Annotated in this window: 40 protein-coding genes (1 of these 40 running past the window's edge); 12 read left to right on the plus strand and 28 right to left on the minus strand. The window is 72.3% G+C overall.

Features of this window, described 5'->3' with window-relative positions; translation table 11 throughout:
* Nucleotides 1-5, minus strand: partial view of a histidine phosphatase family protein gene (locus ACZ4XX_RS22900; RefSeq protein ID WP_468509713.1) — the 5' end (the start) only. Its footprint begins 655 nt before the window's first position; the window shows 5 of its 660 coding nt (coding positions 1-5); it begins with the start codon at nucleotides 3-5; its stop codon lies beyond the left edge, outside the window.
* 33 nt (nucleotides 6-38) lie between these two features.
* Nucleotides 39-1,649, minus strand: a complete 1,611-nt coding sequence (gene abc-f / locus ACZ4XX_RS22905) for a ribosomal protection-like ABC-F family protein (protein ID WP_468509714.1) — start codon at nucleotides 1,647-1,649, stop codon at nucleotides 39-41.
* 92 nt (nucleotides 1,650-1,741) lie between these two features.
* On the opposite strand from abc-f, the gene ACZ4XX_RS22910 reads away from it, so the two are divergent.
* Entirely contained in the window at nucleotides 1,742-2,371 is a 630-nt protein-coding gene (locus tag ACZ4XX_RS22910; RefSeq protein ID WP_468509715.1) for a TetR/AcrR family transcriptional regulator, read from the plus strand.
* A 220-nt stretch (nucleotides 2,372-2,591) separates the two neighbouring features.
* On the opposite strand, the gene ACZ4XX_RS22915 is transcribed toward ACZ4XX_RS22910, so the two are convergent.
* Both ACZ4XX_RS22915 and ACZ4XX_RS22920 read right to left on the minus strand, forming a co-directional pair.
* Nucleotides 2,592-3,197, minus strand: a complete 606-nt coding sequence (locus ACZ4XX_RS22915; RefSeq protein ID WP_468509716.1) for a YdbC family protein — start codon at nucleotides 3,195-3,197, stop codon at nucleotides 2,592-2,594.
* 42 nt (nucleotides 3,198-3,239) lie between these two features.
* On the minus strand, nucleotides 3,240-4,106 hold the full coding sequence (locus ACZ4XX_RS22920) for an arylamine N-acetyltransferase family protein (protein ID WP_468509717.1): 867 nt from the start codon (nucleotides 4,104-4,106) through the stop codon (nucleotides 3,240-3,242).
* A gap of 106 nt (nucleotides 4,107-4,212) precedes the next feature.
* Here ACZ4XX_RS22920 and ACZ4XX_RS22925 point away from each other — a divergent pair, with 106 nt between their 5' ends.
* Nucleotides 4,213-4,743 (plus strand): TerD family protein, encoded by a 531-nt coding sequence (locus ACZ4XX_RS22925; RefSeq protein WP_468509718.1) that lies wholly within the window; start codon nucleotides 4,213-4,215, stop codon nucleotides 4,741-4,743.
* A 129-nt stretch (nucleotides 4,744-4,872) separates the two neighbouring features.
* On the opposite strand, the gene ACZ4XX_RS22930 is transcribed toward ACZ4XX_RS22925, so the two are convergent.
* Nucleotides 4,873-7,767 (minus strand): vitamin B12-dependent ribonucleotide reductase, encoded by a 2,895-nt coding sequence (locus tag ACZ4XX_RS22930; RefSeq protein ID WP_468509719.1) that lies wholly within the window; start codon nucleotides 7,765-7,767, stop codon nucleotides 4,873-4,875.
* Between the two features lie 169 nt (nucleotides 7,768-7,936).
* Nucleotides 7,937-8,446 (minus strand): transcriptional regulator NrdR, encoded by a 510-nt coding sequence (nrdR, locus tag ACZ4XX_RS22935; RefSeq protein ID WP_468509720.1) that lies wholly within the window; start codon nucleotides 8,444-8,446, stop codon nucleotides 7,937-7,939.
* Nucleotides 8,447-8,880: 434 nt separating this feature from the next.
* Between nrdR and lexA the strand changes: the two genes are divergently transcribed.
* Nucleotides 8,881-9,669, plus strand: coding sequence for a transcriptional repressor LexA (gene lexA, locus ACZ4XX_RS22940; RefSeq protein ID WP_030325322.1), 789 nt, complete (start codon nucleotides 8,881-8,883; stop codon nucleotides 9,667-9,669).
* 104 nt (nucleotides 9,670-9,773) lie between these two features.
* On the opposite strand, the gene ACZ4XX_RS22945 is transcribed toward lexA, so the two are convergent.
* From ACZ4XX_RS22945 to ACZ4XX_RS22965, 5 genes are all read right to left on the minus strand, one after another.
* On the minus strand, nucleotides 9,774-11,747 hold the full coding sequence (locus ACZ4XX_RS22945) for an ATP-dependent DNA helicase (RefSeq protein ID WP_468509721.1): 1,974 nt from the start codon (nucleotides 11,745-11,747) through the stop codon (nucleotides 9,774-9,776).
* A gap of 50 nt (nucleotides 11,748-11,797) precedes the next feature.
* On the minus strand, nucleotides 11,798-13,663 hold the full coding sequence (locus tag ACZ4XX_RS22950) for an IucA/IucC family protein (protein WP_468509722.1): 1,866 nt from the start codon (nucleotides 13,661-13,663) through the stop codon (nucleotides 11,798-11,800).
* Nucleotides 13,664-13,730: 67 nt separating this feature from the next.
* On the minus strand, nucleotides 13,731-14,417 hold the full coding sequence (locus ACZ4XX_RS22955; protein WP_468509723.1) for a GNAT family N-acetyltransferase: 687 nt from the start codon (nucleotides 14,415-14,417) through the stop codon (nucleotides 13,731-13,733).
* Between the two features lie 55 nt (nucleotides 14,418-14,472).
* A complete protein-coding gene (locus ACZ4XX_RS22960; RefSeq protein WP_468509751.1) occupies nucleotides 14,473-16,524 on the minus strand; it encodes an IucA/IucC family protein in 2,052 nt (683 codons plus the stop codon).
* A 182-nt stretch (nucleotides 16,525-16,706) separates the two neighbouring features.
* Entirely contained in the window at nucleotides 16,707-18,374 is a 1,668-nt protein-coding gene (locus tag ACZ4XX_RS22965; RefSeq protein ID WP_468509724.1) for a diaminobutyrate--2-oxoglutarate transaminase family protein, read from the minus strand.
* A gap of 277 nt (nucleotides 18,375-18,651) precedes the next feature.
* Between ACZ4XX_RS22965 and ACZ4XX_RS22970 the strand changes: the two genes are divergently transcribed.
* Together ACZ4XX_RS22970 and ACZ4XX_RS22975 are read left to right on the plus strand one after the other, a co-directional pair.
* Entirely contained in the window at nucleotides 18,652-19,830 is a 1,179-nt protein-coding gene (locus ACZ4XX_RS22970; RefSeq protein WP_468509725.1) for a trypsin-like serine peptidase, read from the plus strand.
* 230 nt (nucleotides 19,831-20,060) lie between these two features.
* Nucleotides 20,061-21,248, plus strand: coding sequence for a trypsin-like serine peptidase (locus ACZ4XX_RS22975; protein WP_468509726.1), 1,188 nt, complete (start codon nucleotides 20,061-20,063; stop codon nucleotides 21,246-21,248).
* 265 nt (nucleotides 21,249-21,513) lie between these two features.
* On the opposite strand, the gene hflX is transcribed toward ACZ4XX_RS22975, so the two are convergent.
* From hflX to miaA, 6 genes are all read right to left on the minus strand, one after another.
* Complete coding sequence (gene hflX / locus ACZ4XX_RS22980) at nucleotides 21,514-23,007, minus strand: GTPase HflX (protein WP_468509727.1); 1,494 nt, start codon at nucleotides 23,005-23,007, stop codon at nucleotides 21,514-21,516.
* A 271-nt stretch (nucleotides 23,008-23,278) separates the two neighbouring features.
* Nucleotides 23,279-24,769, minus strand: a complete 1,491-nt coding sequence (locus ACZ4XX_RS22985) for a M1 family metallopeptidase (RefSeq protein ID WP_468509728.1) — start codon at nucleotides 24,767-24,769, stop codon at nucleotides 23,279-23,281.
* A 215-nt stretch (nucleotides 24,770-24,984) separates the two neighbouring features.
* Nucleotides 24,985-27,417 carry a RelA/SpoT family protein gene (locus ACZ4XX_RS22990; protein WP_468509729.1) on the minus strand — a complete coding sequence of 811 codons (2,433 nt, stop codon included), beginning with the start codon at nucleotides 27,415-27,417 and terminating at the stop codon, nucleotides 24,985-24,987.
* 203 nt (nucleotides 27,418-27,620) lie between these two features.
* On the minus strand, nucleotides 27,621-28,499 hold the full coding sequence (gene dapF / locus ACZ4XX_RS22995; protein ID WP_468509730.1) for a diaminopimelate epimerase: 879 nt from the start codon (nucleotides 28,497-28,499) through the stop codon (nucleotides 27,621-27,623).
* Between the two features lie 245 nt (nucleotides 28,500-28,744).
* Complete coding sequence (locus tag ACZ4XX_RS23000) at nucleotides 28,745-29,245, minus strand: hypothetical protein (protein ID WP_468509752.1); 501 nt, start codon at nucleotides 29,243-29,245, stop codon at nucleotides 28,745-28,747.
* 108 nt (nucleotides 29,246-29,353) lie between these two features.
* A complete protein-coding gene (miaA, locus tag ACZ4XX_RS23005) occupies nucleotides 29,354-30,292 on the minus strand; it encodes a tRNA (adenosine(37)-N6)-dimethylallyltransferase MiaA (protein WP_468509731.1) in 939 nt (312 codons plus the stop codon).
* 188 nt (nucleotides 30,293-30,480) lie between these two features.
* On the opposite strand from miaA, the gene ACZ4XX_RS23010 reads away from it, so the two are divergent.
* Both ACZ4XX_RS23010 and ACZ4XX_RS23015 read left to right on the plus strand, forming a co-directional pair.
* On the plus strand, nucleotides 30,481-30,750 hold the full coding sequence (locus tag ACZ4XX_RS23010) for a hypothetical protein (RefSeq protein WP_468509732.1): 270 nt from the start codon (nucleotides 30,481-30,483) through the stop codon (nucleotides 30,748-30,750).
* A gap of 51 nt (nucleotides 30,751-30,801) precedes the next feature.
* Nucleotides 30,802-31,152, plus strand: coding sequence for an antitoxin (locus tag ACZ4XX_RS23015; RefSeq protein ID WP_468509733.1), 351 nt, complete (start codon nucleotides 30,802-30,804; stop codon nucleotides 31,150-31,152).
* Nucleotides 31,153-31,434: 282 nt separating this feature from the next.
* On the opposite strand, the gene ACZ4XX_RS23020 is transcribed toward ACZ4XX_RS23015, so the two are convergent.
* From ACZ4XX_RS23020 to miaB, 3 genes are all read right to left on the minus strand, one after another.
* The gene (locus ACZ4XX_RS23020) at nucleotides 31,435-32,214 is read right to left on the minus strand and encodes a class III extradiol dioxygenase subunit B-like domain-containing protein (RefSeq protein WP_468509734.1); all 780 of its coding nucleotides are present in this window, start codon (nucleotides 32,212-32,214) and stop codon (nucleotides 31,435-31,437) included.
* Between the two features lie 245 nt (nucleotides 32,215-32,459).
* Nucleotides 32,460-32,738 carry a hypothetical protein gene (locus ACZ4XX_RS23025; RefSeq protein WP_468509735.1) on the minus strand — a complete coding sequence of 93 codons (279 nt, stop codon included), beginning with the start codon at nucleotides 32,736-32,738 and terminating at the stop codon, nucleotides 32,460-32,462.
* A 29-nt stretch (nucleotides 32,739-32,767) separates the two neighbouring features.
* Nucleotides 32,768-34,297 (minus strand): tRNA (N6-isopentenyl adenosine(37)-C2)-methylthiotransferase MiaB, encoded by a 1,530-nt coding sequence (miaB, locus tag ACZ4XX_RS23030; protein ID WP_468509736.1) that lies wholly within the window; start codon nucleotides 34,295-34,297, stop codon nucleotides 32,768-32,770.
* A gap of 429 nt (nucleotides 34,298-34,726) precedes the next feature.
* Between miaB and ACZ4XX_RS23035 the strand changes: the two genes are divergently transcribed.
* The 4 genes from ACZ4XX_RS23035 to ACZ4XX_RS23050 all read left to right on the plus strand — a co-directional run bounded on the left by ACZ4XX_RS23035 (nucleotide 34,727) and on the right by ACZ4XX_RS23050 (nucleotide 39,701).
* Complete coding sequence (locus ACZ4XX_RS23035; protein WP_468509737.1) at nucleotides 34,727-35,410, plus strand: DedA family protein; 684 nt, start codon at nucleotides 34,727-34,729, stop codon at nucleotides 35,408-35,410.
* Nucleotides 35,411-35,502: 92 nt separating this feature from the next.
* Entirely contained in the window at nucleotides 35,503-36,720 is a 1,218-nt protein-coding gene (locus tag ACZ4XX_RS23040) for a sensor histidine kinase (RefSeq protein WP_468509738.1), read from the plus strand.
* Nucleotides 36,711-37,355, plus strand: coding sequence for a response regulator (locus tag ACZ4XX_RS23045; protein WP_468509739.1), 645 nt, complete (start codon nucleotides 36,711-36,713; stop codon nucleotides 37,353-37,355). Before ACZ4XX_RS23040 ends, ACZ4XX_RS23045 begins: the two co-directional genes overlap by 10 nt.
* Before the next feature lie 123 nt (nucleotides 37,356-37,478).
* The gene (locus ACZ4XX_RS23050; RefSeq protein WP_468509740.1) at nucleotides 37,479-39,701 is read left to right on the plus strand and encodes an MMPL family transporter; all 2,223 of its coding nucleotides are present in this window, start codon (nucleotides 37,479-37,481) and stop codon (nucleotides 39,699-39,701) included.
* Between the two features lie 109 nt (nucleotides 39,702-39,810).
* Here the strand turns inward: ACZ4XX_RS23050 and ACZ4XX_RS23055 are convergent, their stop codons facing one another.
* Entirely contained in the window at nucleotides 39,811-40,920 is a 1,110-nt protein-coding gene (locus tag ACZ4XX_RS23055) for a CaiB/BaiF CoA transferase family protein (RefSeq protein ID WP_468509741.1), read from the minus strand.
* Between the two features lie 152 nt (nucleotides 40,921-41,072).
* Between ACZ4XX_RS23055 and ACZ4XX_RS23060 the strand changes: the two genes are divergently transcribed.
* Entirely contained in the window at nucleotides 41,073-41,489 is a 417-nt protein-coding gene (locus ACZ4XX_RS23060) for an organic hydroperoxide resistance protein (RefSeq protein WP_468509742.1), read from the plus strand.
* A gap of 78 nt (nucleotides 41,490-41,567) precedes the next feature.
* Here ACZ4XX_RS23060 and hemL read toward each other — a convergent pair whose 3' ends face one another.
* The 7 genes from hemL to ACZ4XX_RS23095 form a co-directional block, all read right to left on the minus strand.
* Nucleotides 41,568-42,869 (minus strand): glutamate-1-semialdehyde 2,1-aminomutase, encoded by a 1,302-nt coding sequence (hemL, locus tag ACZ4XX_RS23065; protein WP_468509743.1) that lies wholly within the window; start codon nucleotides 42,867-42,869, stop codon nucleotides 41,568-41,570.
* Nucleotides 42,866-44,929: an acetate--CoA ligase family protein gene (locus ACZ4XX_RS23070; RefSeq protein WP_468509744.1), complete on the minus strand. Its 2,064-nt coding sequence runs from the start codon at nucleotides 44,927-44,929 to the stop codon at nucleotides 42,866-42,868. Before ACZ4XX_RS23070 ends, hemL begins: the two co-directional genes overlap by 4 nt.
* Nucleotides 44,926-46,365 carry a glutamyl-tRNA reductase gene (gene hemA / locus ACZ4XX_RS23075; protein WP_468509745.1) on the minus strand — a complete coding sequence of 480 codons (1,440 nt, stop codon included), beginning with the start codon at nucleotides 46,363-46,365 and terminating at the stop codon, nucleotides 44,926-44,928. Before hemA ends, ACZ4XX_RS23070 begins: the two co-directional genes overlap by 4 nt.
* 4 nt (nucleotides 46,366-46,369) lie before the next feature.
* Nucleotides 46,370-47,392 carry a porphobilinogen synthase gene (gene hemB / locus ACZ4XX_RS23080; RefSeq protein ID WP_468509746.1) on the minus strand — a complete coding sequence of 341 codons (1,023 nt, stop codon included), beginning with the start codon at nucleotides 47,390-47,392 and terminating at the stop codon, nucleotides 46,370-46,372.
* Between the two features lie 151 nt (nucleotides 47,393-47,543).
* Entirely contained in the window at nucleotides 47,544-48,344 is an 801-nt protein-coding gene (locus ACZ4XX_RS23085; protein ID WP_468509747.1) for an aspartate/glutamate racemase family protein, read from the minus strand.
* Complete coding sequence (locus ACZ4XX_RS23090; RefSeq protein WP_468509748.1) at nucleotides 48,313-49,590, minus strand: FAD-dependent oxidoreductase; 1,278 nt, start codon at nucleotides 49,588-49,590, stop codon at nucleotides 48,313-48,315. Before ACZ4XX_RS23090 ends, ACZ4XX_RS23085 begins: the two co-directional genes overlap by 32 nt.
* Nucleotides 49,587-50,399: a maleate cis-trans isomerase family protein gene (locus ACZ4XX_RS23095; RefSeq protein WP_468509749.1), complete on the minus strand. Its 813-nt coding sequence runs from the start codon at nucleotides 50,397-50,399 to the stop codon at nucleotides 49,587-49,589. Before ACZ4XX_RS23095 ends, ACZ4XX_RS23090 begins: the two co-directional genes overlap by 4 nt.
* Between the last annotated feature and the right edge of the window lie 214 nt (nucleotides 50,400-50,613).

A 50,613-nucleotide genomic window follows, 5' to 3' on the forward strand; every position in this document is an offset into this window, starting at 1 on the left:
GCCATACCCCGACCCTAGATCGCCGGTCCGGGGCGGGCTCAACCGAGGAGGCGTCCGGAGTCCATCCGGCGTATGTGCCCGGTGAAGCGGCGTCGCAGCGCACGGTCGTGCGAGACCACGACAAGGGCTCCGGTCCACTGCTCCAGCGCCGCTTCCAGCTCCTCCACGAGCCCCAGGGCGAGGTGGTTGCCCGGCTCGTCGAGCAGGAGGAGGTCCGCGGGCCGGGCCAGCAGCCGGGCGAGCGCCAGCCGGCGGAGCTGGCCCGCGGAGAGACCACCGACCGGCACGTTCAGGTCGGCCTGGCGGAACAGTCCGTACGACAGGAGCAGTTCGGCCCGCTCGTCCTCGGCGAGGGCGAGCCCGCGTCCGAAACAGGTCAGCAACCGCTCCTCGGGGCGCCGGACCGTGACGTCCTGGGCCAGGTATCCGATCCGTCCGGCACGCCGGACGTCCCCGGCATCGGGGTCGACCGCCCCTGCCATGACCCGCAGGAGCGTGGACTTCCCCGCGCCGTTGCCGCCGTGGACCAGCAACCGCTCCCCCGTCCGGACGGTGAGCGTGTCCACGGAGAGACGGTCCGCGACCCGGACTCCGGTCAGGGTGACCAGCGCTCCCTCGGCTCCGCCCGGCTGGGGCCTGGCGGAGAAGGAAAGGGGTGGAGGAGGCTGGGGCACGGACTCCTCGCGGAGTCGTCTCAGTCGCTCCCGGGCGTTGCGGACGCGCCCCGAGACCGAGGCCTGGACACGGCCCGCCGCCCGGTCGAACGCCATCTTGTTGTTGTCCTTCATCTCCCTCCCGGCTGCGACCCCGTGCGCCGTGGTCGCGGCATAGGCCTCCAGCCGCGCCGTCTCCTCGCACCACTCCTCGTAGGCCTCCTCCCAGCGCCGCCGCGCGGCCGCTCGTGCCGCGCGATAGCCGGCGTATCCGTCTCCGTATCGCACGAGCGCACGCCGGTCGGCGTCCACCTCGACGATCGCGGTGGCGACGCGCTCCAGGAAGGTCCGGTCATGAGAGACGGCCACGACGGTCCCGCGGTGCGCAAGGAGGGCACCCTCCAGCCAGTCGAGCCCCTGTGCGTCCAGGTGGTTGGTGGGCTCGTCGAGCAAGAGCACCTCAGGGCCGGCCGCGACCGCGCAGGCGATGCCGAGCCGGGCGCGCTCACCGCCGGAGAGGCTGCCCAGTGTCCGGTCACGACCGGTGCCGGCGAGGCCGAGTCCGTACAGAGCCCTGTCGACCCGGGCGTCCGCCTCGTAGCCGCCCCGCAGTTCGTAGGCGGTGAGGAGTTCGCCGTACGCGTCGAGCTCCGCCCCGTCCGCCGTGTCGAGACCGGCTTCGCGTGCGCGCAGGCACCGCTCCATGGCGCGGAGCTCGGCGAGCGCGACATCGATCGCGTCACCGACGGTGGCGTCGAGAGGCAGCTCGGGCGTCTGGCCGAGCATCCGCAGACCGCCGTCGGCGACGGTGACGACACTGCCCTCGTCGGGCTGCTCCGCCCCGGCGAGGAGACGCAGCAGGGTCGACTTCCCCGCGCCGTTCTCCCCCACGATCCCGATCCGCTCACCGGGGCGCACGGAGAGCGAGACCTGATCGAGAAGCAGGCGTTCAGCACGGGACACGACGACGTCGTGCAGTGAGATCTGAGTGGGCAAGGGCGCCTCCAAGAGTGGACTGTCAAATGCAACATCGATCGCATTAAGCCGAGTGTGGCAGACTCGACCCACTAACGCAACGGGAGTAGCAATTGAATGACTCGATCGAGGAGCGCCCGACCCCGGCGCCCGGCAGCACACGTCCCGGCGGCCGCACCGCCCGCACCCGGGCGGCCGTCCGCGACGCGGTCCTGACCGGCCTGTCCGAGCACGGCTACCCCGCCCTGACCGTGGAGTACGTCGCCGAGCACTCGGGCGTCCACAAGACGACGCTCTACCGCCGGTGGGGCAGCGTCGAAGGCCTCCTCGCCGACGCGCTCGACCTGGCGAACGAGGACGCCTGGACGCCACCGGACACCGGGAGCCTCTCCGGAGATCTGCGCGCACTCGCGCACGAGGTCGTCGACGCCCTCGGCGGTCCCGCCACAGGCGCAGCCCCCACCGCGTTCATCGGCGCCGCTTTCCAGTCCCCGCGGGCGGCGGAGGCGCTGCACACCTTCTACACCGAGCGGTTCCGGCGCTGCGAGGTCGTCGTCACCCGGGCGGCCGCTCGCGGTGAGGCGCCGCCGGGCACCGACGCGGGTGCGGTCGTCCGGGCGGTCTCCGCACCCCTGTTCCTGCGGCTCTTCATCACCCGCGAACCGATCGACGGCGCGCTCGCGGACCAGGCGGCACGCGCGGTTCTGGCAGGGGTCGAAGCGGGCGCGTACGTCCCGGCGTAGCCCTTCTCGGCCTCGACGCGCCAAGCGTCTCCCGCCATGCGTGCGGCCGCCCCCGGTCTGCTCAGCCCCTTCGAACAGCCCGCCCGGGCGCGCTCAGCGACGGTCCAGGCCGGCCCGGACGTGCTCAGACCCGCCAGGCCGACCCACGCGCACTCAGACCGTTCAGGCCGGCTCGACCGACCCACGCGTACTCAGACCGTCCAGGCCGACCCGGGGACGCTCAGACCGTCCAGGCCGGCTCGAGCTGCACCACGTCCCCGGCCAGTGCCGCCACGTCGGCGGCGGTCCTGGCCCGGAGTCCGAGCCGCTCGATCCGCTCCACCCGGTACTTCCCGTGCTCCGCGGCGGACTGCCACATCGACAACACCAGGAACTCGCTGCCGGGCGCCTCGCCGAAGAGTCCTCGCAGCATGCCGGGGGACCCGGCCATCGCCGGGTTCCACACCTTCTCCTGCATCAGCGCGAAGTGCTCGGCACGGTCCTCGTGGACACGGCAGTGCGCGACCCTCGCCACGTCGGCGTCGGAGAACTTCGGCTCGAAGCCGGTCTTCACGTCGAAGCGGTGGTCGAACAACTTGACCTGGATGTCTTTGAACGTGCCCACCTGTGCGGCCGCCAGGCGGTCGTGCGAGCGCGCCATGAACGAGTCGTAGAAGGCGCGGCTCTCCCAGAACCCGAAGACATGGGCGACGTCCGGCCGAGCCCGGCTCCACCCGCCACCCTGCCCCCGGAATCCCGGCTCACCGAGCAGCCCCGCCCATTTCCGCTGTCCCCGCTCGAACCCTCGACGGTCCATCACGGTGCAGCGAATCCACTTGACCAGCACCGCGCCATCGTACGGGCCCGGAGACCGCCCCGGCAGACCCTGTCAGTGGCCCGCCGGGTGCATACGCTCGAGTCCCGTGCGCTCCTCGTCGTCCAGTTCGATCCCGAAACGGCTCTCCAGCGTCGCGATCAACTCGGCCACGGGTACGGTGCGTTCCTCGACGACGCCGTCCGTCCGCACCGTCGACAGCGTGTCGCGCACCAGCGCCCGACGCTCGTCCGCCCCGGGCCGCTGGGCCACGACCTGGCCGAGGAAGCGCGACTGCGGATGGCTGGAGCTGTAGTGGTTCATGACGGTGAAGTCGCCCGGGTAGAGGGTCTGCGGGGAGAAGGCGTACAGATCGGTCCACCCCTGTGGGCGCAGGGACCGCAGTACATGGATGCCCTCGTCCTCCACGACGATCCCGAACGTCCAGCCGCTCTGCTCGACGCGCACCCCGTCCCGCAGAGGCACCGGCTCCAGCGGCCCCTGCCAGCCGAACCCCACGTCGGCGAGCCACTGCTCGCCGTCGATCGTGACGACGAGAAGCGCGTGCGTGACGGGCGGCAGCGCCGCGCCCCGGGATCGGTTCCGCGCCCCGCGCCCGGTCACCGTGAAGCCGATCCGTTCGAGCACGGCGGCGAACAGGGAGTTCTGCTCGTAGCAGTAGCCTCCGCGGCGTCGCTCGACGAGCTTGGCCTGAAGGCTCTTCAGGTCCAGCGGAACAGGTCGCCCCAGGGCGACGTCGATGTTCTCGAAGGGCACCGCTCGGACGTGCGCCCGGTGAAGGGCCCTCAGTGTCCGGAGATCGGGGGCGGGTTCCCCGTCCCGGTCGGCCTCGTATCCGATTCGAGCCAGATATGCATCGAGATCCAGCTCCTCACCACTCCACAAACCGTTCTCCCCCTCAACCCCCGGGTCCGCTGTCATAGCCCCATGACACCATGAGCAATCGGCCCACGACCAAGGGCTTTTGAACGTGTGGACGGTTCGACGCGAGGCGTGCGCGGGGACGTGCGCGGAGAGGGGAAGCACCATGAGCGGACTCAACAAAGGGGTGGGCCGGGTCGAGGTCACGCTCAAGTGGGACCCTGCCCCGAGCGGCGCGCCGGCCCACGACCTGGACATCGTCGCAGGTGTCTTCGACGCGGACGACCCGCACGGAGCCCCGGTCCAGCTGGTGCACTTCGGCAGTCGGTCCCCCGACGGCACGATCACGCTCCATCGGGACAGCCGTACGGGCCAGGGATTCGGCTACGACGAGGCCATGACCCTGGAGCTCGACCGCCTGGCACCGCGGTACACGCGCGTGGTGGTGGGCGTCGCCATACAGCAGGGCGGCGGGCGGCGGACCTTCGGCGACGTGGCGAACACGGGCGTACGGGTGCGCGAGGGCTACACGGACCTGCTGGTCCACGACTTCGCGGACGTGCCGGGCGCCCTCGCGGCGACGGTCGTGGAGTTCACGCGGGACGGCGCCGACGGCTGGACGTACCAGCCGATCAGCCATGGCTTCGAAGCCGACCCCCAGGTGTTCGGCACCGTGCTGGGTTCCATACGCGCCTGAGACCGGACCCAACCGCCCGGACACGGCAGCCCAACCGTCCGGACAAGGCAGCGCGCCCGCCCGGGCACAGCAAAGGGGACCGGCACAAGGCCGGTCCCCTTCATGAAGCACCTACTCGATCACTCGATGTCAGCTGCAACCGCTGGTCGAGCCGCAGCCCTCGCAGATGTAGCAGGAGCCGGCGCGCTGCATCTTCGTCCCGCAGGAGAAGCAGAGCGGGGCATCGGCGCTGATGCCGAGCTGCATCTCGACGAGCTCCGCCGAGGTGTGCGCCTGCTTCGGCGCCGGGATCTCGGCCTTCGGGGCCGGGGCCGCGACGGCCTTCAGCTCCTGGGCGCGGGGCGCGGACTGGGCCAGCCCCTCGACGTCGACCTCGTCCTCCTCGGACTGCTCGTACGAGCCGGTGTCGAGGTGACGCTGACGCTCCTCGGCCGAGTGGATGCCGAGCGCGGAGCGGGTCTCGAACGGCAGGAAGTCCAGCGCCAGGCGGCGGAAGATGTAGTCGACGATCGACTGCGCCATCCGCACGTCCGGGTCGTCCGTCATGCCGGCCGGCTCGAAGCGCATGTTGGTGAACTTCGAGACGTACGTCTCCAGCGGGACGCCGTACTGCAGACCGACGGAGACGGCGATGGAGAAGGCGTCCATCATGCCGGCGAGCGTCGAACCCTGCTTGGACATCTTGAGGAAGACCTCGCCGAGACCGTCGTCCGGGTAGGAGTTGGCGGTCATGTAACCCTCGGCGCCACCGACGGTGAAGGAGGTGGTGATCCCCGGGCGGCCCTTGGGCAGACGCTTGCGGACCGGACGGTACTCGACGACCTTCTCGACGGCCTCGCGGATCGTCGCCTCGGTCTTCGCCGTGACCTCGACCTTCTCCGCCTCCTTCTTCTTGGCGGAGAGGGGCTGGCCGACCTTGCAGTTGTCGCGGTAGATGGCGAGCGCCTTGACGCCCATCTTCCAGGCCTCGAAGTAGACCTCTTCGACGTCCTCGACCGTGGCCGTCTCCGGCAGGTTCACGGTCTTGGAGAGGGCGCCCGAGATCCACGGCTGGATGGCGGCCATCATGCGGACGTGGCCCATCGCGGAGATGGAGCGCTCGCCCATGGCGCAGTCGAAGACCTCGTAGTGCTCGGTCTTCAGACCGGGGGCGTCGATCACATTGCCGTTCTCGGCGATGTGGGCGACGATCGCCTCGATCTGCTCCTCCTGGTAGCCCAGGCGGCGCAGGGCCTGCGGGACGGTGCCGTTGACGATCTGCATCGAGCCGCCGCCGACGAGCTTCTTGAACTTGACCAGGGCGAGGTCGGGCTCGAGGCCGGTGGTGTCGCAGGACATCGCGAGACCGATGGTGCCGGTCGGGGCGATGACCGAGGCCTGGGCGTTGCGGAAGCCGTTCTTGGCACCGAGGCGGATCACGTCCTGCCAGGCCTCCGTGGCGGCGGCCCAGATCGGCGAGTCCAGGTCGTCCACGCGGACGGCCTTGGTGTTCTCGTCGGCGTGCTGCTGCATGACACGCTGGTGCGGCTCGGCGTTGCGGGCGTAGCCGTCGTACGCGCCGACGACCGCGGCGAGCTCGGCGGAGCGCTTGTACGAGGTGCCGGTCATCAGGGAGGTGATGGCACCGGCGAGGGCGCGGCCGCCGTCGGAGTCGTACGCGTGGCCGGTCGCCATCAGCAGGGCGCCGAGGTTGGCGTAGCCGATGCCGAGCTGGCGGTAGGCGCGGGTGTTCTCGCCGATCTTCTCGGTGGGGAAGTCGGCGAAGCAGATGGAGATGTCCATCGCGGTGATGACGAGCTCGACGACCTTGGCGAAGCGCTCGATCTCGAAGGCCTGGTTGCCCTTGCCGTCGTCCTTGAGGAACTTCATCAGGTTCAGCGAGGCGAGGTTGCAGGACGTGTTGTCCAGGTGCATGTACTCGCTGCACGGGTTCGAGCCGTTGATACGGCCGGACTCGGGGCAGGTGTGCCAGTGGTTGATCGTGTCGTCGTACTGGATGCCCGGGTCGGCGCAGGCCCACGCGGCCTCGGCCATCTTACGGAAGAGCGACTTGGCGTCGACCTCCTCGATGACCTCGCCGGTCATCCGGGAGGTGAGACCGAACTTCCCGCCGGACTCGACGGCCTTCATGAACGTGTCGTTCACACGGACGGAGTTGTTGGCGTTCTGGTACTGGACGGACGTGATGTCGTCGCCGCCCAGATCCATGTCGAAGCCCGCGTCACGGAGGGCGCGGATCTTCTCCTCCTCCTTGACCTTGGTCTCGATGAAGTCCTCGATGTCGGGGTGGTCGACGTCGAGGATGACCATCTTGGCCGCGCGGCGGGTCGCACCGCCCGACTTGATCGTTCCGGCGGAGGCGTCGGCGCCGCGCATGAACGAGACCGGGCCGGAGGCGTTGCCGCCGGAGGAGAGCAGCTCCTTGGAGGAGCGGATGCGGGAGAGGTTCAGGCCGGCGCCGGAGCCGCCCTTGAAGATCATGCCCTCTTCCTTGTACCAGTCGAGGATGGACTCCATGGAGTCGTCGACGGCCAGGATGAAGCAGGCGGAGACCTGCTGGGGCTGCGGCGTGCCGACGTTGAACCAGACCGGCGAGTTGAAGCTGAAGATCTGGTGCAGGAGGGCGTAGGCCAGCTCGTGCTCGAAGATCTCGGCGTCGGCGGGCGAGGCGAAGTAGCCGTACTCCTCGCCGGCCTTCGTGTACGTCTTCACGATCCGGTCGATGAGCTGCTTGAGACCGGTCTCGCGCTGCGGGGTGCCGACGGCCCCGCGGAAGTACTTGCTGGTGACGATGTTGACCGCGTTCACCGACCAGAAGTCGGGGAACTCGACGCCACGCTGCTCGAAGTTGATCGAGCCGTCGCGCCAGTTGGTCATGACGACGTCACGGCGCTCCCACGCCACCTCGTCGTACGGATGCACGCCGGGGGTGGTGTGGATGCGCTCGATACGCAGGCCCTTGCTCGTGGCCTTCGTCCCCTTGGAACGAGAACCACGTGCCGGACCGCTCGCCGTCTCTGTCATGCCGCCTCCCATATACGGGCAAAACACACTTTGGCGCCCAGATAGTCCCAGGGCACCGTCTTCTGTACGTCGTTCTGTACTGCTGCCACGAGCGCCGCGGGGGTCGCTCGGGGCACGTCTGCCGGGCCGCTCGGCGGCCGGTCGCCGGGCACATGGCCCGGACCGCCGGTCAGTCGGCGGCGGTGGCGGGAACGGGGACCTCGGGGGTCGCGCCGGTCCCGCGGTTCTCAGCGGGAGGCCGCACGCGGAGTTCCGCGATGGCGGCCTCGAAGTCTTCGAGGCTGTCGAAAGCCTTGTACACGGACGCGAAGCGCAGGTACGCGACGAGGTCGAGCTCCTGCAACGGGCCGAGAATCGCCAGGCCCACGTCGTGGGTGGTCAGCTCGGCGCTGCCGGTGGCGCGCACCGCCTCCTCGACCCGCTGGCCGAGCTTGGCGAGGGCGTCCTCGGTGACCGGTCGCCCCTGGCACGCCTTGCGTACGCCGGAGATGACCTTGGTACGGCTGAAGGGCTCGGTGACCCCGGACCGCTTCACCACCATGAGCGAGCACGTCTCCACCGTCGTGAAACGACGGGAGCAGCCGGGGCACTGGCGACGGCGTCGGATCGACGTCCCGTCGTCGGTGGTGCGACTGTCGACGACACGGCTGTCGGGGTGCCTGCAGAAGGGGCAGTGCATTGGTTCCGACCCTCCCTCACGGCACGACTGGTGAACCTCGCCCGACCGTCAAGGCCCTGCGAAGCGACCACCAGCATAGGCGATGCGGGCACCCCCGGCAGACCGGGGACCACTACCCCTGGGTGGCCGGTGCCATCCAACCACTAGATCTTGGGTTGGTGGCGATTCCGGGCGTTCCGCGTGTCGCCCTGCGTCCACTCCCGTGATTCGGCCTCTCCGGGTGCGACACTGGGAGGGTGCACCGCGCGCGACCCAGCGGCGAAGGCTACCGTGACGACCGCATGGGGACGGCGGCACGAGAGTGCACATACACCCGTATGCGTACACGCGTAAGGCAATCTGCGAATTTTCACTCGAACGTGTGTTTGGCGCAACCTTTCGAAAGCCACTACCGTTGTGCCAGCCAGGGAGACCATTCGAGAGGGGCCGACGACGTGACCACCACCGCAGACAGTGCCACCATCACCGCCCAGGACCGCTCCCAGGGCCGACTCGAGCCGGTGCACGCCATGAATGACACAAGCATGAACGGTGAGGACCCCGGGCGACCTGCCCGCGCCCTCCCCGGGCGACCTCCAGGCATCCGAGCCGACAGCTCCGGTCTCACCGACCGGCAGCGCAGGGTCATCGAAGTCATCCGCGACTCGGTCCAGCGGCGCGGCTACCCGCCGTCGATGCGCGAGATCGGACAGGCCGTCGGCCTGTCCAGCACGTCCTCGGTGGCGCACCAGCTCATGGCGCTCGAGCGCAAGGGCTTCCTCCGCCGGGACCCGCACCGCCCCCGGGCGTACGAGGTGCGCGGCTCCGACCAGCCGAGCACCCAGCCGACCGACACCACGGGCAAGCCCGCCGCGTCGTACGTGCCCCTCGTCGGCCGGATCGCGGCCGGTGGCCCGATCCTCGCCGAGGAGTCCGTCGAGGACGTCTTCCCTCTCCCCCGGCAGCTTGTCGGTGACGGCGAGCTGTTCGTCCTCAAGGTCGTCGGCGACTCGATGATCGAAGCCGCCATCTGTGACGGCGACTGGGTCACCGTCCGCCGTCAGCCCGTCGCGGAGAACGGCGACATCGTCGCCGCCATGCTCGACGGCGAGGCCACGGTCAAGCGCTTCAAGCGCGAGGACGGCCACGTCTGGCTGCTCCCGCACAACGCGGCGTACCAGCCGATCCCCGGCGACGAGGCGACCATCCTCGGAAAGGTCGTGGCGGTGCTGCGGCGAGTCTGACTCACTCGCCGGCTCTGACCGGGCCCCGGAACCCACTGCGCCGGTTCCGGGGCCCTGCCGTGTCCTGCCGAGCCCCGGAACACAGGGCTCGGCAGGGTGACACCTCAGACCTTCGCCGCCTTGGACGCGGCATCGATGGCCGACAGCGACTTCCGCACCTGGTTGCGGTCCGTCGTGTACCAGAAGTCGGGCAGCGAGGCCTTCAGATAGCTGCCGTACCGGGCCGTCGCCAGCCGGGGGTCGAGAACCGCCACGACACCCCGATCGCCCGTGGCCCGTACGAGCCGACCGGCACCCTGCGCCATGAGCAGGGCCGCGTGGGTCGCCGCGACTGCCATGAAGCCATTGCCCCCGGCCTCCTCGACGGCCTTCTGCCGGGCACTCATCAGCGGATCGTCCGGCCGCGGGAACGGGATCTTGTCCATGACGACCAGCTGACAGCTGGCCCCCGGGACGTCCACGCCCTGCCAGAGCGACAGCGTGCCGAAGAGACAGGTCTTCGGGTCGGCCGCGAAGTTCTTGATCAGCTCGCCCAGCGTGTCCTCGCCCTGGAGCAGGATCGGCAGCTCCGGCACCCGGACCCGCAGCTCCTCCGCCGCCTGCTGCGCCGCACGCATCGAGGAGAACAGGCCGAGGGTCCGCCCGCCGGCAGCCTGCATCAGCTCGGTCAGCTCGTCGAGCATGTCGCCCCGGTCCCCGTCCCGCGCGGGGCGGGAGAGGTGCTTGGCGACGTAGAGAATGCCCTGCCTGGGGTAGTCGAACGGGGAACCGACGTCGATCCCCTTCCAGACGGGCAGGTCGTCACCCGTCGTGCCCTCCGGGGCGAGCCCCAGCGAGGCACCCACACCGTTGAAGTCGCCGCCCAGCTTGAGCGTCGCCGAGGCCAGGACCACGGACCGCTCCGTGAACAGCTTCTCGCGCAGCAGCCCCGAGACGGAGAGCGGTGCGACCCGCACCGAGGCACCGAAACGGTCGTGACGCTCGTACCAGACGACGTCGTACTCCGAGCCGTGGGTGATCCGCTCCGCGACACCGTGCACGGTCTCCACCGAGGCCATGGCCTGCTTGCGCACCGCGTCCTCGTCCTGCACCGACCGGTCCCGGGTGGAACCCAGGGCCGTGATCACCGCGCGGGCGGCATCGCGGAGCGCCATCAGGGCGTACGCGAGGTCCTCCGGGATCTCCTCCAGGCGCCCCGGCAGGGCCAGCTCCATGACCCGCTCGAAGCCCTCGGCGGCGGTCTGCAGCTGGTCGGCGACCTTCTCGTCTACCAGCTTCGCGCACCGGCGCACGGCGCGGTTGACCTGGCCGGGGGTGAGCTCGCCGGTGGCGACCCCGGTGACCCGGGAGACCAGCTCGTGGGCCTCGTCGACGATCAGCACCTCGTGCTGCGGGAGCACCGGGGCACCCTCGATGGCGTCGATCGCGAGGAGAGCGTGGTTCGTGACGACGACGTCGGCGAGCTTGGCCCTCTCGCGGGCCGACTCCGCGAAGCACTCCGGCCCGTACGCGCACTTGCTCGCGCCGAGGCACTCACGGGAGGAGACCGAGACCTGGGCCCAGGCCTTGTCGGAGACACCGGGCGTCAGGTCGTCCCGGTCGCCGGTCTCCGTCTCGTCCGACCAGTCGCGGAGCCGGATCAGGTCCTGGCCCAGCTTGCTCGTGGGCGCGGCCGCCTCGAAGGGGTCGAAGAGGCCGTCCTCCTCGTCCTGCGGGACCCCTTCATGGAGCCGGTGCAGACAGAGGTAGTTCGACCGGCCCTTGAGCATGGCGAACTGGGGGCGGCGGCGCAGCTGCGGATGCAGCGCGTCGACCGTGCGAGGGAGGTCACGCTCGACGAGCTGACGCTGGAGCGCCAGGGTGGCCGTGGCCACCACCACCCGCTCGCCCTGGGCCAGCGCCGGCACCAGGTAGCCGAGCGACTTGCCCGTGCCGGTGCCGGCCTGGACGAGGAGGTGGGAATTGTCGTCGATGGCCTCGGCCACGGCCTCGGCCATGGTGACCTGGCCGGGCCGCTCCGTGCCGCCGACAGCGGTGACGGCGGCGTGGAGGAGGTCGGGGAGGGATGGCTTCGTCATAGCCCTTCCACCCTACGGGGCGCCACTGACAGCCGAGGCACACGCGTGTGTCACGCGAGCGGGTTGGGCACGGTCCCGTGGACGGCCGCGTGGGGTCGCTCGGGGCGGTCCCGGTAGCCGTCCAGGTGCAGACGGTTGCGGTTGAGGCAGAGCCGCTCGATCCGGGGAGTGAGGAGGTCGAAGAGCTCGAACCGTTCCTTCAGCTCGGGGAAGCGCGCTTGGTGGCGCAGGATCTCCGCGCGGACGAGGGACCAGAAGTCCTCTTCCGGCAACCCGAGTTGCTCCTCGCAGAGCGGCGCCAGATAGCGGAAGACACCGACGAAGAGCCCCGAATGGATGAACTGGACGAGGAAGTCGGGCTCCTCGGTCAGGAGGATCGCGCGCACGTCGTCCGGCAGGGTGTCGTGCTCGGGAAGCGGCTGGGCGCTGACGTTCACGTCGTCGACGAAGTCCTTGATCGCCAGGCGCACGGGAACGTCCTCACCGTCGTAGACCACGATGGAGTTCTCGCCGTGCGGGGAGAAGACCGTGCCGTAGCGGTAGAGGAAGTGCAGCAGCGGGGGGAGCAGCGCGGCGAACAGGTGCCGGAGCCAGGCGGCCGGAGCGAGTCCGGAGCGCTCGACGAGTTCGGCGACGAAGGCCCGTCCCTGGGGATCCGTGTGGAGCAGGGAGGCGAGGGTGCGGGCTCGCTCACCCGGGGGAAGCCGCAGCGGTTCGCGCCAGATCGCGCCGAGGAGTTCCTTGTACTGGTAAGGGACTTCGGGCAGCCGGTCGTACAAAGGGTGCTCCACGGTGACGGAGGCGACCTCGCCGAGGAGGATCACCCCGCACTCGTCCCGCAGGAACGGGTCGGCGTCGCGGAGGCCGTGGACCCAGGCGGTGACCGCCGGGGCGGCAAGGGTGCGTTCGGTGGGAAGGCCCCGCCAGACAAGGGTGTTGAGCACGGACAGCGGGAGTTTGACGGTGTGCCGGTCGGGACGGCTGGTGTTGAGGAAGGTGCGGACCGACTGCTGCGGAAGCCGGAGGTCGTCGTCCGCGGAGAGCGGGACGACGGTCCCGGCGGCGATGGCCGGGGCGTAGAGCGGCAGCAGGATCTCGTCCCACTGCCAGGGGTGGACGGGCAGCAGGAGAAAGCCGTCGGGTTCGAGGCCGCGGGCGGTCAGTTCGGCGCGGAACGCGGCGTGCACCTCGGGGTCGAGCTCCTGGGCGTAGAGACGGTCGGGAGTGTTCAGCCCGGAGACGCCCCGGTAGGCGGCAAGACGGTTGCTGACCGCGATCCACGGAAGCCGGGTGGCGCGGCGGGCCTCGGGGGCCCAACGGGCGGCGTCGGTGGCGGAGAAACCGATGCGGCCCTTGTTGAGGACGAGCCAGGGGTGGCCGGTCTGGTGTCCTTCGAGCTCGGCATAGGAGAGGTCGGCGAGCCGGGCGGCGGGGAGGGCGGTGTGGTCGAGGCGGGCGTCGGCGGCGAGGGTGGCGGAGAGCTCGCGGATGAGGTGACCGAGGGTGGCGCCGTCGAGCTGGAGGAGTCGGCGGGCACGGACCAGGAAGTCGAGGGCGTCGGTCATGGGCCGGCCCTCGTGGGTGATCGAGTCGGCGGCGACGTACCAGCTGCCGTAGGCGCCCCGGCGGGCACGGAACGTGAGGGTGGTGCCGTCGTCGAGCCGCACGGTGTGGAGGTCCGGCTCGCCTGCCACCGGGGCGGGCTCGACGATCTCCTCGTAGGCGAACTCGGCGAGGGCCTTGGCGAGGAGCCGGGAGGAGGCCCTGGTCCAGGCGGCGGCGGTCAGCTCGGGGGGCGCGAGCAGCTCGGGGGGAGAGGTCCGAGCGGGTGCCGACGCCGGTGCGGCCCCGGAGGAAGGGGCGGGAGCCGTGGCGGAGCGGGTGGGCTGTGCGGAGTCGTGGGGTGCAGGGGACATCGACACGAGGACTCCTCGGAGTGGGAACCGCTGTGGGTCGAGCGGTGTATAGAAGACAGAGGGTGGTTCACAGAACGTGACGGAGGGCGCGGTCACGCACCATGAGCGCCGCTCGTTTGTCAGGGAGGTCGACTTCTGCCGCATAGCGGAAGCCGCCGCTGAGGAAGGCCGAGACGGAGGGGGTGTTACGGATGTCGGGTTCGGCGACGACGCGGGTACAGCGGGGACGGTGGTCGAGGACGAGATCGGCGGCGGCGCGCAGCAGAGTGCTGCCGACGCCGCGGCCACGGTCGGTGACGCCTCCGATCAGCAGATGGATACCGGTGTCGTGGGGACGCGCCGGGTAGTGCCGGGCGAGCGGGTCGAGGTCGGCGCGGTAGATCTCGAAGTAGCTCATGGGCGTGGCGTCGAGCACTCCGAGGCAGGGGACGCTGCGGCCGTCGCCCTCGAGTTGGGTACGGATGTGCTCGGCGGTCACGGTGTCGGGTCCGGCCAGTTCCCAGAAGGCGGCGACGGCGGGGTCGTTCATCCATCGGGCGACGAGCCGCAGGTCTCGTTCGAGCCGCACGGGGATGAGCTGGAAGACGCCGGCGGACGTGTGGGCCGGGTTCCAGGAGGCGACGGAGTCCAGCAGGTCGCCGTCGAGGGGTTCGGCGTCGATGTGACCGCCTTCGAGGAGGGTGACGAGTTCGTCGAGTCTCAGGTCGAGGGTGTCGTCACCGGGCGGGTCGGCCGGTGGGCGGGTGGGTGACACGGTGTCGCTCTCCTCTCGGCGGTGCGGTGGGGGCGCGGTTTCTCCGTAGGCGGGCTCAGACGCGGAGGGGGTTGGTGACGGTGACATAGACGGACTGGGTGTCGACGGGTCCGACGAGTTCGTCCATGCCGTGCAGGCGGGTGAGGAGGTTGGCCTTGCTGCGGAGGGTCGCGGCTTCCAGGAGGCGGTGCGGCAGGGGCGATCCGAGGCTGGTGGCGGAGGTGAGGAAGCTGCGGAAGGCCGCGAGCAGGACGCGCTCGTCGGCGAGGTGCTGGGCGCCGAAGGCGCCGATCAGGCCGAGGACGTTGTTGATGCCGAGGTAGTAGGCGAAGCGCTCGTCGGTGACCTGGTCGGAGACGAAGGTGTCGCTTGCGGCTCCGATGCCGGGGAGGCGGTTCTCCAGCTCGCTCCGGTGGGACTCGCGGAAGTAGTAGCCCTGGTTGTCGCGGTAGCGCCCGCCGACCGGCCAGCCGTCGGGGTCGAGGAGCACCAGGGTGTTCTGCTGGTGGGCCTCCAGGGCGATGCCGGCGTGGCCGTCGAGCCACAGGACCGGGCGGACGACCTGGTCGAGGTAGCGGAGGAACCACTCGGCCGCGACGGCGGTGGTGGGACGGCCCGTGCGGGCGGCGAGGCGGCCGATGACGTCGGCGAGCCGGGAGCGCATGGTGCTGGTTCCCGGCCAGGGCCGGGGGGTGGTGAGGGAGGCGATGCAGACGGCGTCGTCGCCTGGCCCGAAGGGGTTGTGGCGAATCATGAGGTCGAGGCCGGGGACGGGGGCGCCGTCCGGGTCGTCGACGGCGAGCCACGCGGGGTCGCGGACGATGTCGAAGCCCGGATGGGCGGCCTGCCACTCGTCGACGAGACCGGTACGGAGCAGCCGGTGGACCTCGACGCCGCGGTGGAGCTCCTTGCGGAGGTTCTCGCGGCGCGAGTTGGTGATGCGCAGGCCGAGGGAGAGCTTGAGCATGGCCCGGGCGCCGGGGCGGTGCACGGTACGGACGGAGGAGGTGGGGTGCCACGGGCTGCCGTGGAGACCGAGGTCATGGAGGAGGCCGGCGTCGATGAGGTCGCGGATGTCGGCGCGGTGCAGCAGCTCTCGGGCCTGCCAGGGGTGGACGGGCAGGGGCGCGGTACCGGCGGGGAGCGCGAGGCCTTCGGCGAGGCCGATGGCGAGCTGCTCTGCACTGACGGGACGGCCCTGTTCGGTCCAGCCGGAGTCGGAGGCGAGGAGGGAGAAGTCGACGGCGAGCCAGTGGAGGGGGAAGGAGCCGTGCAGTTCGGGTGAGTAGAGCCGGGCCTCGGCGTCGGAGAGGCCTTCGCGGCTCTTGGGAGTGGGGTGGAGGGGGTGGCCGAGCAGCAGGGACTGTTCGGCGGCGAGGAAGAGGTCGGCGTCCGGGTGCGGTTGAGGCGAGCGGCGGCGCTCGGTGAGGAATTCGGCGGTGCGGCGGGCCGAGTCGGCGACCCTGCCGACGAGTTCGGTGCCCTCGGGGCGGCCGGTCTCCCGGCTGAGCAGAGCGGCCACGGTCACGGCGTCGACGGTGGGGGCCGTGGCCGGGAGGCCTTCGAGGGCGGGGGCGCCGAATCGGTGCCAGCCGGTTGAAGACCAGTAGCGGACGGGGACGAGGAGGGCGGTCCCGCTGGCGTCGAGGGGAATGCGCAGGGTGGTGGAACCGGGGGCCGACAGGTTCTTCTCGCGGACCCAGCAGCGGAGGAGGTTCTCGAGGGCGGCCACGTCGGCGGCGCGCTGCGGATCGGGGTCGTCCAGAGGGTCGGCGTCGGCGGCGAGGTGCGGGTCCGGGGCCGGGTCGCGCTGCGGGGCGGTGGCGTCGGCCGGGCGGTACGGGTGCTGGTGCTCGTCGCTCAGCGGATCGGTTCCCACGACCGTGCGGTGCGGTCGGGGGTCGTACGGGCCGATGTGCTGGCGCGGGACCGTGGCATCGGAGGGGCGGCCTGCGGCTGCGGGGGCGGGGTCCAGGACATCGTGCTCGGCGGTGCCCGGGCCCGGGGCGCCGAGGTCCGTGGTGCCGAGGCCCCGGGCGCCGAGGTCCGGGGCGGGTTCGGGGGCCGTGAGGGGTTCAGGGGCGAGGAGGTGGGAGGGGGGTTCCATGGGGGTGAGTCCCTCGGTGGCGAGGGACTCGGTGGTCAGCAGGGAGGCATCCAGTGCCGTGGAGGCGAGGACCTGGGAGGTGAGTTGCTCGACGGCGAGGGGGGCCTCGGTCTCGGGTGCCGGGGAGGGGGGCGTGGCGTTCACGGGGCTTCCTTGGGGGGCGGGGCCGGGGGCGGCCCGGGTCAGAGGGACGGCCCGGGGGCGGTCCGGGGGGCCGTGGGCCTTCGGGCGGCGGGCAGTTGGGGGGTGTGGGCCCGTTCGGCCGCGGCGAGGGCGTCGGCGAAGCGGTCCAGGACGGCGGTGGCCTGCTCGTCGGTGAGCGTGAGTGGGGGCAGGAGCCGGACCACGGCGGAGTGGCGGCCGCCGAGTTCGACGATGAGTCCGCGGGCGAGGCACTCCTGCTGGACGGCGACGGCCAGGGCGGGGGCGGCGGGCGGTACGAGGTCGTCCGGTCCCGTCGCGTCGGGGTCGACGAGTTCGACGCCGATCATGAGGCCCCGGCCGCGGACGTCACCGACGCAGGGGTGGACGGCCGCGAGGCTCCGGAGTTGGCCGAGGATGCGGGCACCGAGGATGCCGGCCCGCTCGGCGAGTCCGTTCTGGCGGACGTACGCGAGGGTGGCCGTGCCGGCGGCCATGGCCAGCTGGTTGCCGCGGAAGGTGCCCGCGTGGGCGCCCGGTTCCCAGGTGTCGAGCTCGGACCTGTAGACGATGACGGCGAGGGGAAGGGAGCCGCCGATGGCCTTGGAGAGGACCATCACGTCGGGCACGACGCCGCTGTGCTCGACGGCCCAGAAGGCACCGGTGCGACCGACGCCGGTCTGGACCTCGTCGACGACGAGCGGGATGGAGCGGTCGGCGGTGATGCGGCGCATCCGGCGCATCCAGTCGTCGGGCGCGGGGATGACCCCGCCCTCGCCCTGGACGGCTTCGAGGATCATTCCGGCGGGGGTGGTGACGCCGCTCTTGGGGTCGTCGAGGAGGTTCTCGGTCCAGCGGGCGGCGAGTTGGGCGCCGCGGGCGCCGCCGACGCCGTAGGGGCAGCGGTACGAGTGCGGGTAGGGCAGCCGGGTGACGCGGACGTCGGTCGCTCCGCCCGAGGCGTCGAGGGCGCCGGACGTCATGCCGTGGTAGGCACCGGTGAAGGCGAGGAGTCCGCTGCGGCCGGTGGCGGTGCGGACCAGTTTGAGGGCCGCCTCCACGGCGTCCGTGCCGGCCGGTCCGCAGAACTGGATGCGCGCGTTGTCGGCGAGTTCACCTGGCAGGGTGGCGAACAGCTCGGAGGTGAAGGCGTCCTTGACGGGGGTGGCGAGGTCGAGGACATGGAGCGGGGCTCCGGAGTCGAGGACCTTCTTCACGGCTTCCAGGACCACGGGGTGGTTGTGGCCGAGGGCGAGTGTCCCGGCGCCCGACAGGCAGTCCAGGTAGCGGCGGCCGTCGGCGCCCTCGATGGTCAGCCCTCGTGCCCGCACGGGGACGATGGGCAGGGAGCGGGCGTAGGTCCGGGCGGCGGACTCGCGCAGGGACTGGCGGCGCAGGATGCCTTCGTACCCGCCACCGCCGCCCTGTTCCGAGGGCCCCCGGGAGGAAGCCGCCCGGTCCGGGACCCCTCGGTCGGAAGTCGCTCGGTCCGGGGTCCCCTGAGCCGCGGTCGCCCGGTTCGAAGGTCCTCGGTTCGAGGCGTCCCGGGTGGTCGGGGTATGCGTCCCTGTGCCGGCCTCGTCGGGCGGTCCGGCGACGGGCCCGTCGGGCGTCCGGGTCTGCGTCCGCGCGGCCGGTGGGACGGCCGGAGCTGATTCGGTCACGGCCACGGCTCGGTGTCCTCCCGCTGTAACAGTTGCGTTGCACATCGGGACGTCGTGAAGCCGCCGCAAGGGCCGCCCTGAGCGCCACCGTTGTGTCCCCCGTACGTACCAACGACGCGAACTGCCCAGGATCACGGGCCGGAGGCAAGAACTTGGCGTGTCCCGGATCACGGCACGGCAACGACGGAACCATGGCCGGAACCGCCGACCGGGCGCGTACCGTCCCCTCCGGCACCGGCATAGTGGGGGCCGTCGGCCGCCGCCCGCACGGGCGCGGCCGCTGTCCATGCACCAGTTGACGTAGTCCCAGGGGGATCACGAGATGCGATCGATTCGTCCGCTGCTGACGGCGGCTTCCGCCGTCGCGGCGCTGACGCTCACCGTTACGGCCTGCGGACCGAGCGAGGAGAACGCGGGAGACAAGCCCAGCGCTTCCGCGACCGCCCAGAACCCGGTCGACAAGATCAAGATTCCGGAGGACCTGAAGGATCGCCTGAAGGAGCACGGGATCGATCTCGACAAGTGGCGGGACGGCGAGTGGAAGAACTGGGACCGCGACAAGTGGCTGCGTGAGGCCAAGGACTTCGTCAACCCGATCATCGAGGACCTCTGGGACCCGGACCGGATGCGGGACGCCGAGCGCCCCGACAAGCCGGTCGAGGAGGAGGACATCTCGGGTGACGAGGGTGTGACCGACCCGACGCCGGTTCCGGTGCGGGCCAGGCCCGTGCCGGCGAAGTACCACGGCAACGCCGCTGAGTCCGGGAAGGTCTTCTTCGACGGCCCCGAAGGCTCGATGGTCTGCTCGGCCACGGTCGTGCAGGACCCGGCGCACCCCGGCAAGTCGAACATGGTGTGGACGGCCGGCCACTGCGTGCACAAGGGCAAGAAGGGCGGCTGGTACCGCAACATCGCCTTCGTCCCCTCGTACAACGACTCCGCGCTGTCGACCGCCGACCTCGAGAAGGCGTCGCGGGAGCAGATCGCGCCGTACGGCGTGTGGTGGGCGGACTGGGTCAAGACCTCCGACCAGTGGATCGCCGAGGGCGCGTCCACGGGCGGCGCGGGCGCTCCGTACGACTTCGCGGTCATCAAGGTGACCCCGGAGAAGGGCGGCACGACCAAGTCCCTGGAGGAGACCGTCGGTTCGGCGCTTCCCGTGGACTTCAACGCGCCGGCGGTGCCGAAGATCGCGGCCATGAAGGCGACCGGTTACCCGGCGGCGCCGCCGTTCGACGGCCAGCGGATGTTCCAGTGCGAGGACAAGCCGGGCCGGCTGTCCCTGAAGGCGGAGCAGCCGACGATGTACCGCATCGGCTGCTCGATGACCGGTGGTTCGTCCGGCGGCGGCTGGGTCGCCCAGGGCGGTGACGGCAAGCCGGCGCTGGTGTCGAACACCTCGATCGGCCCGTCGACGGCCGGTTGGCTCGCGGGTCCGCGCTTCGGTCCCGAGGCCAAGGCCATGTTCGACGAGGTCAGCAAGAAGTACGCCGGGCAGTAGGCGCGCGGGGCGGGAGGCGGGGTCCTCGGGGCCTCGCCTCCCCCCATGCCCGCCGTCAGGGGGCTTCACCCGGACAGGGGAAGCCCCCTGTGCCGCCCTTCGTCAGGCCGTTCGCCCGACCGGCATACTGTGCACCGCAAGTGACGCGTCCATGGCAATGCCAGGCGGGAGCGCGCCGGAATCGAGGCCGCTCCCCGGACGCGGGAATCATCTCAGGGGGAATTCACCACATGCGTTCCGTACGACTCCTGCCCGCCGCTCTCGGCCTGGTCACCGCGCTCGCGCTGACCGCCACGGCCTGCGGCCCCACCGAGACCCCGGCGGCCGACAAGCCGGCCGCCGGGTCGAGCAGCTCCGCGTCGGGCACCGACGACGCGGCCACCGGAGACGGTGGCGCCGACCTCACCACGGACCTCGCCGACAAGCTGAAGAAGCACGGCGTCGACCTGGACAAGTGGAAGGACGGCGAGTGGAAGAACTGGGACACGAACACCTGGCTGCGTGAGGCCGAGGACTTCGTCAACCCGGTCATCGACGGGCTCTGGGACCCGGCGCGGATGCAGTCCGCCAAGAGCCCCGACCCCACGATCACCGCGCAGGCCGGAGGCGGCGGCACCGACCCGACGCCCCGCCCCGTCAAGGCGCAGCGCGAGAAGACGCCGTACCACCGCAACGCCGCCCCGGTCGGGAAGATCTTCTTCGACTCGCCGCAGGGTCACATGGTCTGCTCCGGCACCATCGTGAAGGACCCGCGCCGGCCCGGTAGGTCCAACCTGGTCTGGACGGCCGGCCACTGCGTCCACGCGGGCGGGAAGGGCGGCTGGTACCGCAACATCACCTTCGTCCCGGCCTTCAACGACCTGGGCAAGTCCCCCTCCGCGCTCAACAACGCGCAGCCGCACGAGATCTACCCGTACGGCCAGTACTGGGCCGACTGGGCCGTGACCTCGGGTGAGTGGATCAAGTCCGGTGGCACCAACCAGGCCTGGCCGTACGACTACGCCGTCCTGCACGTGCAGCCGCAGCGGGGCGGCAAGTCCCTGGAGGAGACCGTCGGCGCCGCGCTGCCCGTCGACTTCTCCGCCCCCGCCCCCGCGCCCGCGCAGTCCGGCGCGATCGGCGCCTGGGGATACCCGCAGGCCGCTCCGTACAACGGCGTGATCATGCACAAGTGCCTGGACCGGGCGACGCGGATGACGACGGCGCCGGCCACGCCGGTGATGTACCGGATCGGCTGCACGATGACCGCGGGTTCGTCCGGCGGCGGCTGGTTCCGCGTGATGCCGAACGGGAAGACGGCGCTCGTGTCGAACACCTCGATCGGCCCGGCCGGCAGCAACGGCTGGCTCGCCGGACCGCAGTTGGGCCGGGGCGCGAAGGCGGCCCACGAGATGGTCAGCAAGAAGTACGCCCGCTGACCCGTTGCGTCTCGGGCACCGATGCGTCTCGGGGCCACCGTCGCGGCACGAGGGCGACCGCCGTCGGCCGCCCTCATCGGCAGCCGTCATCGCACGAGGGCGGCCGACATGGCCGCCCTCGTCACCGCGGCTCCCCTCACGACGGCTCCGCTCACGGTTCCCCTCACGACGCCTCTCGTCATGACAGAAGGCGCCGGTCCCCTCCCTCTCGGGAGGAGGCCGGCGCCTTCGTCTTATGTCAGGTCGCTGCGCGGAGTACGTCAGGTCAGTGCGCCGCGGGAACGTACGGCGCGAGCGTCGCCGCCAGTTCCTCGTGCACCCGGACCTTGAGCAGGGTGCCCTCCGGGGTGTGCTCCTCGGACTCGACCTCGCCCTCGGCGTGCACCCGCGAGACGAGACCGCCCTGCGTGTACGGTACGAGCGCTTCGAGCTCGACCTTCGGGCGGGGCAGCTCGGAGTCGATGAGCGCGAGCAGCTCCTGCATGCCCTGGCCCGAACGGGCCGAGACCACGATGGAGTGCTTCTCCGTCCGCAGCAGGCGCTGGAGCACCAGCGGGTCCGCTGCGTCCGCCTTGTTGATGACGACGATCTCCGGCACGTTCACCGCGCCGACGTCCCGGAAGACCTCGCGCACGGCGGCCAGCTGCTCCTCCGGCACCGGGTGCGAGCCGTCCACCACGTGCAGGATGAGGTCTGAGTCGCCGACCTCCTCCATGGTGGAGCGGAACGCCTCGACCAGGTGGTGCGGCAGGTGCCGGACGAAGCCGACGGTGTCGGCCAGCGTGTAGACCCGGCCGGTGGGCGTCTCGGCCCGGCGGACGGTCGGGTCGAGCGTGGCGAACAGGGCGTTCTCCACGAGCACGCCCGCGCCGGTGAGGCGGTTGAGCAGGGAGGACTTGCCTGCGTTCGTGTATCCGGCGATGGCGACCGACGGCACCTTGTTACGGCGCCGCTCCTGCCGCTTGATGTCACGGCCGGTCTTCATCTCCGCGATCTCCCGGCGCATCTTCGCCATCTTCTCGCGGATACGACGCCGGTCGGTCTCGATCTTGGTCTCACCGGGACCACGGGTGGCCATGCCGCCACCGCCGCCGCCACCCATCTGACGGGAGAGCGACTGACCCCAGCCACGGAGGCGCGGCAGCATGTACTGCATCTGCGCGAGCGCGACCTGCGCCTTGCCCTCTCGGGACTTGGCGTGCTGGGCGAAGATGTCGAGGATCAGGGCGGTCCGGTCGACCACCTTGACCTTGACGACGTCTTCGAGGGCGATGAGCTGGCCGGGGCTGAGCTCTCCGTCGCACACGACGGTGTCGGCACCGGTCTCGACCACGATGTCGCGCAGTTCTCGCGCCTTGCCGGAGCCGATGAAGGTCGCCGGGTCCGGCTTGTCACGGCGCTGGATCACGCCGTCGAGCACGAGGGCGCCCGCCGTCTCTGCGAGGGCCGCGAGTTCCGCGAGGGAGTTCTCCGCGTCCTGGACGGTCCCGGAGGTCCAGACACCGACCAGCACGACGCGCTCGAGGCGCAGCTGGCGGTACTCGACTTCGGTGACGTCCTCGAGCTCGGTGGAGAGGCCGACGACACGGCGCAGGGCCGCGCGCTCGGAGCGGTCGAACTGGTCGCCGTCCCGCTCTCCGTCGATCTCGTGGCTCCAGGCGACGTCCTCTTCCATCAGGGCATCGGCCCGAAGGCTCTCGGTACGACTCGTCTCCGCGAAGCGCTGCTCGTCCTGGGGAAGGGAAGAAGAGGAGGTCATTTGATCCTTACGTCGATTGCTTCCACAGCGGCGCCGGAATCGGCGCCGCCGTCGAGCGATGAGTCTTATGCCGTGACAACGCGTGAGGGCACGGGATGATTCCCGGTCCGTCGGCCGCGTCGCCGACCTGAAGATGGTGACACGCCCCGACGGGGCCCGTCACCCGGGTTTCGGGGGCCCGCCCCTCCGATTTCGGTCCCGCCACCCGGGTCTCGGGCGGGTCCTGGGACGGTCACCCGGGTCTCGGGACGGTATCCGGGCCCCGGGACGGTCATCCGGGTTTCGGGGCGGTCCGCTCGGTACCGGCCGGGCCGCTGCGCCAGTCCGGGTGGCCGGGCATGGCCGGGGTCTTCTCCTCGTACAGCCAGCCGCGGAAGAAGGCGGTGAGGTCGCGTCCGGCGATCTCACCGGCCAGGGCGACGAAGTCGGCGGTGGTGGCGGTGCCGTCCCGGTGGTCGGCGACCCAGCGCCGCTCCAGGCGCCCGAAGGCCTCGTTGCCGATCTCCTGGCGGAGCGCGTACAGGACGAGGGCGCTGCCGTCGTAGACCACGGGACGGAAGAGGCTGATCTTGTGGCCGGGCGAGGGCGGCTCGGGGGCGGCCGGCGGGCCGCCGTCGGCCCTCCACCCGTCGGAGGCGGCGTAGGCGGCCTTCATGCGCCGCTCCAGGGACTTGCCCGCGGTCTCCTCGGCGTACAGCGCCTCGTACCAGCTGGCGTGCCCTTCGTTGAGCCAGAGGTCGGACCAGGTCCGCGGCGAGACGCTGTCGCCGAACCACTGGTGGGCCAGCTCGTGCACCATGACCGAGTCGACGTACCACTCCGGGTAGCGCGGGTCGGTGAAGAGGCGGCGCTCGAAGAGCGACAGGGTCTGGGTCTCCAGCTCGAAACCCGTGGTGGCGTCCGCGACGAGCACCCCGTACGTCTCGAAGGGGTACGGGCCGACCTGCCGCTCCATCCACTCCAGGTGGCCGGGGGTCCTGCGGAGCCAGGGCTCCAGCAGCTGCCGGTCGGCGGTGCGCACCACGTCCCTTACGGGCAGGCCGTGGGGGCCCGACCGGTGCACGACGGTGGAGCGGCCGATGGAGACCTGGGCGAGCTCGGTGGCCATGGGGTGGCTGGTGCGGTACGTCCAGGTCGTCGTGTCGCCCCGGGTGACCCGGCCGGTGGGCAGGCCGTTGGCGACGGCGGTGAGCGTGCTGGGGGCGGTCACGCGGAAGGTGAAGTACGCCTTGTCCGACGGGTGGTCGTTGGACGGGAAGACCCGGTGGGCGGCGTCGGCCTGGTTGGCCATGGCGAGACCGTCGCCGGTACGGACCCAGCCACCGGTGTCGGCGGGACCGCTCGGGTCGCTGGTGTGGATGACGGTGATGTCGATCGACTCGCCCTGGTCGATCGGCACGGCGGGGGTGACGACGAGGTCCTCGCCCCTGGTCGTGTACGTGGCGGCCAGGCCGTCGACGGTGACGGCGGAGACCGTGCCGTGGGTGAAGTCGAGGTTGAGCCGCTCCAGGTCGTCGGTGGCGAGCGCGTCGATCCGGGTCACGGCGGCCAGCGGCTCGGTGTTGACCCCGGGGTAGGTGAGGTCGACGGCGTACGCGAGGACGTCGTAACCGGGATTGCCGAGGTGGGGGAAGAGCGGGTCCCCGATGCCGAGTGGCTCCGGGGCGGGCAGCGCGGCGGCGACGAGCCCGGCCGAGGCGGCGACCAGGACGGCGGAGCGGAGCCACCGCGCGCGGGGCAGGGGCGTTCGGACGAGCGGCATGGGCCAGGCCTTTCCGGAGGACTGGCCCTACGGCTACCAGGGCCGCGCCCGCTCCCCCGGGCGGCGCGCTCGCCCGCCACTCGAAGGGGGACACGGGCGGGTCCGGCGCCACGCCACGCCGGGCCGGGTCCGTGCCGGGGTGGCTCCTCGCCGCACCGCTCGTCTCCCCCGCTCGTCTCCCCCGTTCGCCTCCACCCGCTCGCCTCCCCGGCCGGTCAGGCCCGGCGGGGCTCCTGGGAGCGGTGGCGGGCGCGGCTCACGTCGTACACCCCGGGCACGTCCCGCATGGCCCGCATCAGGGCGGCGAGGCGGGCCACGTCGGGCAGGTGGAGGGTGTACGTGTGGCGGACCCTCTGCTCGCTGGGCGGCTCGACGGTCGCGGAGACGACGGCGGCCCCGGCGACGGCGATGGCCTCGGTGAGGTCGGCGAGGAGACCGGGCCGTCCGAAGGACTCCGCGACGAGGGTGACCCGGCCGTGGGTGGTGTCGCCCCAGCGGACGGTGACGGGTTCGCGGCCGAGCCGGCGCATGGTGTCGACGGCCGCGCAGCCGTTCCGGTGGACGGTGACGGATCCGCCGCGGACCCGGAAGCCGGTGATCTTGTCGGGCGGTACGGGGGTGCAGCAGCCGGCCGGACGGACGGAGGCGCGGGGCTCGCCCTCCAGGTCGGCGTGGAGTTCCGCGCCGGAGCGGTGGTCGGCGGTGACGCCGGACTGCGGCCGGGTGCCGGACGTGGCGACGGGCGGCGCGGCGCTCTCCGGATGGGCTTGGAGCCAGCCGGTGATCGCGATCCGGGCCGCGGGGGTACGGGCGTGGTCGAGCCACTCGGGGGACGGCCCGGAGACGGTGTCCTGGGCGAGCAGCAGCTGGACGGTGTCTCCGTCGCCGAGGACCGTGCTGAGGGGGGCGAGGCGCCCGTTGACGCGTGCGCCGAGACAGGCGTGGGCGGCTTCGCCGTGCTGGGCGTAGGCGGCGTCGACGCAGCTGGCTCCGGCGGGGAGGCTGATCGTGCCGGGTGCGCTGCCGTCGGCACGGAAGACGGTGATCTCGTCGTCCTCGGCGAGGTCGGCGCGGAGCGAGGTCCAGAAGGTGTCCGGGTCGGGGGCGGCCTGCTGCCAGTCGAGGAGCCGGGAGAGCCAGCCGGGGCGGGTGGGGTCGACGCGCTCACCGTCCTCGGCGGCCGGCGCGTCGACGGTGGCGGGTGCGCCGGTCGCTTCGGGTGCGCCGGGTGCGCCAGGTGCGCCAGGTGCGCCGATTCCGGACGGTGCGTCGGACGTGGCTGATGTGGCGGACGCAGCGGATGTGGCGCGGGTGGCAGGTGTGGCGCGGCGTGCAGGTGCGGCGCGGCCGGCGCGGGCGGCGATGTCCCGTGGCGAGGCGATTCCCCGGCGGCCGGTGGTCGCCGATGCCGCGGGGGCCGTGCCGGCCTGGGCCTCTCCGTCCGGGGTGGCGCCCGGCTGCGCCGTCGTCTCCTGCCCCACGTGCGGGTTGCCGAGGGCGACGACCCCCGCCTCCGCGACCGTGTGCATCCGGTGGGTGCGGATGAGGACCTCGGCCACGGCGCCGTCGGGGGCGGCGACGGCGGTGTGCAGGGACTGGTACAGGTTGAACTTGGGGGCCGCGATGAAGTCCTTGAACTCGGAGATCACCGGGGTGAAACAGGTGTGGAGCTCGCCGAGCACCGCGTAGCAGTCGGCGTCCTCGGAGACCAGGACGAGGAGCCGCCCGAAGTCGCAGCCGCGCAGCTCGCCGCGCTTGAGGCGGACGCGGTGGACGGAGACGAAGTGGCGCGGGCGGACGAGGACTTCGGCGCCGATGTCCGCCTCGCGCAGGACCGCCGAGACCTGTTCGGCGACGGCGCCGAGCGCGTCGCCCGCGTGCGGGTTCGCGGCGATGAGCGCGCGGGTGGTCTCGTACTCCTCGGGGTGGAGGATCGCGAAGACGAGGTCCTCCAGCTCGGTCTTGAGGGCCTGGACCCCGAGCCGTTCGGCCAGCGGGATGAGGACGTCCCGGGTGACCTTGGCGATCCTCGCCTGTTTCTCGGGCCGCATCACCCCGAGCGTGCGCATGTTGTGGAGCCGGTCGGCGAGCTTGATCGACATCACCCGGACGTCGTTGCCGGTGGCGACCAGCATCTTGCGGAAGGTCTCGGGTTCGGCGGCGGCGCCGTAGTCGATCTTCTCCACCTTGGTGACGCCGTCGACGAGGTAGGCGACCTCGTCGCCGAACTCCCGGTGCACCTGATCGAGCGTCACATCGGTGTCCTCGACGGTGTCGTGGAGGAGCGACGCGGTCAGGGTGGTGGTCTCCGCGCCGAGTTCGGCGAGGATCAGGGTCACCGCGAGCGGGTGGGTGATGTACGGCTCGCCGCTCTTGCGGAACTGGCCACGGTGCGAGGACTCCGCGAGGACGTACGCCCGGCGCAGCACCGAGAGGTCGGCCTCGGGATGGTGGGCGCGGTGCGCCTCGGCGACATGGCTGATCGCGTCGGGCAGCCGGTCACGGGACGCCGGTCCCGCGGTGGCGCCGAGCAGCGCGGCGCGGCCGATCCTGCGCAGGTCGATGCGGGCGCGCCCGCGTCTGCGGGCGGTCGTATCGGTGACGGCGGCTTCCGCCGAACTCACAGGGTTGGTGGCCTCTGCGCTCATGGGGCACCTCCGGCAACGTCGACCGGCGGTGGGCGGGCCAGGCGTGCCCGGGGGCCGGTGCTTGATGCTACCGACCCCACCACGTGGCGCAGTCGCCCTCTCGCTCAGCGTGAATCGGATCACCCATTCGAGCGACAAATCAGTCGTTGACTGTTTCGATTCCGTCGCTTCCTTCGATTCCCGCGGGGCTGGGGCGCCCGTCCTCAGCCGAGCCAGGCGGGGTCGACGGTGCCCTCGGCGACGATCACCGCGGGCCCCGTCATGTCGATCTGCCCGTCGGGATGCTCGGTGATGACCAGCGTCCCGCCGAGCACGTCGACGGTGTACGTGACGGGGGTGCCGCTCTCGGCGGGGTCGGCGCCGTCCCGGCGGGCGGTGGCGACGGCGACGGCGCACGCGCCCGTACCGCAGGAGCGGGTCTCGGCGGCGCCGCGCTCGTGGACCCGCATGGCGACGTGGCGGGGGCCCCGGTCGGCGACGAACTCGATGTTCACCCCGTCCGGGTAGACCGCGGCGGGCGCGTACGGCGGCTCGGAGTAGAGGTTGCCCGCGTGGTCGAGGTCCTCGACGAAGGCGACCGCGTGCGGATTGCCCATGTTCACGTTGCGCGCGGGCCAGCTGCGCCCGTCGACGGTGACGGTGACGCCGGCCTCGGGGAGGACCGCGCGGCCCATGGCGACGGTGACGGAGCCGTCCTTGTCGAGGTGGACGCGCTTGATGCCGCCGCGGGTGGCGACGGCGACCTCGCCGGCGGTGGCGTGCCCGGCGTGCTCCAGGTAACGGGCGAAGACCCGGACCCCGTTCCCGCACATCTCGGCGACCGAGCCGTCGGCGTTCCGGTAGTCCATGAACCACTCGGCCTCGTCGGCCATGTGCCGGGCCTCGGGGTGGGCGGCGCTGCGCACGACGTGCAGCAGCCCGTCGCCACCGATGCCGGCCCGTCGGTCGCAGAGGCGCGCGACGACGGCCGGGGGAAGGTCCACGGCGTTCTCCGCGTCGGGGACGATCACGAAGTCGTTCTCGGTGCCGTGGCCCTTGAGGAACCGGAGGGGCGGGAGTGGTGAGGTCTGCGCGCTGGTCACGAGATCAACTGTACGGGGTGGCCCCGACAGCCCGCCCGGTCGCCCACAGGGCGGTCGGGGCCGAGGCGCTCACACCGGCCGGTGCGGGGCGCGGGCGCCGGTCGGTGCGAGGGGGTCGGTGCGCGGCGGGTCGCGCGGAGCCGTCCGTACGAGGCCGCGCGGCGGGTCGCGCGGAGCCGTCCGTACGAGGCCGCGCGGCGGGTCGCGCGGAGCCGTCCGTACGAGGCCGTGGACCCGTCGTACGGTCAGCGCAGGCGGGCGACGCGCCAGACCGCGAGGGCGACCAGCGCTGCGATCGTTGTCACGTACAGCGCGAGGTAACGCCAGTTCGGGCGCTCGCCCGAGCCGCGCGGCGGGAGGCCCGGCCAGGTGTAGCCGACCTTGCGGGCGGCCATCACGCCCCAGCCGGCCGCGCAGAAGCTGATCAGCAGACCCAGCATGGCGAGGACGGCGCCGCCGTCCCCGGAGCCGAAGGCGAGCGGGAACGCGAACATCAGCGAGCCGACGGCCGCCAGACCCACGATCGGGGCGAGCTGCCAGATCCTCAGCCGACGCTGGGGACGCAGTTCGACCTCGACCTCGTCGGCGTCCACCTCGACGGCGGTTCCCACCGCGTCGTCGGGGCCGTCCGGGGTCAGCCCCGGGGCGCCGACCGGCAGGTCGTCGATCGGACGGCCCGGTGTGTCACCCGTCGGGTCACCGAGCGCCGATTCGTGCTGTTCTCTGTCGCGAGGGCCGGCCTCCATCGCCACGCGCCCTCCCCACTCGGACTCCACTTGGTCGATCGATGCTCGATGATGGCACGCTCCCGACCGCCGAAATGACGGGCAGGGCGTCCCGATGCCATCACGTGATCAGGCTGTAACCGCTCGTTCGACCAACGAGAGCGCCTGCCCCGGGAGTTCCCCCCGGTGATCTGCGGCTCCGCTGAGCCAGTGGACGCGCGGGTCGCGACGGAACCACGAGTCCTGGCGGCGGGCGAAGCGCTTGGTGGCGCGGACGGTCTCGGCGCGCGCCTCGTCCTCGGTGCACTCCCCCGCGAGCGCGGCGAGGACCTGCTGGTAGCCGAGGGCGCGGGCCGCGGTGCGCCCCTCCCGCAGGCCCCGGGCCTCCAGGGTGCGCACCTCGTCGACGAGGCCGGCCTCCCACATCCGGTCGACGCGCGTGGTGATCCGCTCGTCGAGTTCGGGGCGGCCCACGTCGACACCGATCTGGACGGTGTCGTACACGGAGTCGGGGCCCGGCAGGTTGGCGGTGAAGGGCTTGCCGGTGATCTCGATCACTTCGAGGGCGCGGACGATCCGGCGTCCGTTGCTGGGCAGGATCGCGCGGGCCGCCTCGGGGTCCGCCTCGGCGAGCCGGGTGTGCAGGACGCCGGGGCCTCGCTCCTCGAGCTCGGCCTCGAGCCGGGCCCGGACGGCGGGGTCGGTGCCGGGGAACTCGAGGGCGTCGACCGCACCCCGTACGTACAGACCGGAGCCGCCGACGAGGACGGGGGTGCGGCCGGCGGCGAGCAGCCGGTCGATCTCGGCGCGGGCGAGGCGCTGGTACTCGGCGACGCTGGCCGCCTCGGTCACGTCCCAGATGTCGAGGAGGTGGTGCGGAACGCCGCCGCGTTCCTCCGGCGTCAGTTTGGCGGTCCCGATGTCCATCCCCCGGTAGAGCTGCATGGAGTCTGCGTTGACGACCTCGCCCCCGAGCTGCTGGGCCAGGAATACACCCAGATCGGACTTTCCGGCCGCTGTGGGGCCGACGACGGCGATGACCCGCGGGGCGGGAGCTGCACTTCTCACCGCACCAGTCTCGCAAACCTCCCGGCCCGTCCCCGAATGAGCTACGTGACGGTGCCTCATCCGGCTTCGTTGCCTGTTGCGAGGTTCCTGCCGTCGATCATCACGGAATCCCTCCCATCCGAGTACGCTATGGAGTGAATATGGGCGTTTTTGCAGTGTTTCGCCGTAAGAAGAAGGATGCGGCCGCGGTGTCGCCGGCGGAGGCGGAGACCGGGGCCGTCGCTCCGGCGGCGGACGGCGAGACGGAGACGGCGTCCGGTACGGACGCCCTGGAGGCCGCGACCGGATCCGGGGCCGACACGGCGAAGGCGGCGACCGCGGAGACGGACGGCGTCGACGCGGACGAGTCGGAGGCCGGAGCGGTCGCCTCGGAGGTCGTGGAGGTCGTGGAGATCCCGAAGCAGCAGTCCGTCGAGGCCGCCGCGGACAACGAGGCCGGCGAAGGCGCCCGTAAGTAGGCAGCACACGGAACACGGACTCCTCGGGGGTCCTCTGAGGGAAGGTGCCCCATGGGTCTCCTGGATTCGCTGAAGGCAAAGCTCGCCCCGGCCAAGGACAAGGTCGCCGACCTCGCGCAGCAGCACGGGGGCAAGATCGATCACGGCATCGAGAAGGCCGCGAAGCTGGTCGATGAGAAGACCAAGGGCAAGTACAGCGACAAGATCCATTCCGGTACGGACAAGGCCAAGGACGCACTGGACCGGATCGGTCACAAGGACGACGGCACGCCGGGGAGCGGAAGCGCCCCCGGGACAGGCCCCACGGTCGGCACCGGCCCCTTCCCCGGGACGGCCGACCCCACGCCCGGCAGTGGCACCACGCCCGGAAGCAACGGCACGACACCGCCGCCGAGCGCCTGACGTCCGGCGTCACCCGGCAGTCCCTCCGCACGGCGGGGGGGGGGGGGAGACCGGGCTCCTCGGGCGGCCGACGTTTTCCTCCACCCCTGTTTACCGGCACTCCGGACCGAGGTGCGAACAAACGCTCCCCCCCGCCCCCCCCCCCCCCCCCCCCCCCCCCCCCCCCCCCCCCACCCCCCCCACCCCCCCCCCCCCCCCCCCCCCCCCCCCCCGCCGGCCCCCCCCCCCCCCCCCCCCCCCCCCCCCCCCCCCCCGTTTCCGCACACCCGCGTGCCGAGGCCCTCAGGACCAGGCGGCCACGAAGTACCCCACGCCGTACGGGGCGTCCTCGAAGAGCAGCCGTCCGTCGAGGTCCGCGCCCTCCGCGGCGCCCGCGAGGACCTGCCAGGGGGCGCGGCCGGCCGCCTTCAACTCGTACGCGAGTTCCGGTTCCAGGGCGAGCAGCGCGGCCGCGTCGGCCGTGCCGAGGGCGCGGGCGGCCTCCGCGTCGAAGCCCGCGGCCCGCTCGTCGAGGTAGCCCGGCGCCTTGACGGTCCGGCAGGCACTGCCGTCGCCCATCACCAGGAGGGCGACCCGCTCGGCCGAGTCGGCGAGGCCGCGGCCGATCCCGGCGCAGACGTCCGGCGTCGCCTTCGGGTCGACGCCGAGGCCCTCGATCGGCGCGTCGGCCCAGGCGGCCCGGCCGAGGAGCCAGGCGCCGACGGCGAGGGCGGCGGGCAGGGGGCGGTCGTCGGCGGGTTTGTCGGCTGTCCGGTCGTCGGGGCGGTCGTCGGGCCGGTCGTCGGCGGCCGGTCCCCCGCTCGGAGGTTCGGTGCCTCCCAGTCGTACGGAGAGGTCGACGCCGAAGCCGGCGAAGGAGCCGGCCGAACCCGCGGGGAAGACGCCGTGCGCGCCCCCGTCGGCCGGCCCGACGACGTACAGCCGGTCGGGACGCGCCGCGGCGAGCAGCCCGACGACGTCCGTACAGGCCGCCCGCGCGGCGTCCAGCTCGGGGGCGGCGCCGGTCGCGACCTCGGGCACGAGGAGCGGCGGGCAGGGGCAGACGGCGGCGGCGACAAGCATGATCGGCAGCCTACTGCGCGCCGCCCTCGGAGCCGGGCTCCCCGGGCGCCCTGACACGCCGTCCGCCCGGTGCGCCCGGTGCGACCGGTGCGACCGGTCGGGCCGCGCGTGACCACGCGCCCGACGTGACTGCGCGCCCGATGCGACCGACGCGACCGCGCGCGCCCGATGCGACCGATGCGACCGATGCGACCGATGCGACCGATGCGACCGATGCGACCGATGTGAGCGCGCCCGACCGGCCGCTACTCGGGCGCCCCGGCCTTCGAGTCGTGGACCAGCTCGGCGACGCCCATCGTGATCTCGGTCAGCGTCACCGCGCCCTTGACGATCACCAGGTAGCTGTCGCCGCCCGGCATGCGGTACACCTCGCGCCACTTCTCCCGCATGGGCGCGCGGTACGCCCTGGTGGCGGCGAGCAGCGACTCCCGGGCGTCCTCCCGGGTGCCGCTCACCCGGGCGACCACCTCGGTGAAACAGGATTCACCCGACGCGTACTGCGCGTAGACGATCCACTTCTCCATGCGTTCCCCCCCCACGGGTACGAGCGGCGTCAGTGGCTCCCGCAGGCCGGGACCTCGGCCGCCGGGAGCGGCTCCGGGACCCCGATCTTCGGCAGCCCGAGCAGGACGCCCGCCGGCTTCGCGGCGGACGCGGTGGTGCGCTTCTCCCAGGCGTCGCCGGCACGGGTGCGGCGCACCGCCGCGACGGGCCCCTCGGCGAGCAGGTGGTGGGGGGCGGCGTACGTGATCTCGACGGTCACGACGTCGCCGGGGCGGACGTCCTCGTCCGGCTTGGTGAAGTGGACGAGCCGGTTGTCGGGGGCGCGGCCCGAGAGGCGGTCGGTGGCGCCGTCCTTGCGGCCCTCGCCCTCGGCGACCATGACCTCCAGGGTGCGGCCGACCTGCTTCTTGTTCTCGTCCCAGGAGATCTCCTCCTGGAGGGCGACGAGCCGCATGTAGCGCTCCTGCACGACCTCCTTGGGGATCTGGCCCTCCATGTCGGCGGCCGGGGTCCCGGGGCGCTTGGAGTACTGGAAGGTGAAGGCGTTCGCGAAGCGGGCCTCGCGGACGGCGTGCATCGTCTGCTGGAAGTCCTCCTCGGTCTCGCCGGGGAAGCCCACGATGATGTCGGTGGAGATGGCGGCGTGCGGGATGGCCGCGCGGACCTTCTCGATGATGCCGAGGAAACGCTCCTGCCGGTACGAGCGGCGCATCGCGCGGAGGATCGAGTCCGAGCCGGACTGCATCGGCATGTGCAGCTGCGGCATGACGTTCGGGGTCTCGGCCATCGCCGCGATCACGTCGTCGGTGAAGTCGCGCGGGTGCGGGGAGGTGAAGCGGACGCGCTCCAGGCCCTCGATCTGTCCGCAGGCGCGCAGCAGCTTGGAGAAGGCCTCGCGGTCACCGAGGTCGGAGCCGTACGCGTTGACGTTCTGGCCGAGCAGGGTGATCTCGGAGACGCCCTCGGCGACCAGCGCCTCGATCTCGGCGAGGATGTCGCCGGGGCGGCGGTCCTCCTCCTTGCCGCGCAGGGCCGGGACGATGCAGAACGTACAGGTGTTGTTGCAGCCGACGGAGATCGAGACCCAGGCGGCGTACGCGGACTCGCGGCGGGTCGGCAGCGTCGAGGGGAAGGCCTCCAGCGACTCGGCGATCTCGATCTGGGCCTCCTCCTGGACGCGGGCGCGCTCCAGGAGGACGGGCAGCTTGCCGATGTTGTGCGTGCCGAAGACCACGTCGACCCAGGGGGCCTTCTCGACGATCGTGTCGCGGTCCTTCTGGGCGAGACAGCCGCCGACGGCGATCTGCATGCCGGGGCGGGTGGTCTTCCTCGGGGCGAGCCGGCCGAGGTTGCCGTACAGCTTGTTGTCGGCGTTCTCACGGACCGCGCAGGTGTTGAAGACGACGACGTCGGCGTCCCCGTCGGAGCCCTTGGGGGCTTGGACGTAACCCGCCTCTTCCAGCAGACCGGAGAGCCGCTCGGAGTCGTGGACGTTCATCTGGCACCCGTAGGTGCGGATCTCATAGGTCTTGGTGCCGTCAACGCTCACTGCGGTGCTCCGGTCGCTGCTGCTCGTCATGCGTCCAAGGGTAGGCGGTCCCCGGAGGGCCTCAGGCCGGACCGGGGGCGGACCGGGAGGTCGGGCCGGGAGGTCGGGCCGGGAGGTCGGGCCGGGGGGCTGGTCGGGAGGTCGGGCCGAGAGGTCGGGTCGGGGGGGCTGGTCGGGAGGTCGGGTCGGGGGGGCTGGTCGGGAGGTCGGGTCGGGGGGGCTGGTCGGGAGGTCGGGTCGGGGGGGCTGGTCGGGAGGTCGGGTCGGGAGGTCGGGTCGCCCGCCGGGCTCCGGGCCGTGCGCCCGTGACCCTGCGGTTTTCCGCAGGGTCGGATGTACGGAGAACCGCACCGGGGTGGGCGGGAACCCCCATACCGGCGCTGAGCTGCGGTTCCTAGGTTCGAGGGAGAAGCGCGGGGCACCCGCCCCGCACCCTCCCGGCCGGCTTGGAGTCCTGTCATGAACCTCGACCTCACGACCCTGGCGATCGCCCAGCAGCCCGCCGACGGCGTCGCCGGCTGGGCCGCCGACCTCGTGGACACGATGGGCGGCCCCGGAGCCGGTCTCGCCATCGCCCTGGAGAACCTCTTCCCCCCGCTGCCCAGCGAGGTGATCCTGCCGCTGACCGGTTTCGCCGCCGGTCAGGGAGTGCTGAGCCTGGCCTCCGCGCTGTTCTGGACGACGCTCGGTTCGGTCGTGGGAGCGGTGGCGCTCTACTGGATCGGGGTGCTCTTCGGCCGGGACAGGATGCATGCGATCTGGCGGAAGCTGCCCCTGGTGAAGTCCTCCGACCTGGTCCGTACCGAGGAGTGGTTCGCCAAGCACGGCACCAAGGCCGTCTTCCTCGGCCGCATGGTGCCGATCTTCCGGAGCCTGATCTCGGTGCCCGCCGGTGTCGAGCGGATGCCGATGCCGCTCTTCGTCATGCTCACCACGCTCGGCAGTCTCATCTGGAACAGCGTCCTCGTGATGGCCGGCTACTGGCTGGGCGACCGCTGGGACCTCGTGGAGACGTACGTGGGGGTCCTGTCGAAGGCGGTGCTCGTCATGGTCGTCGTCGCGGTCGTGGCCTACGTGGCGGTCCGGCTGCGCGGCCGGGGCCGGGGCCGGGGCCGGGCCACCCAGCACCGGCGTGCCTCGTGACCCCCGACGCCCGTCCCACCGGTACGGCACCGCTTCCCGCACAGCCCTGGCGATCTTGCCCGGGCTGTGCGGGCGCACTAGTCTCGGGCCCCGTGTACGGGGACGGGGGATCGGCGAGTACCGGGAACGGCGCGGGTGGGTACGCACCCGGTGGGAACGAACCCGTCACCCGCACGACCGTCCCGTCCTGGCCCCGCCGCGGCCTCGGGACCCTCCTCGGCTGCGCGACCGCGCTGCTCGGCGCCCTCTACTTCCTCGTCGTCGGTACGGCTCTCGGCCCGTTCCTGCTCTGGCCGCGCACCCGCTCCAGCGCCCTGGAGATCCTGATGGCCGGCGCCCGGCGCCTGGTCACCGTCGAACGGGCCCGCCGCTCCGTCTTCTTCGGCGACCTCTTCCCCGAGCACTACAAGGCCTCGGACCGGAAGATCCTGCGCTACCTCGCCGTCCGCAGCTACACGGGACTGCTCTGCGCGGTCGTGCTCGCGCTGCTCGTCTTCGGCGCCGTCCTGGCGGGAATCCTGGCGTACGGCGTGGGACGGGGCACGCTCGACTGGGACGAACTGCTCACCCAGGTCCTGCTCGGCGGTGTGCTGCTCTTCCTCGACGTCCAGGGCCTGTACTCGCTGGCCGCGCTCGACGCCCGTACCGCCCGTGCGTGTTTCGGGCCCTCCGAGCGGGAGCTGCTCCAGCGCCGCATCGACGAACTCGCCGCCAGCCGGGCCGCCGTCGTCGAGGCCGTGGACGCCGAGCGGCGGCGCATCGAACGCGATCTCCACGACGGGGTCCAGCAGCGCCTGGTCGCGCTGGCCATGCTGATCGGCCGGGCCCGCCGCGGCCGGCACCCCGAGCAGGCCGACGCGCTGCTGCTCCAGGCACACGAGGAGTCCCGGGGCGTACTGACCGAACTGCGCGAGGTCGCCTGGCGGGTGTACCCGTCGGCGCTCGACAGCCTCGGGCTCGAAGAGGCGATCGGCGGGGTCGCCGAGCGGAGCACCATCCCGCTGCGGACCCGTTTCGAGGTCGCCGAGCCGCTGCCCCGGCCGGTCGAGACGGCGGCCTACTTCGTGGTGTCGGAGTCCGTGACGAACGCGGCCAAGCACTCCTCGGCCTCGGGGATCTCGGTGACCGTGGCCCTCGAAGGGGCGCGGCTCACCGTGCGGGTCGAGGACGACGGCACGGGCGGCGCGAACGAGACCGGCAGCGGGCTGACCGGACTGCGCAGCCGGGTGGCCGCGCTCGACGGCGTGCTGCACATCCACAGCCCCCTCGGGGGACCGACCACCATCACCGCGGAGCTGCCGTGCGCGTAATCCTTGCCGAGGACTCGACCCTGCTGCGGGAGGGCCTGGTCAGGCTCCTCGCCGAGGAGGGCCACGAGGTCCTGGCGGCGCTCGGGGACGCGTTGACGCTGCTCAAGGAGGTCGAGGAGCAGCGGCCGGACGTCGTCGTGGTGGACATCCGGATGCCCCCGACCCATACGGACGAGGGGCTGCGCGCGGCCGTCGAGATCCGCGAGCGCTGGCCGGAGGTGAGCGTGCTCGTGCTCTCGCAGCACATCGAGCGCCACTACGCGGCCAAACTCCTCGCCTCCAACGCCGAGCGGGTCGGCTATCTCCTCAAGGACCGGGTGGCGCAGGTCGAGGAGTTCCTCGACGCGCTGGAGCGCATCCATGCCGGCGGGGCCGCCATCGACCCGGAGGTCGTACGGCAGTTGGTCATCCGGACCACCCACGGGGATCCGCTCGCGCGACTGACGCCGCGGGAACGGACGGTCCTGGAGGCGCTCGCGGAGGGGCACACGAACGCGGCCATCGCGCAGAAGCTGCACATCTCGCTGAGTTCGGTGGAGAAGAACCTCAACACCGTCTTCGACAAGCTGGAACTGACCCACACGACCGGCTACAGCCGGCGGATCCTCGCGGTGCTCCGCTATCTGGAGTCGTAACGGGCCGTCCTCCGGCCCGGCTTTACGGGAAACCGCACCGGATTACCCCGTACTCCCGTCCTTCCGCCGTCCCTAGCGTTTCTCCCGTCGCGCACACGCGAAGCCAACGGGAGGGAACCGCACATGCGAAGGAAACCGGCGACGGTACGGATGGCGCGATGGAGTGCCACGCATCCGTGGTCCGCCATCGGCCTGTGGGTGGTCTTCGTCGCGCTCTGCCTCTTCCTCGGCGGAGCCGCCGGAACGCAGAAGATCAGCGACGAGGAGTCGGGGGTCGGCGAGTCCGGCCGCGCCGGCCGGATCACCGCCTCGGGGCATTTCACCGAGAAGCCCGAGGAGAGCGTCCTCATCACCGCCACGAGCGGCGGAGAACTCGACGTCGCCACCGCGCGGAAGGCCGCGACGGAACTCGCCGGGAGGATGAACGCCCTGCCCGAGGTGGAGAGCGTCGGCGCCGCCTTCCCCTCCCCCGACGGCAAGGCGCTGCTGCTCCCGGTGACCATGAAGGGCGACACGGAGAACGCCGACACCCGGGTCCAGCCGCTGCTCGACGCGAGCGCGGCCACCGAGAAGGCCCACGAGGGCATCAGGATCGACCAGATCGGCACCGGGTCCACGGCCAAGGGGCTCGGCGAGACCCTCGGCGAGGACTTCGAGAAGGCCGAGCTGATCAGCCTTCCGCTGACCCTCCTGATCCTGCTCGTCGTCTTCGGCGCGGTCATCGCCGCCGGTGTGCCGGTCCTGCTCGCCCTGTCCTGCGTCGGCGCGGCGATCGGCCTGTCCACCCTCGCCTCGCACGTACTGCCCGAGACCAGCGCCGTCAGCAACGTCATCCTGCTCATGGGCATGGCCGTCGGCGTCGACTACTCGCTCTTCTACCTCAAGCGGGAGCGCGAGGAACGCCGGAAGGGCGCCTCTCACCTCGCCGCCATCGAGATCGCCGCCGAGACCTCGGGGCACACCGTCGTCGTCTCCGGCAGCACCGTCATCGTCTCCATGGCGGGCCTCTACCTCGCCCAGGAGGCCACGTTCGCCTCGCTGGCCACCGGATCGATCATCGTGGTGGCCGTCGCCGTCCTGGCCTCGCTGACCGTGCTGCCCGCGCTCCTCGCCAAGCTCGGCCGCTGGGTCGACCGGCCCAAGGTGCCGCTCCTGTGGCGGCTCACCATGCGCTCCACCGAGTCCCGGCTCTGGCCCGCGCTCCTGCGCCCCGCGCTCGTACGGCCCGTGCTCACGCTCGTGGTCTCCGTCGGCGCCCTGCTCGCCCTCGCCCTCCCGGCCCTCGACATGCGGCTGAAGCAGCCGGGCTCCGACGACCTGTCCCGCGACATCCCGGTCGTCCGTGCCATGGACCGGCTGACCGCGGCCTTCCCCAGCAAGGGCACCGTGCACCAGGTGGCCGTGAAGGCCCCCGTCGAACGGGCCGACGAGGTCGAGGCCGCGCTCAGGACGCTGCTGAGCCGCACCGAGGGACAGGAGCTGTTCGCCCACGACCGCACGCCCACGATCCGTACGTCGGCCGACGGGCGCGTGCACACCGTCGCCGTCGGCACACCGCACTCGCCGAGGAGCGACGGGGCACGCGAGTCCCTCGAACTGCTCCGGGCCTGGGTGCCCGAGGCGCTCGCGCCCGTCCGGGGCGCCGAGAGCGCGGTCGGCGGCAAGGTCGCCCAGGGGGTCGACTTCACCGGCCACCTGGAGGACCGGATGCCATGGGTGGTCGGCTTCGTCCTGCTGCTGACCTTCGCCACCATGGCCTTCATCTTCCGGTCCCTCGCCGTGGCGCTCTCCGCGATCCTGCTGAACCTGCTGTCGGCGGCCGCCTCGTTCGGCGTCCTCGTCGCGGTCTTCCAGCACACCTGGGCCGAGGGCGTGCTCGACTTCCACAGCTCGGGGGCGGTCGTCTCCTGGCTCCCGCTGTTCCTCTTCGTGGTCCTCTTCGGACTCTCGATGGACTACCACGTGTTCGTGGTGAGCCGGATCCGCGAGGCCGCCCTCGACGGCGCCGACGTCCGCGCCGCCGTCCGCGACGGGATCACCCGCTCCGCCGGCGTCGTCACCGGCGCGGCGATCGTCATGGTGGCCGTGTTCGCCGTCTTCGGCACGCTCAGCATGGTGGAGTTCAAGCAGCTGGGCGTCGGCCTGGCGGCGGCGATCCTGCTCGACGCGGTGGTGATCCGGATCTTCGTCCTGCCGGCCCTGATGACGGCCCTCGGCCGGTGGAACTGGTGGCCGGGCGGCCTCGGTCCGGCATCGCGCGGCCGGCACGCGGCCGGCTCCGACGAGGTCCGGCAGCCGCGCCCGCCGGTGCCGACGGCGGCATCGGCACCGCATCGGCACCCGTGAGGGAACAGCGGCGGTAGGCGATGCCGGCGGGGGGGCGAGGCGCGCTCCGGGGTACCGAGGTGCCGGGGCATCAGGGCGCGGGGCGGTCACCCGCCCCACCCTGCCCGGCTCACCCCCGCCACTCGGCGAGGACCTCCTCCGTGTGCTCGCCGGGAAGCGGTGCGCGGTCAGGGGCCTCCGCGGGGGTGCGGTCGAAGCGGGAGGGCGGGGCGGGCTGGCGGGTGGTGCCGTCGCCGATCGCCACGAAGGCCCCGCGGGCGGCGAGTTGGTGGTGCGCGGCGGCCTCCGCGGCCGTGAGGACCGGGGCCACCCCCGCGTCCACGGCGTCGAAGAGCTTCACCCAGTGCTCGCGGTCCCGGGTCGCGAAACGGCCCCCGATCAGCTCGCGCAGCGCGGGCCAGGCCGCCGGATCGGAGCGGTCCGGGAGGCCGCTGTCCTCGGGGAGGGTGCCGGCGTCCGTGAGACCCAGCTGCTCCAGGAGGTTCTGGTAGAGACGGGGTTCGATGGCGGCGACCGCGAGGTGGCGGCCGTCGGCGGCCCGGTAGAGCGAGTAGTGCGGGGCGTCGGTGACGGTGTGGTTGCCGGGGACCTCGCGCCACTGGTGGATCAGCGTGGAGATCAGGGCGGCGCCGTCCGCGAGGGCGGTGTCGACGACCTGGCCCCGGCCCGAGCGCTCCCGCTCGTGGAGCGCGGCCAGCAACCCCTGGACATGGGCGTTGGCGCCGCCGGCGAAGCTGGAGAGGTACGCGGTCGGCGGGAGCACCGGGTCCCCGGTGGCCGGGTCGACGTCCAGGGCCCCGGTCAGGGCCAGGACCGCCAGGTCGTGGGCGGCACGGCCGGCCCACTCGCCCTGCTGCCCCCAGCCGCTGACCCGCCCGTACACGAGGCGCGGGTTGCGGGCGTGGGCCGCCTCCGGCCCGATGCCGAGCCGGTCGGCGACTCCGGGGCGGAAGCCCTCGACCAGGATGTCCGCGTGCTCGGCGAGCGACAGCGCCTGCTCGACGCCCTCGGGGCTCTTGAGGTCGAGGGCGACGGAGCGGCGGCCGCGGGAGAGCGGGTTCTCCGCCGGGCGCGGCGCGTCGGGAGCGGCGGCCTTCCCGGGCGCCCGGTCGACCCGTACGACATCGGCTCCGAGCCCCGAGAGGACGGTTCCGACGAACGCCGTCGGCGCCGATCCGGCGAATTCCAGTACGCGCACTCCGGTCAGCGGTCCCGCCATGGCCAACTCCCTCGTGTCCAAAGGTCTGTGATGCTTTCCACGCTATTCCGGCGGGCGGGTCAGGAAACTGCGGACATCCGTAGCGTCCGGAATTCGGCGGCACCCGAGACTGAGGGAATTCCCCCTTTCCCGAAGCAGAAAGGCATGACGAAATGGCCGTCGTCTACACCGCCGAGGTCACCTCCACCGGGGACGGGCGCAACGGCGCCGTGCGTTCCTCCGACGGGTTGCTCGACCTTCCGCTGTCGAGCCCCAAGGCCGTGGGAGGGTCCGGCACCGCGACCAACCCCGAGCAGCTCTTCGCCGCCGGTTACGCCGCCTGCTTCCACAGCGCGCTCCGGGTCTCCGCGCGCGAGTCCAAGGTCGCGCTGTCGGACGACACGGTCGTCGCCGAGGTGGCGCTCCACAAGGAGGAGAGCGGATTCCACCTGTCGGTCGTCCTCACCGTCGAGCTGCCCGGACTCGACGCCGACGAGGCCCGTCGTCTGGCGGACGCGGCGCACGGGCGCTGCCCGTACTCGAAGGCGATCCGGGGGAATGTCGAGGTGCGGGTGAACCTCGCCTCTTGATGCGCGCGGAGACGAAAGGGAAAGCCCCCGTGGTCCTTCCACGGGGGCTTTCCCGATCTCTCGTCCGCGGCCCCGGAGTCAGGGCGTCGCCGCCGCGGCCGCCGCGGCCGCCGCCGGCAGTGCCTCGACCACCCGGCTCACCGCCCGGTCGTCGTGCGAGGCCGAGACGAACCAGGCCTCGAAGGGCGAGGGCGGCAGATAGACACCGCGGCGCAGGAGTTCGTGGAAGAAGGGCGTGTAGCGGTACGACTCCGTGGCGCGGACCCCGTCGAAGTCGACGACCTCGTCCTCGGTGAAGAAGACCGAGAACATCGTGCCGGAGTACTGGACCCGGTGCGCCACGCCCTCCTTGGTCAGGGCCGCCGAGACCTCGCGGCCGAGCGTCGTCGACACCTCGTCGAGCCGCTCGTACACCTCGGCGGTGCTGTGCCGGAGGGTGGCGAGGCCGGCGGCGGTGGCGACCGGGTTCCCCGAGAGGGTGCCCGCCTGGTAGACGGGCCCGGCCGGGGCCAGGTGGGCCATCACGTCGGCGCGGCCGCCGAAGGCCGCCGCCGGGAAGCCGCCGCCCATGACCTTGCCGAAGGTCAGCAGGTCGGGGGCGACGCCGTCCCGGCCGTACCAGCCGGAGCGGCCGGCCCGGAAGCCGGTCATCACCTCGTCGGAGATGAAGAGCGCCCCGTGCCGTGAAGTGATCTCCTTCAGGCCCGCGTTGAAGCCGGGCAGCGGCGGAACGGCGCCCATGTTGCCGGGGGCGGCCTCCGTGATCACGGCGGCGATCTCGTCGCCGACCTCCGCGAAGACCTTCTCGACGGCGGCCAGGTCGTTGTACGGCAGGACGATCGTGTCGCTCGCCTGGGCGCCGGTGACGCCCGGGGTGTCGGGGAGCGCGAAGGTCGCGAGACCGGAGCCGGCCGAGGCGAGGAGCGCGTCCACGTGGCCGTGGTAGCAGCCGGCGAACTTCACGATCTTGCCGCGTCCGGTGAAGCCGCGGGCGAGGCGGATCGCCGACATCGTCGCCTCGGTGCCGGAGCTGACGAGGCGGACCTGCTCGACCGGGGCGACCCGCTCGACGATCTCCTCGGCGAGCTCGACCTCCCCGGTGGACGGCGCCCCGAAGGAGGTGCCGCGCCCCAGGGCCGCCGTGACGGCCTCGACGACGGCCGGGTGCCGGTGGCCCAGGATCATCGGGCCCCAGGAGCAGATGAGGTCGACGTACTCGTTGCCGTCGGCGTCGGTGAGGTACGGGCCCTGGGCCGAGGCCATGAAGGGCGGGGTGCCGCCGACGGCCCCGAAGGCGCGCACCGGGGAGTTGACGCCGCCGGGGGTGACCCGGCGGGCCCGCTCGAAGAGCGCTCTGCTCGCGGTCCCTGCGCCGCTCATCGCCCGGCCTCCTCGGGAGCATCGAAGCCGAGGTCCGCGTCGAGGACGACGGCGCCCTTCGGGAGGACGCGGACCGGGTTGAGGTCCAGGGCGAAGCCGGCGGGCCAGTCCTGCACCAACGCGCCTACCTTGTGCAGGAGTTCGGCAGCCGCCTCGACGTCCACCGCGGCCCGTCCCCGCGCCCCGCCGAGTATCTTCGCGCCGCGCAGCCCGGCGAGGAGTTCCGCCCCTTCGCCGGGGGCGAGCGGCAGGAGCCGGTGGCCGACGTCGTCCAGGACCTCGGTGAAGATCCCGCCGAGACCGGCGGTGAGCACCGGACCCAGGTCGGTGGTGTGGACGCCGACGATCAGCTCGACGCCCTCGCCGTCCCCGTCGATCAGCTCCTCGACGAGCACCTGTCCGCCGAGCGCGGCGAGCCGGGCGTGGACCTCGGGCGCGGTGTCGGCGGTGACGCCGATCTCCACTCCCCCGGCCTCCGTCTTGTGGAGGAGGCCGGGGACGACGGCCTTGAGCACCGCCGTACCGCCGACTTCGGTCACGGCGCGCACCGCGTCCTCGGCGCTCTCGGCGGTCCGGCCCTTCGGCACCGTGATCCCCGCGTCGGCGAGGAGCCGCTTCAGCTCGGGCTCGGTGGCCCCGGCGCCGGGGCCGGGCACGGTTCCGGGGCGCGGGGCGTCCGGCAGGGTGCGGGGGCGGCTGACCTCCCAGAGGGCGGCGGCGGCGCGCAGGGCGCGGGCCGGTGTCGGGTACTCCGGGAGCCCGGCCTCGCGCAGGTCGCGGGGGGCGTCGGGGGCGAGGAAGTCGGCACCGGTGCGGGCGACGAGGATGGGCTTGCCGCCCTTCTCGGCCGCACGGGAGAGGGCGTTGACGGCCTTCTCGACATCGGGTCCTGCCATCACGCAGAAGGCGGCGACGATGATGTCGACGGTGTCGTCGGCGATCAGGACGTCGAGGGAGCGGTCGAAGAGCGAGGGGTCGCTGAGGACCGTGGCCGTGATGTCCACGGGGTTGTCGATGGCCCCGAAGGCGGGGACGATCTCGGCGAGCGCCTCCTTGCTGCGCGGCTCCAGGGCGCTGAGCTCCAGGCCGTGGGCCTCGACGGCGTCGGCGGCGAGGATGCCGGAGCCGCCGGAGGTGGTGACCACGGCGACGCGGTTTCCGGTGGGGCGCCGATCGGACTCGAAGACGCGTGCCACGTCGAGGAGTTCGTCGATGTCGTCGACACGCACGATGCCGAGGCCGCGCAGGGCCGCGTCCAGGACGCGGTCGTCGGTGGCGAGGGCGCCGGTGTGCGAGGCGGCGGCCCGGCCGCCGGCCTCGGTGCGGCCCGACTTGAGCAGGGCCACGGGCTTGCCGGAGCCGGCCAGTTCGCGGAGGGTGCCGATGTCCGGGGTGTCCTCCAGGTAGCCGAGCAGTCCCGTGACTTCGGGGACGGTGGCGAGCTCGCGGAGGACTTCGAGGGCGGTGACGTCGGCGTCGTTGCCGGTGCTGACGACCCAGCCGGGACGCAGGCCGCGCTCCAGGGCGAGGCTCGCGGCCCCGAAGCCGAGGGCACCGCTCTGGCTGACGAAGGCGAGGGTGCCGGGCTCGAAGGGTACGGACTCGGCGCCGAAGAGGGGGCTGAAGGTGGCGAGGACGCGGTTCTCGTACCCGACGGCGCCGATGCAGTTCGGGCCGATGATCCGCAGGCCCCCGGCGCGGGCCTTGGCGACGATCTCGTCCTGGAGGCGGGCGCCCTCCTCGCCGGTCTCGGCGAAGCCGGAGGAGGCGATGACGGCGAGCTTGACGCCGGCGGCCACGCAGTCGTCGACGGCGCCGGCGACCCGTTCGGCGGAGACCATGATCAGTGCCAGGTCGACGGGCCCCGGGGCGTCCTTCACGCTGGGGTACGCGGGGACGCCGAGGATCTCGGGGGAGCGCGGGTTGACGGGCAGGATGCGGCCCTTGTAGCCGTACCGGAGGAGGTAGTCGAGCGGCTTGCGGCCCAGGGCGCCGGGGCGCTCGCTGGCGCCGATGACGGCGATGGATCCGGCTTCCCAGAGAGCCGAGATGTCACTCATACGATGGCCTCGATCTTCGTCTCGTTCTGTGCGTTCGGGTCGTTCTGTGCGTTCGGGTCGTTCTGCGTGTGCGGGTGGTCCGGGCCGTTCGGGGTGGTGCTCCCGGCGCCGCCCTCGGCGTCCGCCGCCGCGAAGAGGCGGGTGAAGGCGGCGATGTGCCGGGCGCCGTCCGGGTCGGCCGCCAGCTCCCGCACCAGGACGGTGGGCTGGTGCAGGGCCTTGTCGACGATGCGCCGCACGCTGCGGTCGATCTCCCGCCGCACCGTGCCGTCGATGCCGTCGATGCCGTCCAACCGGCGTGCGAGCCGGTCGAGTTCGACTTCGGCGGCCTCGGCGGCCGCGGTCCGCAGCGCGGTGAGGACCGGCTTGGCGCCCGCGAGCCGCAGTCCGGTGCGGAACTGCTCGACCTCCGCGTCGATCAGCTCGTGCGCGGCCTGGACGCTGGCCGCCGAGATCTCGTCCTCCTGGCCCTCCTCCGCGATCCGGCGGAGGTCGACGAAGGTGACGCCGGGCAGTTCGGCCGCGGCGGGCGCGATGTTGTGGGGCAGGGACAGGTCGAGCAGGAACAGCTCGCGGCCGTCCCGGGCGGCGAGTGCCTCCTCGACGTCCCGGGCGGAGACGAGGTGGCCGGTGGCGGCGGTGGCGCCGACGATCACGTCCACCTCGGTGAGCAGCTGGGGCAGGTCCGTCAGGTCGTACCCGACTCCGCCGGTGGTCTCGGCGAGCCGCTGCGCCTTCTCCGGGGTGCGGTTGGCGACGTGCACCCGGTCGAGGCCGGAGCGGCGCAGCGCGGCGACGACGACTCCGGCGAAGGCTCCCGCGCCGATGACCAGGGCGGTCTTGCCGTGCAGGGAGCCGACCCGGCGCTCGAAGAAGCCGAGTCCGGCGGTGGCGAGCGAGCGGCCGGCCTCGTTGAGCCCGGTCTCGTTACGGGCCCGCTTGCCGACCCGCAGGGCGGTCTGCACGGCCTTGGCGAGGACCCGGCCGGTCCGGTCGAGCCGCTGGGACCGTTCGAGGCCCAGCTTCACCTGGCCGAGGATCTGGTCCTCGCCGACCACGACCGATTCGAGTCCGGAGGCCACGGCGAACAGATGGCGTACGGCTCCGTCGGCGTGGTGGCTGTAGAGGTGCGGGGCGAGCTCGTCGTGGTCGACGCCGGTGTGCTCCGCGAACAGCTTTCCGAGGCCGGTCAGTTCGCCGGGACCGCCCTGTTCGGCCGCGTCCCCGGAGCCCGTGGGGCCGCCCCGGGTCTCGGCGTAGATCTCCAGGCGGTTGCAGGTGGAGACGACGACGGCGGCGTCGATGCCGTCGACGGAGGTCACGTCGGAGACGAGGTCCTCGGCCGGCCGGTCGGTGCCGGCGAGTCTCTCCAGGAGGTCGAGCGGGGCGCTGGCATGGCTGATGCCGAGGACCAGCATGGTGGAGGACGGGCTCACCGGGTCACCGGTCCAGCGTCTGGGCGAACTCGGAGGCCCAGTAGGTGATGATCTGCGTGGCGCCCGCGCGGTGGATGGACGCCAGGCTCTCGCGGACGACCTGGTCGCGGTCGATCCAGCCCTTGGCGGCGGCCGCCTCGACCATCGAGTACTCGCCGGAGACCTGGTAGGCGGCGACGGGCACCTGCACGTGGTCGGCGATGAGCCGGACGATGTCGAGGTAGGCGAGCGCGGGCTTCACCATCACCAGGTCGGCGCCCTCGGCCACGTCGAGCGAGACCTCCAGGAGGGACTCGCGGATGTTGCCGGGGAACTGCTGGTAGCCCTTGCGGTCACCGCGCAGGGTGGACTCGACGGCGTCCCGGAAGGGGCCGTAGAAGTGCGAGGCGTACTTGGCGGAGTAGCCGAGGATGGCGACGTTCTGGTGGCCCGCCCGGTCGAGCGCCTCTCGGATGCGGCGGACCTGGCCGTCCATCATGCCGCTGGGGGCGACGATCTGGGCGCCCGCGTCGGCCTGGACGACGGCGGCCTGGGCGTACAGCTCGATGCTGGCGTCGTTGTCGACGTCGCCGTCGGCGTCCAGGACTCCGGTGTGGCCGTGGTCGGTGTACTCGTCGAGGTTGATGTCGCCGATGATCACGGAGGAGTCGCCGACCTCGGCGACGACGTCACGGAGGGCGACCTGGAGGATGCCGTCCGGGTCGACCGCGCCGGTGCCGGTGGGGTCCTTGTGCTCGGGGATGCCGAAGAGGATGAGTCCGCCGACTCCGTTGGCGACCGCCTCGGCGGCGGCCTTGCGGAGCGTGTCACGGGTGTGCTGGAACACGCCCGGCATGGAGGGGATCTCCCGCGCCTCGGTGAGGCCCTCACGGAGGAAGAGGGGCTGGACGAGGTTGGCGGGGCCGACGCGGGTCTCGGCGGCGAACCGGCGCAGCGCGGGCGTGCGGCGCAGCCGGCGGGGGCGGTAGTAAGGGGCGGCGGGGTCGGTGGCCGCGGTGTTGCGGCCGTAGGCGGCGTCGTACGTCATGGGCGTGACTCCTTCGAGGGCGTGGCGGCGTGCGGAGACGGAGCGGCGGGCGAAGACGGGGCGCGGGGTGCGGACCGGAGGCGGTACGGAGCCGGCGCGCGGGGCGGAGACGGGCCGAGGAGGGCGCGCAAGGCGGCGGACACGGCATCTCCTAGAGGGCCTCGCCGAGGAAGACCTGTTCCAGGTGCTTGGCGACGGGCTCGTCCGGACGGCTGAACCAGTAGCCGTGCCCACTGCGCTGGAACAGCTTCAACTCCCCCAGCTGCACGAGGGTTTCGGCGAACTTCACCGCGAGCCCGGCCGGATCGACGACGGGCAGGCCGTGCAGTTCGTGGATGCCGAGGTGCCAGAGGATCTCGTTGGGGATGCCCTCGGCGGGGATGATGACCTCGGCCCCGGCCCGCGCGGCCCGCGCGGCCGCCGCCGAGTACACCTCGACGAACTGGTCGAAGTCCCCTTCCAGGGAGCGGTGCACGGAGTCCCAGCCGCCGGGGACGACCTCGTACGAGCTGAGCGAGGACTCCAGGCGGTACTGCCGGATGTTGGCCCGGATGGGCTCCTCGAGGGGCGGCATGAAGCCGAGGACGCCGAAGCGCTGTCCGGTGAGCGCCGAGAGGAAGAAGGCCGTCTCGCCGTAGCCGAGGGTCGGGATGGAGGCGAGGTGGCGGGCGTCGCGCAGGCCGGGGTCCTGGCCGGCGGCGATCACCCAGGCGTCGTAGCCCTCCCGCTCCGCGACGAGCGCGGATTCGGAGAAGTGCCGGCTGAAGAGCACCTGGGCGGAGTGGTGGCCGACGAGCCCGAACGGTGTGGCGTCGGGGTAGGTGTCGGCCGGCAGGGTCTTGATGTCGATCGTGGTGCCGGGTGCGGCGATCGCGTCGAGGTGTTCGCGGTACCACTCGTCGAGCAGCGGCAGGCGTCCCTCAACGGTGTGCTTGTGAAACCAGATCCGCATGTGCGTCACCTTTCAGTGGTCGTGGTGCGACGTCGAGAAGTGATGCCTTGAGCAGGTAGTCGACGGCCGCTCGCGGGTCGGCGGCGGTGCGCCGCAGCGAGGCGAGCCGGGCCGGGAGTTCGTCAGCGCTGTCCAGTCCGGCCGTGCGGGCCTCGCTGCGCGGGATGACCGCCGTCTCGACGACGGATCGGCGCCGTTCGAGGGCCGCGTCGAGTGCCGCCTCGCCCGGGGCGTCGCCCCGCAGGACGGCGGCGAGGGCCCGGGCGGTCTCCACGGCGTCGTGGATCCCGCAGTTCATGTTCAGGCCGCCTGCGGTGGAGGTCAGATGGGCCGCGTCCCCGGCGAACAGCACCCGGCCGGCCCGGTAGCGGGGCAGCAGGAACCGCGCGAGCCGGTAGGTGTGGGCGTCGGCGATCCGGACGGCCCGCCCGGCGGCGCCCGGCAGGGCCTGCTCGACCCTGGCCCGTACGGCTTCGGGTGCGAGCACGGCGTCCCGGTCCGTGCCGCGCGGGATCCGGAAGATCAGCCGCCAGTGGTCGGGCATGCCCAGGGCGCTGAACGAGGCGCGGGCGTCGCGGACGTAGGACAGCGGGGCGAGCCCCGGGACCAGCTCGTCGAGCGGCGTCCCGGTGACCACGCGGAGCGCGTAGTCCGGGTATTCCTCGGCCGTGCCGGGCAGCCCGGCGAGCTCGCGGAGCCGGCTGCGGCTGCCGTCGGCCGCCAGGACGTACGGGTGACGGGTGACGGTGGCCCGCCCCGCCGCGTCCTCGGTGCGCAACCGCACCCCGCCGCCGGTCCGGCCGTCGGTGTGTGCGGCACCGGTGTGTTCGGCGCCGGTGACGGTGGCCCCGAAGCGTAGGTCGGCCAGTCCGGTGGCCGTCAGCTCGGCGAGCAGCAGCGGGGTGAGACGCGACTGTTCCACATGGAGCCGGTACGGGTGACCGGTGTGCCCGGCGAGCACGGAGTAGTCCAGCTCGGCGTGGACGACGCCGTCCAGGTCGCGCCACTGGACACGGTCGACGGTACGGCCCTGGCGGCGCAGCGCGGCGGCGACGCCGAGCTCGTCGAGGAGGTCGAGGGTGGAGGGGTGGAAGGTGGACGCGCGGGACTCGGTGGCCAGAGCCTGCCGGGACTCCAGGAGCGTCACGCGGACACCGCTCCGGGCGAGGACGAGCGCGGCGGTGAGCCCGACGGGTCCCGCGCCGACGACGGCGACCGGCCCGCGGGAGGCGGTATCGCCGCTCACGACACGGCCACGGCGGCATCGCGACCGGCGCCGGTGGCCTCGCGACCGGTGCCCGCTGCTGCGCCGGCCTTCGTGCCGGTCCGCTCGGCGAGCCGGCGCAGCAGCGGGTGGGCGTCCGGGCCGTCGGCCGGCAGGTCGAGGGCGTCCCGGGCCCACCAGGCGCTCGCCAGGTTGGAGGTGAGCAGGGTGCGCCCGCTGTCCCGGCCGAGTTCGGCGAGCGCGTCGAAGGTGAACATGCCGGTGCCGGTGAACAACAGCGTCGCGTCCTCGGGGAGTTCGGCCTCACGCACCTGCGCGACGAGCTCCTCGGTGGTCACGTCGTACGGGGAGAAGCGGGCGCCGGCCCGGATCTTGACCACCCGGTCGACGGCGAGTCCGGCCGACTGCCAGTAGGCGTGGGACAGTTCGGTGAGCCAGGGCTCGTACGGCGAGATCAGGACCAGCCGCTCGGCGCCCACCGCGCGCGCCGTGTCGAGGATGGCGAGCGCCGCCGACCGTACGGGGGCTCCCACGCGCTCGGAGAGCTCCGCGCAGAGGTCCCGGTCGCCGCCCGGCGTCAGAAGGTAGTGCGAGCCGGTGCAGGAGACGACGGCCGCGTCGAGACGCAGACCACCGAAATTCCCCAGCACTTCGGGGAGTACGTCGTTGTACTTCTCCAGCCGGCCGCGGAGGTCTTTTCCGGGGAGGACCGGGAAGCGTGAGGTGTGGACATTGAATGCGGGGCTGACAAGGCTGCCGATCTCGGGTTCGGCCGCGGCGTTTCCCGAAGGAACCACCACACCGAGTCGCGGCGCCGAATGCAGAGCCATGAACGAGTCACTCCCATCCGTCGGTGCCATTGACATCACCGTACGAGCGGAACGGGCCGCACATCGATACGGGATTCCGCACCCGTGGCCGGATTCATCACCCGACAGAACGACGGCGGGGGCCCCGGGGGGGGGGGGGGGGGTGGGGGGGAGGGGGGGGGGGGGAGGGAGGCGGGAGAGGGGGGAGGGAAAGGTGGGGGTAGGTGGCCCTTGG

The organism is Streptomyces sp. NPDC029956, from assembly GCF_055574655.1.

Coding starts and splice junctions, on each gene's coding strand:
- ACZ4XX_RS23000 (WP_468509752.1), bottom strand. CDS start 29,245: ATGGAGGCCGGCCCTCGCGACAGAGAACAGCACGAATCGGCGCTCGGT.
- ACZ4XX_RS23015 (WP_468509733.1), top strand. CDS start 30,802: ATGGGTCTCCTGGATTCGCTGAAGGCAAAGCTCGCCCCGGCCAAGGAC.
- ACZ4XX_RS23060 (WP_468509742.1), top strand. CDS start 41,073: ATGGCCGTCGTCTACACCGCCGAGGTCACCTCCACCGGGGACGGGCGC.
- ACZ4XX_RS23095 (WP_468509749.1), bottom strand. CDS start 50,399: ATGGCTCTGCATTCGGCGCCGCGACTCGGTGTGGTGGTTCCTTCGGGA.
- ACZ4XX_RS23025 (WP_468509735.1), bottom strand. CDS start 32,738: ATGGAGAAGTGGATCGTCTACGCGCAGTACGCGTCGGGTGAATCCTGT.
- ACZ4XX_RS22975 (WP_468509726.1), top strand. CDS start 20,061: ATGCGTTCCGTACGACTCCTGCCCGCCGCTCTCGGCCTGGTCACCGCG.
- ACZ4XX_RS23085 (WP_468509747.1), bottom strand. CDS start 48,344: ATGCGGATCTGGTTTCACAAGCACACCGTTGAGGGACGCCTGCCGCTG.
- ACZ4XX_RS22990 (WP_468509729.1), bottom strand. CDS start 27,417: ATGAGCGCAGAGGCCACCAACCCTGTGAGTTCGGCGGAAGCCGCCGTC.
- ACZ4XX_RS22985 (WP_468509728.1), bottom strand. CDS start 24,769: ATGCCGCTCGTCCGAACGCCCCTGCCCCGCGCGCGGTGGCTCCGCTCC.
- ACZ4XX_RS23035 (WP_468509737.1), top strand. CDS start 34,727: ATGAACCTCGACCTCACGACCCTGGCGATCGCCCAGCAGCCCGCCGAC.
- nrdR (WP_468509720.1), bottom strand. CDS start 8,446: ATGCACTGCCCCTTCTGCAGGCACCCCGACAGCCGTGTCGTCGACAGT.
- ACZ4XX_RS22945 (WP_468509721.1), bottom strand. CDS start 11,747: ATGACGAAGCCATCCCTCCCCGACCTCCTCCACGCCGCCGTCACCGCT.
- ACZ4XX_RS22950 (WP_468509722.1), bottom strand. CDS start 13,663: ATGTCCCCTGCACCCCACGACTCCGCACAGCCCACCCGCTCCGCCACG.
- hflX (WP_468509727.1), bottom strand. CDS start 23,007: ATGACCTCCTCTTCTTCCCTTCCCCAGGACGAGCAGCGCTTCGCGGAG.
- ACZ4XX_RS22965 (WP_468509724.1), bottom strand. CDS start 18,374: ATGTGCAACGCAACTGTTACAGCGGGAGGACACCGAGCCGTGGCCGTG.
- hemL (WP_468509743.1), bottom strand. CDS start 42,869: ATGAGCGGCGCAGGGACCGCGAGCAGAGCGCTCTTCGAGCGGGCCCGC.
- ACZ4XX_RS22970 (WP_468509725.1), top strand. CDS start 18,652: ATGCGATCGATTCGTCCGCTGCTGACGGCGGCTTCCGCCGTCGCGGCG.
- ACZ4XX_RS22925 (WP_468509718.1), top strand. CDS start 4,213: ATGAGCGGACTCAACAAAGGGGTGGGCCGGGTCGAGGTCACGCTCAAG.
- ACZ4XX_RS22920 (WP_468509717.1), bottom strand. CDS start 4,106: ATGACAGCGGACCCGGGGGTTGAGGGGGAGAACGGTTTGTGGAGTGGT.
- miaB (WP_468509736.1), bottom strand. CDS start 34,297: ATGACGAGCAGCAGCGACCGGAGCACCGCAGTGAGCGTTGACGGCACC.
- hemB (WP_468509746.1), bottom strand. CDS start 47,392: ATGACGTACGACGCCGCCTACGGCCGCAACACCGCGGCCACCGACCCC.
- ACZ4XX_RS22960 (WP_468509751.1), bottom strand. CDS start 16,524: ATGGAACCCCCCTCCCACCTCCTCGCCCCTGAACCCCTCACGGCCCCC.
- ACZ4XX_RS22930 (WP_468509719.1), bottom strand. CDS start 7,767: ATGACAGAGACGGCGAGCGGTCCGGCACGTGGTTCTCGTTCCAAGGGG.
- ACZ4XX_RS23050 (WP_468509740.1), top strand. CDS start 37,479: ATGCGAAGGAAACCGGCGACGGTACGGATGGCGCGATGGAGTGCCACG.
- ACZ4XX_RS23020 (WP_468509734.1), bottom strand. CDS start 32,214: ATGCTTGTCGCCGCCGCCGTCTGCCCCTGCCCGCCGCTCCTCGTGCCC.
- ACZ4XX_RS23070 (WP_468509744.1), bottom strand. CDS start 44,929: ATGAGTGACATCTCGGCTCTCTGGGAAGCCGGATCCATCGCCGTCATC.
- ACZ4XX_RS23055 (WP_468509741.1), bottom strand. CDS start 40,920: ATGGCGGGACCGCTGACCGGAGTGCGCGTACTGGAATTCGCCGGATCG.